The organism is Pseudomonas sp. NPDC087639 (genome assembly GCF_044743385.1).
Classification (GTDB): Bacteria; Pseudomonadota; Gammaproteobacteria; order Pseudomonadales; family Pseudomonadaceae; genus Aquipseudomonas.
The window spans coordinates 1-46285 of the sequence record NZ_JBIUWI010000047.1; the positions used below are offsets into that span (position 1 = coordinate 1).

Annotated in this window: 40 protein-coding genes and 1 pseudogene; 22 read left to right on the forward strand and 19 right to left on the reverse strand. The window is 61.0% G+C overall.

Annotated features, from left to right (window positions below):
- The 6 genes from ACIOVB_RS19000 to ACIOVB_RS19025 all read left to right on the forward strand — a co-directional run.
- The coding region (locus ACIOVB_RS19000; protein WP_401270296.1) for a M16 family metallopeptidase at positions 1-1036 on the forward strand (1036 nt) is incomplete at its 5' end.
- Positions 1029-2516, forward strand: a complete 1488-nt coding sequence (locus tag ACIOVB_RS19005) for a M16 family metallopeptidase (protein ID WP_401270299.1) — start codon at positions 1029-1031, stop codon at positions 2514-2516. The genes ACIOVB_RS19000 and ACIOVB_RS19005, both read left to right, overlap by 8 nt.
- Positions 2516-3118: a 16S rRNA (guanine(966)-N(2))-methyltransferase RsmD gene (gene rsmD, locus ACIOVB_RS19010; protein WP_401270302.1), complete on the forward strand. Its 603-nt coding sequence runs from the start codon at positions 2516-2518 to the stop codon at positions 3116-3118. The genes ACIOVB_RS19005 and rsmD overlap by 1 nt, the downstream gene beginning before the upstream one ends.
- Before the next feature lie 116 nt (positions 3119-3234).
- Entirely contained in the window at positions 3235-4578 is a 1344-nt protein-coding gene (locus ACIOVB_RS19015) for a M16 family metallopeptidase (RefSeq protein ID WP_401270305.1), read from the forward strand.
- The gene (locus ACIOVB_RS19020) at positions 4571-6076 is read left to right on the forward strand and encodes a M16 family metallopeptidase (RefSeq protein WP_401270307.1); all 1506 of its coding nucleotides are present in this window, start codon (positions 4571-4573) and stop codon (positions 6074-6076) included. Before ACIOVB_RS19015 ends, ACIOVB_RS19020 begins: the two co-directional genes overlap by 8 nt.
- 79 nt (positions 6077-6155) lie before the next feature.
- Entirely contained in the window at positions 6156-7154 is a 999-nt protein-coding gene (locus ACIOVB_RS19025; RefSeq protein ID WP_401270361.1) for a hydrolase, read from the forward strand.
- 33 nt (positions 7155-7187) lie between these two features.
- Here the strand turns inward: ACIOVB_RS19025 and ACIOVB_RS19030 are convergent, their stop codons facing one another.
- Positions 7188-8042 carry a sulfurtransferase gene (locus tag ACIOVB_RS19030; protein ID WP_187679052.1) on the reverse strand — a complete coding sequence of 285 codons (855 nt, stop codon included), beginning with the start codon at positions 8040-8042 and terminating at the stop codon, positions 7188-7190.
- 32 nt (positions 8043-8074) lie between these two features.
- Positions 8075-8746 (reverse strand): TetR/AcrR family transcriptional regulator, encoded by a 672-nt coding sequence (locus tag ACIOVB_RS19035; protein WP_187679053.1) that lies wholly within the window; start codon positions 8744-8746, stop codon positions 8075-8077.
- Between the two features lie 146 nt (positions 8747-8892).
- Here ACIOVB_RS19035 and ACIOVB_RS19040 point away from each other — a divergent pair, with 146 nt between their 5' ends.
- The 5 genes from ACIOVB_RS19040 to ACIOVB_RS19060 all read left to right on the forward strand — a co-directional run bounded on the left by ACIOVB_RS19040 (position 8893) and on the right by ACIOVB_RS19060 (position 13563).
- Entirely contained in the window at positions 8893-10323 is a 1431-nt protein-coding gene (locus tag ACIOVB_RS19040) for a coniferyl aldehyde dehydrogenase (protein ID WP_401270309.1), read from the forward strand.
- 32 nt (positions 10324-10355) lie between these two features.
- Positions 10356-10901: a twin-arginine translocation pathway signal protein gene (locus ACIOVB_RS19045; protein WP_401270311.1), complete on the forward strand. Its 546-nt coding sequence runs from the start codon at positions 10356-10358 to the stop codon at positions 10899-10901.
- 117 nt (positions 10902-11018) lie between these two features.
- A complete protein-coding gene (locus tag ACIOVB_RS19050; RefSeq protein ID WP_401270314.1) occupies positions 11019-12614 on the forward strand; it encodes a GMC family oxidoreductase N-terminal domain-containing protein in 1596 nt (531 codons plus the stop codon).
- A 115-nt stretch (positions 12615-12729) separates the two neighbouring features.
- Entirely contained in the window at positions 12730-13209 is a 480-nt protein-coding gene (gene coaD / locus ACIOVB_RS19055; protein WP_003229157.1) for a pantetheine-phosphate adenylyltransferase, read from the forward strand.
- Between the two features lie 102 nt (positions 13210-13311).
- Positions 13312-13563, forward strand: a complete 252-nt coding sequence (locus ACIOVB_RS19060; protein WP_003195146.1) for a YfhL family 4Fe-4S dicluster ferredoxin — start codon at positions 13312-13314, stop codon at positions 13561-13563.
- 135 nt (positions 13564-13698) lie between these two features.
- Here ACIOVB_RS19060 and ACIOVB_RS19065 read toward each other — a convergent pair whose 3' ends face one another.
- The 3 genes from ACIOVB_RS19065 to ACIOVB_RS19075 form a co-directional block, all read right to left on the reverse strand.
- A complete protein-coding gene (locus ACIOVB_RS19065) occupies positions 13699-14022 on the reverse strand; it encodes a multidrug transporter (protein WP_187679057.1) in 324 nt (107 codons plus the stop codon).
- 69 nt (positions 14023-14091) lie between these two features.
- Positions 14092-14904: a bifunctional DNA-formamidopyrimidine glycosylase/DNA-(apurinic or apyrimidinic site) lyase gene (mutM, locus tag ACIOVB_RS19070; RefSeq protein WP_250605794.1), complete on the reverse strand. Its 813-nt coding sequence runs from the start codon at positions 14902-14904 to the stop codon at positions 14092-14094.
- A gap of 12 nt (positions 14905-14916) precedes the next feature.
- Positions 14917-15729 (reverse strand): HDOD domain-containing protein, encoded by an 813-nt coding sequence (locus ACIOVB_RS19075; RefSeq protein WP_187679091.1) that lies wholly within the window; start codon positions 15727-15729, stop codon positions 14917-14919.
- A 228-nt stretch (positions 15730-15957) separates the two neighbouring features.
- On the opposite strand from ACIOVB_RS19075, the gene ACIOVB_RS19080 reads away from it, so the two are divergent.
- The 6 genes from ACIOVB_RS19080 to ilvD all read left to right on the forward strand — a co-directional run bounded on the left by ACIOVB_RS19080 (position 15958) and on the right by ilvD (position 23734).
- Positions 15958-16497 carry a type 1 glutamine amidotransferase domain-containing protein gene (locus ACIOVB_RS19080; RefSeq protein ID WP_401270317.1) on the forward strand — a complete coding sequence of 180 codons (540 nt, stop codon included), beginning with the start codon at positions 15958-15960 and terminating at the stop codon, positions 16495-16497.
- Between the two features lie 242 nt (positions 16498-16739).
- Positions 16740-17936 carry a class I SAM-dependent rRNA methyltransferase gene (locus ACIOVB_RS19085; RefSeq protein ID WP_007913577.1) on the forward strand — a complete coding sequence of 399 codons (1197 nt, stop codon included), beginning with the start codon at positions 16740-16742 and terminating at the stop codon, positions 17934-17936.
- 451 nt (positions 17937-18387) lie between these two features.
- Complete coding sequence (locus tag ACIOVB_RS19090; protein WP_401270320.1) at positions 18388-19461, forward strand: SagB family peptide dehydrogenase; 1074 nt, start codon at positions 18388-18390, stop codon at positions 19459-19461.
- The gene (locus ACIOVB_RS19095; protein ID WP_401270323.1) at positions 19458-20435 is read left to right on the forward strand and encodes a diiron oxygenase; all 978 of its coding nucleotides are present in this window, start codon (positions 19458-19460) and stop codon (positions 20433-20435) included. The genes ACIOVB_RS19090 and ACIOVB_RS19095 overlap by 4 nt, the downstream gene beginning before the upstream one ends.
- Positions 20428-21660 (forward strand): MFS transporter, encoded by a 1233-nt coding sequence (locus ACIOVB_RS19100; protein WP_401270326.1) that lies wholly within the window; start codon positions 20428-20430, stop codon positions 21658-21660. The genes ACIOVB_RS19095 and ACIOVB_RS19100 overlap by 8 nt, the downstream gene beginning before the upstream one ends.
- 256 nt (positions 21661-21916) lie before the next feature.
- Positions 21917-23734 carry a dihydroxy-acid dehydratase gene (ilvD, locus tag ACIOVB_RS19105; RefSeq protein WP_401270329.1) on the forward strand — a complete coding sequence of 606 codons (1818 nt, stop codon included), beginning with the start codon at positions 21917-21919 and terminating at the stop codon, positions 23732-23734.
- Positions 23735-23922: 188 nt separating this feature from the next.
- Here the strand turns inward: ilvD and ACIOVB_RS19110 are convergent, their stop codons facing one another.
- Positions 23923-24984 (reverse strand): haloacid dehalogenase-like hydrolase, encoded by a 1062-nt coding sequence (locus tag ACIOVB_RS19110; RefSeq protein WP_401270332.1) that lies wholly within the window; start codon positions 24982-24984, stop codon positions 23923-23925.
- A 241-nt stretch (positions 24985-25225) separates the two neighbouring features.
- Here ACIOVB_RS19110 and ACIOVB_RS19115 point away from each other — a divergent pair, with 241 nt between their 5' ends.
- Entirely contained in the window at positions 25226-26617 is a 1392-nt protein-coding gene (locus tag ACIOVB_RS19115) for an L-cystine transporter (RefSeq protein ID WP_401270335.1), read from the forward strand.
- 113 nt (positions 26618-26730) lie between these two features.
- Here ACIOVB_RS19115 and ACIOVB_RS19120 read toward each other — a convergent pair whose 3' ends face one another.
- Entirely contained in the window at positions 26731-27243 is a 513-nt protein-coding gene (locus ACIOVB_RS19120) for a dihydrofolate reductase (protein WP_401270337.1), read from the reverse strand.
- Positions 27244-27328: 85 nt separating this feature from the next.
- Between ACIOVB_RS19120 and ACIOVB_RS19125 the strand changes: the two genes are divergently transcribed.
- Positions 27329-28702: a DUF2868 domain-containing protein gene (locus tag ACIOVB_RS19125; RefSeq protein ID WP_401270339.1), complete on the forward strand. Its 1374-nt coding sequence runs from the start codon at positions 27329-27331 to the stop codon at positions 28700-28702.
- A complete protein-coding gene (locus ACIOVB_RS19130) occupies positions 28695-30071 on the forward strand; it encodes a GTPase/DUF3482 domain-containing protein (RefSeq protein WP_187679069.1) in 1377 nt (458 codons plus the stop codon). The genes ACIOVB_RS19125 and ACIOVB_RS19130 overlap by 8 nt, the downstream gene beginning before the upstream one ends.
- Positions 30072-30174: 103 nt before the next feature.
- Here ACIOVB_RS19130 and ACIOVB_RS19135 read toward each other — a convergent pair whose 3' ends face one another.
- The 8 genes from ACIOVB_RS19135 to ACIOVB_RS19170 form a co-directional block, all read right to left on the reverse strand.
- Complete coding sequence (locus ACIOVB_RS19135) at positions 30175-30732, reverse strand: phosphonate degradation HD-domain oxygenase (protein WP_401270342.1); 558 nt, start codon at positions 30730-30732, stop codon at positions 30175-30177.
- The gene (locus tag ACIOVB_RS19140) at positions 30732-31865 is read right to left on the reverse strand and encodes a TIGR03364 family FAD-dependent oxidoreductase (protein WP_401270343.1); all 1134 of its coding nucleotides are present in this window, start codon (positions 31863-31865) and stop codon (positions 30732-30734) included. Before ACIOVB_RS19140 ends, ACIOVB_RS19135 begins: the two co-directional genes overlap by 1 nt.
- 146 nt (positions 31866-32011) lie before the next feature.
- Positions 32012-33037, reverse strand: coding sequence for a putative 2-aminoethylphosphonate ABC transporter substrate-binding protein (locus ACIOVB_RS19145; RefSeq protein ID WP_093429804.1), 1026 nt, complete (start codon positions 33035-33037; stop codon positions 32012-32014).
- Between the two features lie 46 nt (positions 33038-33083).
- Complete coding sequence (locus tag ACIOVB_RS19150) at positions 33084-34808, reverse strand: putative 2-aminoethylphosphonate ABC transporter permease subunit (protein ID WP_401270345.1); 1725 nt, start codon at positions 34806-34808, stop codon at positions 33084-33086.
- Positions 34808-35884: a putative 2-aminoethylphosphonate ABC transporter ATP-binding protein gene (locus tag ACIOVB_RS19155; RefSeq protein ID WP_401270348.1), complete on the reverse strand. Its 1077-nt coding sequence runs from the start codon at positions 35882-35884 to the stop codon at positions 34808-34810. The genes ACIOVB_RS19150 and ACIOVB_RS19155 overlap by 1 nt, the downstream gene beginning before the upstream one ends.
- A 194-nt stretch (positions 35885-36078) precedes the next feature.
- Positions 36079-36444 (reverse strand): DUF6124 family protein, encoded by a 366-nt coding sequence (locus ACIOVB_RS19160; protein ID WP_401270351.1) that lies wholly within the window; start codon positions 36442-36444, stop codon positions 36079-36081.
- 535 nt (positions 36445-36979) lie between these two features.
- Positions 36980-37843 carry a LysR family transcriptional regulator gene (locus ACIOVB_RS19165; protein WP_401270353.1) on the reverse strand — a complete coding sequence of 288 codons (864 nt, stop codon included), beginning with the start codon at positions 37841-37843 and terminating at the stop codon, positions 36980-36982.
- A gap of 15 nt (positions 37844-37858) precedes the next feature.
- Positions 37859-40174 carry a heavy metal translocating P-type ATPase gene (locus tag ACIOVB_RS19170; RefSeq protein ID WP_401270355.1) on the reverse strand — a complete coding sequence of 772 codons (2316 nt, stop codon included), beginning with the start codon at positions 40172-40174 and terminating at the stop codon, positions 37859-37861.
- Positions 40175-40258: 84 nt separating this feature from the next.
- On the opposite strand from ACIOVB_RS19170, the gene cadR reads away from it, so the two are divergent.
- Positions 40259-40708 (forward strand): Cd(II)/Pb(II)-responsive transcriptional regulator, encoded by a 450-nt coding sequence (gene cadR / locus ACIOVB_RS19175; RefSeq protein WP_008088440.1) that lies wholly within the window; start codon positions 40259-40261, stop codon positions 40706-40708.
- 199 nt (positions 40709-40907) lie between these two features.
- On the opposite strand, the pseudogene ACIOVB_RS19180 reads toward cadR, so the two are convergent.
- From ACIOVB_RS19180 to ACIOVB_RS19190, 3 genes and pseudogenes are all read right to left on the reverse strand, one after another.
- A pseudogene (locus ACIOVB_RS19180) lies at positions 40908-41447 on the reverse strand (thymidylate synthase); the annotation flags it as partial.
- Between the two features lie 50 nt (positions 41448-41497).
- On the reverse strand, positions 41498-42313 hold the full coding sequence (gene lgt / locus ACIOVB_RS19185; RefSeq protein ID WP_103304351.1) for a prolipoprotein diacylglyceryl transferase: 816 nt from the start codon (positions 42311-42313) through the stop codon (positions 41498-41500).
- A gap of 79 nt (positions 42314-42392) precedes the next feature.
- A complete protein-coding gene (locus tag ACIOVB_RS19190) occupies positions 42393-43175 on the reverse strand; it encodes a sulfite exporter TauE/SafE family protein (protein ID WP_187679079.1) in 783 nt (260 codons plus the stop codon).
- A 130-nt stretch (positions 43176-43305) separates the two neighbouring features.
- Between ACIOVB_RS19190 and ACIOVB_RS19195 the strand changes: the two genes are divergently transcribed.
- The gene (locus ACIOVB_RS19195; RefSeq protein WP_401270358.1) at positions 43306-44052 is read left to right on the forward strand and encodes an NRDE family protein; all 747 of its coding nucleotides are present in this window, start codon (positions 43306-43308) and stop codon (positions 44050-44052) included.
- Between the two features lie 109 nt (positions 44053-44161).
- Here the strand turns inward: ACIOVB_RS19195 and ptsP are convergent.
- A partial coding sequence (gene ptsP, locus ACIOVB_RS19200; RefSeq protein ID WP_401270360.1) for a phosphoenolpyruvate--protein phosphotransferase occupies positions 44162-46285 on the reverse strand: 2124 nt, incomplete at its 5' end.

Sequence of the window (46285 nt, forward strand, 5' to 3'; positions counted from 1 at the left end):
CAGCCACGACTTCACCGCTTATTACCAGGTACTGGCCCGCGACCGTCTGGGTGTGGCCTTCGAACTGGAAGCCGACCGCATGGCCAATCTGCGCCTGCCGGCCGACGAGTTCGCCAAGGAAATCGAAGTCATCAAGGAGGAGCGCCGCCTGCGCACCGATGACAAACCGATGTCCAAGGCCTACGAGCGCTACAAGGCAATGGCCTACCCGGCCAGCGGCTACCACACGCCGACCATCGGCTGGATGGCTGACCTGGACCGGATGAAGGTCGAAGAGCTACGCCACTGGTATCAATCCTGGTATGTGCCGAACAACGCCACGCTGGTGGTGGTTGGCGACGTCACGCCGGATGAAGTTAAAACCCTTGCCCAGCGTTACTTCGGACCGATCGCCAAACGCGACGTGCCACCGGCAAAACAACCGCTGGAACTGGCCGAACCCGGCGAACGGCAGATCACCCTGCATGTGCAGACGCAACTGCCTAGCCTGATGCTCGGCTTCAACGTGCCAAGCATCGCCACTGCTGAAGATAAACGTTCGGTCAACGCCCTGCGCCTGATTTCGGCGCTGCTCGACGGCGGTTACAGCGGTCGCATCCCGACCCAACTGGAGCGCGGCGAAGAGCTGGTGTCCGGCGGTTCGTCGAGCTACGACGCCTACACCCGTGGCGACAGTCTGTTTACCCTGTCGGCGACGCCGAACACCCAGAAGAAAAAGACCATGGCGCAAGCCGAGGCCGGTCTCTGGAAGCTGCTGGAACAACTGAAAACCACCGCACCGTCCGCCGAAGAGCTGGAACGCGTGCGGGCTCAAGTGATTGCCGGCCTGGTCTACGAGCGTGACTCGATCACCAGCCAGGCCACTGCCATCGGCCAATTGGAGACGGTCGGTCTGTCATGGAAACTGATGGACACCGAGCTCGCCGATCTGGAAAGCGTAACCCCGCAAGACATCCAGAACGCCGCCAAGCTGTATTTCACCCGCGAACGTCTCAGCGTCGCCCACGTCCTGCCACTGGAGACGACTCATGAGTAAGCGCAAGACCCCACGCCTGTTGCTCGGCCTGATCGCCGTAGCGGTCATCGGTTCCGCCGCATTTTATCTGGCTCCCGGCGCGAAAACCGACGCCAGCGAAGCGCTGGACAGCGCCAAGTCCAGCCAGAAACTGCAATCGCTGGCCGAACTCGACGGCAAGGCTCCGGCCAGCCGCAAGCTTGACGTGCAGACCTGGAACACCGCCGAAGGCGCCAAGGTGCTGTTCGTCGAGGCCCACGAGTTGCCAATGTTCGACATGCGCCTGATTTTCGCTGCCGGCAGCAGTCAGGACGGCAATGCGCCGGGTCTGGCAGTACTGACCAACGCGATGCTCAACGAAGGCGTTGCGGGCAAGGACGTCGGCGCCATCGCGCAGGGTTTCGAAGGTCTTGGTGCAGATTTCGGCAACGGTGCCTTCAAGGACATGGCGCTGGCTTCGCTGCGCAGCCTGAGTGCCACCGAACAACGTGAACCCGCGCTGAAACTGTTCTCGGAAGTGATCGGCAAACCGACCTTCCCGACCGACTCATTCGCACGCATCAAGAATCAGATGCTCGCCGGTTTCGAATACCAGAAACAGAACCCCGGCAAACTCGCCAGTCTGGAACTGATGAAGCGCTTGTACGGCGATCACCCCTACGCGCACTCGAGTGATGGCAGTGCGCAAAGTGTGCCGAAAATCACCGTGGCACAGCTGCGCGAGTTCCACGCCAAGGCCTACGCGGCGGGCAATGTAGTGATCGCGCTGGTGGGTGACTTGTCCCGCGCCGATGCCGAGTCGATTGCCAATCAGGTGTCCGCCGCCCTGCCGAAGGGTCCGGCGCTGGCGAAGATCGCTCAGCCGCAAGAGCCGAAAGCCAGCGTTGGCCACATCGAGTTTCCGTCCAAGCAAACCAACCTGATGCTCGCGCAACTGGGCATCGATCGCGACGACCCGGATTACGCTGCACTGTCGATGGGCAACCAGATCCTCGGCGGCGGCGGTTTCGGTACGCGCCTGATGAGCGAAGTGCGCGAGAAGCGTGGCCTGGCCTACGGCGTGTACTCCGGCTTCAGCCCGATGCAGGCCCGTGGCCCGTTCATGATCAACCTGCAAACCCGCGCGGAAATGAGCGAGGGCACCCTGAAACTGGTGCAGGACGTTCTCGCCGATTACCTGAAAACCGGCCCGACCCAGAAAGAACTCGACGACGCCAAACGCGAACTGGCCGGCAGCTTCCCGCTGTCCACCGCGAGCAACGCCGACATCGTCGGCCAACTCGGCGCCATGGGCTTCTACAATCTGCCGCTGAGTTATCTGGATGACTTCATGCGTGAGTCCCAGAGCCTGACCGTGGAACAAGTCCGCGACGCGCTGAACAAACACTTGAGCACGGACAAAATGGTCATCGTCACCGCTGGCCCGACCGTGCCGCAAAAGCCGTTACCGGCCCCATCTGATAAACCTGCCGAGCAACCGCTCGGGGTTCCGGAGCATTAATGGCTACTCGAGCACCGAAAAAACCTGCGCAAAACGTGCATAACGGCGTGAATCAGTTACGCATCATTGGTGGCGAATGGCGCAGCCGCAAGCTGAGCTTCCCCGACGCCCCGGGCCTGCGCCCGACGCCGGATCGCGTGCGTGAAACCCTGTTCAACTGGCTCGCACCCTACGTGGCCGGCGCCAAGGTCCTTGACCCGTTCGCCGGCAGCGGCGCGCTGTTTCTCGAGGCTTTGTCCCGTGGCGCGGCCATGGGGCAGGCGCTGGACGCCAGCAATATCGCGGTTTCCAGCCTTAAAGAGCACCTCGGCACGCTGCGCTGCACCAACGGTCAGGTGCAGACTGCCGACGCCCTGCGCTACCTGGAAACCCAGACCGCTACGCCGTTCGACCTGGTATTCCTCGACCCGCCGTTCAACCAGAACCTGCTGCCAGCCGTGTGCACGTTGCTCGAAGAGCGTCAGTGGCTGGCCGACGACGCCTGGGTGTATACCGAAAGCGAAACGGCACCATCGACCCTCGGCTTCCCGGCCAACTGGCGCTTGCACCGCGAACAGAAATCCGGGCGCGTGTATTACGCGTTGTGGCAACGCAGCGCCTGATCCCGGGTTTGATGTGCGCTCAATGCATCAGCAATAAATAGATACCGCACATCGCTCCTCGCATCTCGCCAAAGTGGTTACCGCAATCTGCGTTAACCACTTCGGACGATTCATGTATGGATACGTTATGCAGCAGGATGCTGCTCATTCTTTGCCTGGCGCCACTGATGTCCCTGGCCGCCGCACCCCCACCGACTCATCAATTCACCCTGGACAATGGTCTGAACGTGCTTGTGCGCGAAGACCATCGTGCACCGCTGGTGACCTCACAACTCTGGTTCAAGGTTGGCTCTGCCGACGAGGCGCCCGGCCAGAGCGGAATCTCCCACGCACTCGAACACATGCTCTACAAAGGCAGCAGCAAAACCTGCGCCGGCGAGGCCTCGGCCATTTTGCAAACACTCGGTGCCCGGGAAAACGCCTTCACCAGCAAAGATGCCACCGCCTATTACCAAACCCTGGCACCCAGGTATCTGGGCGTGGCATTCGAGTTGATGGCCGATCTGATGTCGACCGCCCACTTGCGCACCTCGGACTTGACCCCGGAAATGGCGGTGATACGCGAAGAACGGCGCTTGCGCACCGACGATGACCCCCATGATCTGGCACTGGAGCGTCTGACCGGTGTGGCGCATTTGGCCAATAGCTATCGCACACCGATTCTTGGCTGGATGCATGACCTGCACCGTTTGAATGCCGACGATCTGCGCCACTGGTATGCGCTCCGCTACTCACCTGGCAACGCCACGCTAGTGGTTGTCGGTGATGTGACGCTCGATCAGGTCAAACGGTTGGCGCAGCGCCACTTTGGCCCCTTGCCAGCGCACCCTGCTCCTCGCCTGCTACGGCCCACTGAGCTGGCACAGGCAGGTGAGCGCAAACTGACGCTGTCTCTGGCCGTCCCGACCCCCCAACTGATCATGGCCTTTAACGTGCCGGGGCTTGCCACCGCCGAAAATCGGCGATCTGTACACGCCCTGCGCCTGATCGACGCATTACTGGGAGGGACACAAAGTGCACGCCTGAAAAAACGCCTGGAATTCACCGAACAGTTGTTCAGCGACGTCAGTACTTCTTATGACGCGCTCACACGCGGCGACAGTCTTCTATTCATGACGGCCGAACTCGCCAGCGCCCACGCTGACGATCTGGACGCGGCCGAGGCACGGGTCTGGCAACTGATTGAAGAACTGCATGCCCACCCGCCGACAGCCGAAGAATTGGAGCGCGCACGCACTCAATTGATTGCCCGACAGATCTATACACAAGACTCCATCGTCGAGCAGGCCCACGAGCTGGCCACATTGGCGAGTATCGACCTGCCCTGGCAGTTGATGGATAAGGACTCAGACGAGCTAGCACAGGTGACACCGGCTGACATCCAGCAGGCGGCGTCAACGTTTTTGACCCGCGAACGCCTGACGGTTGCGCATGTATTGGCGGAGGCGGCTCATGAATAATGGCCTTCGGAAGGCCAGGGGCGTTTTGCTCGGGCTGGGAATCGTAGCAGGCCTGACGGGCTTTCAAACGCTGGCAGATACCGTGACGGTCGCGCCGGCAAATTACCCCGCGCCACGTCTGCAATCGCTACTGGGGCCGGTTCCTGTCGCCGGCACTGCGCGAGCACTGTCGATCAAAGGCTGGAAAACCCTGACCGGCACCAAAGTGTTGTTCATCCGCACCACAGAGCTGCCGATGTTCGATCTGCATGTCAGCTTCGCCGCAGGCAGCGCGCGAGATGGCAACACGCCGGGCCTCGCCGCCGCCACGTTCAGCATGCTCAATGAAGGTATACCGGGCAAAGACCTGTCCGCCATCGTTGAAGTCTTTGACGGTCTGGGCGCGCAACTCGACATGAACATCGATCATGACCGCGCCACATTGGCTTTGCGCAGCTTGAGCGATGAACAGAAACGTGCTCCGGCGTTGCAGCTGTTTTCGCAGATTCTCGGCGCGCCGACACTGACCGACGATGCGCTGAAGAGGGTGAAAATCGAGCTGCGCGACAGCCTCACTTCCGCCGCGCAGGATGCAGGAAATTCGCCAGAGCATCTAGTCAAGACACTGCTCGCGCCGTACGGCCCCTACTCGCTGCCGTTCTATGGCACGGTTCAAGGGTTGCAGGCGCTGACCGGGACGGAGGTAAAAGATTTCCACCAGCGTTTCTACAGCGCCAGTCAGGCGCAAATCACCCTGGTCGGTGACCTGACGCTGGCGCAGGCAAAGGCGATCAGTCTGCAAATCAGCAACGCCTTACCGGTCATGCCTGCAGGCACCGCGGTCATGCCAATGCCCGGGCACAAACCCGTTGGCACCGAACGAACCCTGCACGAGGAACAGCCACTGACCCAGATCAACCTGATACTCGCCCAGCCCAGCGTGTCGCGAAGCCATGCGGACTATGCCGCGCTGTACACCGCCAACCTGATTTTTGGCGGCACGACTAACAGCCGACTGATGAGCGAACTACGGGAAAAGCGCGGGCTGGTGTACGACGTCTATTCAGAAAACGCCCCTTGGGCCACGGCGGGTTTGCTGACCATTTCCCTGCAGGTCAATCCAGCATTCAGCCAGGCTACGCTGGCGTTGACCCGGTCGCTGTTCAGTGACTACCTGCGCGACGGGCCGACACAACAGGAGCTCGATCAGGTCAAGCTTCAAGTCGCCAACAGGAGTGCACTGAACAGCTCCAGCAACAGGCAGATTCTCAAGCAACTGGTGACAATCAATCGCCATGATCTGCCACTCGACCTCGACTTCACCGTGCAACAGGTGCAACGCCTGACACTCAAACAAATCCATGAGGCGCTGAATCGGCATTTGGCCGCCGACCGCTGGCGCGTGGTGACAGTCGGGGCCACCGTCGAGCAGCAGGCGCTACCCGCCCCCGCGCCGACACCGCCCGGCACGTCATCCCAGAGCATGTGTCGCGCCGAAGCAGGCTTTGTGGCAAGTTAGGTTCTTTCACACAAAAGCGGCAGATGCCTGAAGCACCTGCCGCTTTGCGCAAGACCTGTCGAGATTTGCCGTGCAGTCACTGAACCCTGTTCCCAGCCCCCGCTTTGCACCGGCCTTCGGCCTGGGTAACCCACACCTGCAAACCTTGTGGGGGCCGCTGTGGCGCAAAACCGTTCACCTTGATCGTCAGCGCGAACGTCTGTGGCTTGATGATGGCGATTTCCTCGACCTCGACTGGCATGGCCCGCACAGCGCCGAGACTCCGCTGGTGTTGGTGCTGCATGGACTGACCGGTTCTTCTAACTCACCTTACGTTGCCGGCATCCAATCCGCGCTCGCCGCGCAAGACTGGGCCAGTGTTGCATTGAACTGGCGCGGCTGCTCGGGCGAACCGAACCTGCTGCCGCGCAGTTATCACTCCGGCGCCAGCGAAGACCTCGCCGAAGCCATCCGCCACCTGCGTGCGAAGCGTCCGTTGGCACCGCTGTATGCCGTCGGATATTCCCTTGGCGGCAATGTGTTGCTCAAGCATCTGGGCGAGACCGGGAGTGCCAGCGGCGTGCGCGGTGCGGTGGCAGTGTCGGTGCCGTTTCGCCTCGACCAGTGCGCGGATCGGATTGGTCAGGGATTTTCCAGGGTCTATCAAGCGCATTTCATGCGCGAGATGGTCGCTTACATCAAGAACAAGCAACGCCAGTTCCAGCACGACGGCCGCGATGATGGTGTAGCCGCACTGGCAGCGCTCGGCTCATTGGAGAACATGCGTACGTTCTGGGATTTCGATGGCCGGGTCACCGCGCCACTGCACGGCTTTACCGATGCCGAGGATTACTATCGTCGCGCCTCGAGCCGGTATTTTCTCGGTGAGATCCGCACGCCGACCCTGATCATTCAAGCGGCGGACGATCCTTTCGTGTTTCCGCACAGCCTGCCCCAGGCCAGCGAGCTGTCAGACCTCACCGAATTCGAACTGCAGGCTCGCGGCGGCCACGTCGGCTTCGTCGATGGCTCGTTGCGCCAGCCGGGTTATTACCTGGAACGGCGCATCCCGCAGTGGCTGGCAGGCCTGACGTCATGATTGATCAGGCTCGCTCCCACAAGGGTGTGGTGATTACTCGCCGGTAGCGACTCCGCGCGACGGCTCGTTGATCCACTCACTCCACGACCCCGCATACAGCGAACCCAACGGATACCCCGCCAGGCATAGTGCAAACAGGTTGTGGCACGCCGTCACGCCCGAGCCGCAATACGCGACCAGTTCTGACGGCGAGCGCTCGCCCAGCTTCGCGGCAAAGCGCTGTTTGAGCTGATCGGCCGGCAAGAATCGCCCGTCACTGCCAAGGTTGTCGGTAAACGCCGCACATTGCGCGCCGGGAATGTGCCCGGCAATCGGGTCGATCGGCTCCACTTCACCTTTGAATCGCGGCAAGGCCCGGGCGTCGATCAGGGTCAGTTCGGGTTGGCCGAGACGTTGCTGCAATTGTTCGGCGCTGAGCAACAGGCTCATGTCTGACTGGCCGCTGAAATGGCCACGGGTGACGGTCGGCGCATCCAGGCTCAGCGGCAGGCCAGCTGCATGCCACGCCTTGAGTCCGCCGTCGAGAATGAACACACCGTCGCGCTTGCCCAGCCACGCCAGCAGCCACCATGCTCGGGCCGCATAGGCTCCCGGGCCGTCGTCGTACAAAACCACGTCGCTGTCGGCATTGATGCCCCAGGCTTGCAGACGCTCGATCAGCTCTGCCGGCTCAGGCAACGGATGACGCCCGGTCACGCCCTTGACCACTTTGCCACTGAGGTCACGCTCAAGATCGGCAAAACTCGCCCCGGCAATGTGCCCTTCGGCATAGCTGCGCTGACCGTAGTCCGGGTCTTCGAGGGCAAAACGACAATCCAGAATCACCAGCCCGGGCTGCTCCTTGCGGGCATCCAGTGCGTTGGGGCTGATCAGTTGCGCAATCGGCATAACGGGCTCCTGTGGGATTTCAACGGAACGGTTTACTTCACATCTTCGAGGGCCTGGGCCAGTGGCACGTAGAACTCCTCGAACAGCGCATTGACCTGCTCGCGCGCCTGCTCGGTGACAAATCCGGCTTCCAGCACCAGCACCTGATACACGCCACGTTTAATGGCTTGCTCGCTGAGGTGGTTGGAGTTTTCCCGGGTGGTGCACAGAAAGCGCACCCAGGAGGTCAGGATGATCCAGGCATTGAGGGTCAGCGATTCGATCTGCACGCGATCCATGTCGAGGATCCCGGCCGCCACGAAACCTTCGTAGATCGCCGCGCCCTGGATCACACAACGCTGGGAAAAGCGCCGATAACGCGCGGCCAGTTCCGGATCGCTGTCGAGCAAGTGCTCGAGGTCGCGGTGCAGGAAGCGGTAACGCCACATCGCCGAGAGCAGTTCCTTGAGGTAGAAGCGCTTGTCTTCAACGGTCGCGGCGCGCCCCTGCGGCGGGCGCAGGAAACTGTCGACAAGGCTTTCGTACTCACTGAACAACACGGCGATGATCGCCTGCTTGTTGGGGAAGTGGTAGTACAGGTTGCCCGGAGAAATCTCCATGTGGGCAGCAATGTGATTGGTGCTGATGCTGCGCTCGCCCTGCTGATTGAACAGCTCGAGGCTGTTCAGCACGATACGCTCGCTGGTTTTTATTCGTGGGGCCATGGCTTGGGCTTTAATTCAGAGTGCGTTGACGGGCATCTTACGACCTAACCGGAAATGGATAAAACACTGCTGTGCATGGATGTTGATTGACTTTCTAGAGCATAGACTCTAAAAAGTTCCTCACTACAATAAATACGGAGCCGACCATGACTGCCGACATTGCCTACCTGCAGACGCTGCAATTGCCCCTGGAAGCGCTTGATCGGCAGTTCGCGGCGCAACGGGCTGCGTATGCCGCCAACCCGATGCCACCCGCCGCCCAGCGCCAGCAATGGCTCAAGGCACTGCGCGACTTGCTGAGCAACGAGCGTCAGGCTTTGATCGAGGCGATCAGCGCCGACTTCAGCCATCGCAGCGCCGACGAAACCCTGCTCGCCGAACTGATGCCAAGCCTGCACGGCATTCACTACGCCAGCCGTCATCTCAAGGGCTGGATGAAAGCTTCGCGGCGCAAGGTCGGCATGGCATTCCAGCCGGCTTCAGCGAAAGTGGTTTATCAGCCATTGGGTGTGGTCGGCGTCATCGTGCCGTGGAATTACCCGCTTTATCTGGCCATCGGCCCGCTGGTCGGCGCCTTGGCGGCGGGCAATCGGGTGATGCTCAAACTCAGCGAATCGACCCCGGCCACCGGCCTGTTGCTCAAGGAGTTGCTGGCGCGAATCTTCCCCGAAGATCTGGTTTGCGTGGTGCTCGGCGAAGCCGATATCGGAGTCGCGTTTTCCCGTTTGCGCTTCGATCATCTGTTGTTCACCGGCGCCACCAGCATCGGCAAACACGTAATGCGCGCAGCGGCGGAGAACCTGACCCCGGTCACTCTTGAGCTGGGCGGCAAGTCCCCGGCCATCGTCTCCCGCGACGTGCCATTGAAGGATGCCGCCGAACGCATCGCCTTCGGCAAAACCCTCAATGCCGGGCAGACCTGCGTCGCCCCCGATTACGTGTTGGTCCCGGAAGACCGCATCGGTGGCTTCGTCGAAGCCTATCGCCAGGCCGTGCAGGGCTTCTATCCGACCCTCACCGACAACCCCGACTACACCGCAATCATCAACGAACGCCAGTTGGCGCGGCTCAACGGCTACGTCAGCGATGCCACCAGCAAAGGCGCGCTGCTGATTCCGCTGTTCGATCAGGGTCAGGGCCGACGCATGCCGCACAGCGTGCTGCTGAATGTCAGCGACGACATGACCGTCATGCAGGACGAAATCTTCGGCCCGCTGCTGCCGATCGTGCCGTATCGGGATCTGGAGCAAGCATTTGCTTACATCAATCAGCGGCCACGTCCTCTGGCTCTTTACTACTTTGGCTACGACAAACGCGAACAGAACCGCGTGCTGCACGAAACCCATTCCGGCGGCGTGTGCCTGAACGACACGCTGCTGCATGTGGCGCAAGACGACATGCCCTTCGGCGGCATCGGCGCTTCGGGCATGGGTCATTACCACGGTCACGAAGGCTTTCTGACGTTCAGCAAAGCCAAAGGCGTGCTGGTTAAACAGCGCTTCAACGCGGCCAGATTGATTTACCCGCCGTACGGAAAATCGATTCAGAAACTGATCCAGAAGCTGTTCATCCGCTAAATATTCGTCATCGCCGCCGGGTAATAAAAACAATGCACCCAAGCCTGACCGATACACCTGCACTGTCACGTCGTGGCCTGCTGAAATTCAGCCTCGGCGCCACGGCTTTCCTCGCCACCGCCGGTCTCGGCGCCAGCCTCAGCGGCTGTTCGTCGAGCGTCGCGGCCAATGGTTTCGTGACTTTGCGCGACGGCGATTTGCTGTTTCTGCGCGCGCTGATTCCGGTGATGCTTGATGGCGCCGTGGTCGCCGAGAAGATGCCGGACGCGGTGGGTGGCACCCTCAAGTCGCTGGACTACAGCCTCGATCACCTGTCGCCGGAAATGCTCAAACTCACCCGACAACTGTTCGACGTGCTGGGCATGGCCGTGACCCGTGGCCCGCTCACCGGGATCTGGGGCAGTTGGGAAAACGCCAGTCCCGAAGCGATGCGTCACTTCCTAGACCGTTGGCAAAACAGTTCGTTGAACCTGCTGCGCATGGGCCATAGCTCCTTGCAGCAAATGGTGATGATGGCCTGGTACACCCGCGCCGAGTCCTGGGCGCACTGCGGCTATCCCGGCCCGCCTGCGGTCTGAGACCGAGTCGCGCCTATCGCGAGCAGGCTCACTCCTACAGGGATTGCATTTCAAATGTGGGAGCGAGCCTGCTCGCGAAGAGGCCCGCAAGAACAACAAAAACAAGAGAGCCTGAACATGCCCGTACCCGACCCGTTCCGCGAAGGCCTCGCCCGAGGCTGGAAAACCTACAACGGCGCCCAGCTGACCGACGACCTGACCCTCGAAGCCGACGTCGCCATCATCGGCAGCGGCGCCGGCGGCGGCACTACGGCAGAAATCCTCAGCGCCGCCGGCTATAAAGTGCTGCTGGTCGAAGAAGGCCCGCTGAAAACCAGCTCCGACTTCAAAATGCTCGAAGACCAGGCCTACAGCAGCCTCTATCAGGAAGGCATCGGCCGCATGAGCAAGGATGGCGCGATCACCATCCTGCAGGGCCGCGCCGTCGGCGGCACGACGCTGATCAACTGGACCTCGAGCTTCCGCACGCCGCAACCGACCCTGGAACATTGGGCCAAAGAGCACAACGTGAAAGGCCACAGCGCCGAAGATATGGCCCCGTGGTTCGAAAAGATGGAGCAGAGCCTCGGCGTCGCGCCGTGGATGGTTCCGCCCAACGCCAACAACGACGTGATCCGCAAAGGCTGCGAGCAACTCGGTTATAGCTGGCACGTGATCCCCCGCAACGTGCGCGGTTGCTGGAACCTCGGCTACTGCGGCATGGGCTGCCCGACCAACGCCAAGCAATCGATGCTGGTCACGACCATTCCGGCGACGCTGGAAAAGGGTGGCGAGTTGCTCTATCTGGCCCGAGCGGAAAAGCTGCTGATCAGCGGCGATAGAATCACCGGCCTGCAATGCGTGGCCATGGACGAGCGCTGCGTCGAACCGACCGGCCGCAAAATCACCGTCAAGGCGCGGCATTACGTGCTGGCCGGCGGCGGCATCAACAGCCCGGCATTATTGCTGCGTTCGGATGCGCCGGATCCGCATAAAACCCTCGGCAAACGCACGTTTCTGCATCTGGTGAACATGTCCGCCGGACGCTTCGACGAGGTGATCAACCCGTTCTACGGCGCGCCACAGTCGATCTACTCGGACTATTTCCAGTGGAAAGACGGGGCGACCGGGCCGATGGGCTACAAGCTCGAAGTGCCACCGCTGCACCCGGCGCTGGCGGCGACTTTACTCGGTGGTTTTGGCCAGCAGAACGCCGAGCACATGGCCGATCTGCCGCACACCCACGCGATGCTGGCGTTGTTGCGCGACGGCTTTCACCCCGACAGCCAGGGCGGCAGCGTCGAATTGCGCGGCGACGGCTCGCCGGTGCTCGATTACCAGGTTTCGCCTTACGCTTGGGAAGGCCTGCGCCGCGCCTTCCACAGCATGGCCGAGATCCAGTTCGCCGGCGGCGCCAAAGCGGTGATGCCAATGCATGCCGACGCCCGCTACGTGAAAACCCTGGCCGAGGCGCGCACGCTGATCGATGGCTTGAGCCTGGAGCTGTATCGCACACGGCTGGGCAGCGCCCACGTCATGGGCGGCTGTGCGATGGGTGAAGAACCGAAAACCGCCGTCACCGACAGCCTCGGCCGCCATCATCAACTGAGCAATCTGTCGATTCACGATGGCTCGCTGTTCCCCACCAGCATCGGCGCCAACCCGCAGTTGTCGGTGTATGGTCTCACCGCACAATTGGCGACGTCCCTCGCCGATCGGCTGAAAAACCCATGAAAAAGCGGATTATTCCTATCGTCTATAGTGCTTTCTTACCCAAAAGGCGACTTGGCCGACCGGGACGGCTGCGATACCATCCGACTCCCCAACGGACTCCCGCCAGGACGACGCGATGAACCGAGTGTTGTACCCAGGTACCTTCGACCCTATTACCAAGGGCCATGGCGATCTGGTCGAACGCGCCTCGCGCCTGTTCGATCACGTGATCATTGCGGTCGCCGCCAGCCCGAAGAAAAATCCGCTGTTCCCGCTGGAACAACGGGTTGAACTGGCTCGCGAGGTCACCAAACACCTGCCGAACGTGGAAGTGGTCGGCTTCTCGACGCTGCTGGCGCATTTCGCCAAAGAGCAGAACGCCAATGTGTTCCTGCGTGGTTTGCGTGCGGTGTCGGACTTCGAATACGAATTCCAGTTGGCCAACATGAACCGCCAGTTGGCCCCGGATGTGGAGAGTCTGTTTCTCACCCCTTCGGAGCGTTATTCGTTCATTTCGTCGACGTTGGTCCGCGAAATCGCCGCACTGGGCGGCGATATCAGCAAGTTCGTCCACCCGGCCGTGGCCGATGCGTTGACCTTGCGCTTCAAGAAGTAACGACCGTTCAAACGGCGCCCGCGTGCACTGCGGGCGCCAATGCGGCACAATTGCGCGCATTGATTTATAGCGCCCGGGCCTGCCGCCCCGGCTGGAGTTAGCATGTCCCTGATCATCACCGACGATTGCATCAACTGCGACGTCTGCGAACCCGAGTGCCCGAACGCCGCCATCTCCCAGGGCGAAGAGATCTATGTGATCGACCCGAACCTGTGCACCCAATGCGTTGGCCACTACGACGAACCGCAGTGCCAGCAGGTTTGCCCGGTGGATTGCATCCCGCTGGACGAAGCCCATCCGGAAACTGAAGAACAGTTGATGGAGAAGTACCGCAAGATCACCGGCAAGGCCTGAGTCCTTCAGCGCCTGTTCGGGCCCTATCGCCAGCAGGCTGGCTCCTGCATTGGATCTGTGCCAATCACAAATCCCCTGTGGGAGCCAGCCTGCTGGCGATAAGGCCATCAGCAATACTGCAATATCCGGATCAGCTCACTCCCGCTGCTCAAACCCTTCCCCGATACATCCCAGACACCGCACAAACGCCGCTTTCGCCGGATCGACCACCAACGCCTGCCCCGCATCACCAATCCCGCCACCTAGCGCGGTAAACGGCAGCGACACCACAAACGCCCCTGCACCGATCACTGTCGCCACAACCAGCAAAGGTCGGGCAATCAGCAAGTCGCCTATCATCGCGTAGGCCGGTGGGTTCTGGATGGTGTAGCGCGGATCACCGCTGCCGCTTTCCGTGGCTTGAACAGCCAGGCTGGAACACAGCAGCAGGGTGAAGAAGAGGATTTGCAAGGATTTCATGGCACGATCCTTCGGGCTGAACAGTGAGACAACTCACTATAGACCGTAGGACTTTTTCGGCGCTTTGCCTCAGGTCTGACAGCGCGGGCAGAACACACTCGCACGCTGGCCGAGCTTCACTTCGCGCAGACCGGTGCCGCAGACCTTGCAGTGTTCACCGCCTCGGCCATAAACAAACAGTTCCTGCTGGAAATACCCCGGCTGCCCGTCGCCGCCAATGAAATCACGCAACGTAGTGCCGCCACGCTCGATGGCAGCGGCGAGGATGCGTTTGATCTCGATCGCCAGTTTCAGATAACGCCCACGGGAAATGCCCCCGGCCTCACGACGCGGATCGATGCCGGCAGCGAACAGCGCCTCGGTCGCATAGATATTGCCGACCCCGACCACCACCGCGTTGTCCATGATGAACGGCTTGACCGCCATCGAACGCCCGCGCGACAGCTGAAACAAGCGCTCGCCGTCGAACAGATCGGTCAACGGTTCCGGCCCGAGACGAATCAGCAATTCGTGATTGAGCGGATCGGTGCTCCACAACATCGCGCCGAACCGCCGTGGATCGGTGTAACGCAGGGCCAGGCCCGATTCCAGTTCGATATCGACATGCTCATGCTTGAGCGCCGGCAGACCGGCCTCAACCAGACGCAGATTGCCCGACATACCCAAATGGCTGATCAACGTACCGACCTCGGCGTTGATCAACAGGTATTTGGCCCGTCGCTCGACCAACACGATGCGCTGCCCGGACAGGCGCACATCAAGGTCTTCGGGGATCGGCCAGCGCAAACGGCGGTCACGCACGATCACCCGGCTGACACGCTGGCCTTCCAGGTGCGGGGCGATGCCCCGGCGAGTGGTTTCGACTTCCGGCAGTTCAGGCATGGCGTCCTCGAATCAATGCGCGCCGAGGTCGCGGATCGTTTGTTTGAGGGTTTCGAAGTCGTAGTCCGACAACCCCACGTAATCGAGAATCAACGGGCCGATGCTGCTCCATTCGTAGTCTTCGGTCTGATTGCCCAGCACGCGATACGAGGCGCAAATGTGCTCGGCCATCTTGAGGATCGCCAACAGGTTTTTCATTTGACTGTTGCGCGACGACTCGTCGCTGAAAATCGCCAGGGCATTGTGGTGATTGGCAATGGCCGTGCTGACATGCTCCGGCAGACGCCAGGACTTGGCGGTGTAATAACCGACCACCGCGTGGTTGGTGTTGAACTCGGCGTTTTCGGTGTCGACCACTCGACATTCAGCGCTGGCATTGGCGTAGGCCGTTTCCAGCACCGACATGTAATTGGGGAAACGCTGCAACATCAACGGCACGCCGCAATCGTGAAACAGCCCCAACGCATAGGCTTCATCGCCTGCCTGAGTGCCGATGCGTTTGGCCAGGGTCAGGCAAGTCATCGCCACGTCCTGGGCGGTGTCCCAGAAACGATTGAGGGTGACGATGGTGTCGTCGTTCATCTCACCCTTGATCGACTGCGCGTTGATCAGGTTGATGATCGAACGGCTGCCCAGCAGATTCACCGCACGCTGGATCGAAGTGATCTTGTTGCTCAAGCCGTAATACGGCGAGTTGACGATTTTCAGCAGCGCGCCGGAAAGGCCGGGATCCTGAGCGATCAGCTTGGCGATCACCTCCAGGTCCGGGTCGGGCATGTACTGCTCCATTTGCAGATCCACCATGATCTGCGGCTGCGCGGGCACGCTGATGCCTTGCAGGGATTGTTGAATCTGTTCGGTGGTCAGCTCTTGGGACATAAGTACACACTCTGGGACAGGCGGCGATTCTAACCCCTAAAAACCGCAGGACGACACACCAGTGGGCAATTGTCAGGAACTTTCATTCAAGCCAAGGCTTCGGACTCTGTAATACCCGACGGATGATTTCGGTCCCACGGGGCAGCAAATTCCCACAGACTCAGGAGCTTATTGATGGCCACTTCCCTCAACGGCAAGCGCGTCGCTTTTTTGGTAACCGATGGTTTCGAACAGGTTGAATTGACCGGCCCCAAACAGGCCCTGGAAGAGGCCGGTGCCCAGGTCGATATCCTTTCGGCGGAGGCAGGCAAGGTCAAAGGCTGGAACCACGACAAACCGGCGGACGACTTCACGGTCGACCAGACTTTCCAGGCTGCCAGCAGCGAGCAATACGACGCGATCGTCCTGCCCGGCGGCGTGCAGAATTCCGACACCATCCGCATCGATCAGGACGCCCAGCACCTGGTCAAGACCGGCACCTCCGCCGGCAAGCCGATTGCGGTGATCTGCCATGGCAGTTGGCTGCTGATTTCGGCGGGGCTGGTCAATGGCAAGACCATGACCAGTTACAAGACGCTTAAGGATGATCTGGTCAATGCCGGTGCCAACTGGGTCGATCAGGAAGTGGTCAAGGACGGTCACTTGATCAGTAGCCGTCAGCCGGATGATATTCCGGCGTTCAGTCGTGAATTGATCGACGCCTTGTCGGCCTGATCCAAATCCACCATGAACCATTGTGGCGAGGGGATTCATCCCCGTTCGGCTGCGCAGCAGTCGCAAACCAGACAGCACGGTCTCCCTGAACACCCCTGCTGACTGATTTGGGACGGCTACGCCGTCCAACGGGGATAAATCCCCTCGCCACAGGACTTCTCTCCTTCAGCCATATGTCCATTCGCGGGCCAATCACCGGGCCCAACACGCTATACTCCCGCTCTTTTTCCCGGAGCGACGTCATGTCCCTGCCTAGCTTGCGCCTCAAAGCCAACGCCGACCGTCGCCTGCGCGCCGGTCACCTGTGGGTCTACAGCAACGAAATCGACGTGGCCGCCACGCCACTGCACGGCTTTAATGCTGGCGATCAGGCGATCCTCGAAGCTGCCGGCGGCAAACCGCTGGGCATCGTGGCCATGAGCCCGAACAATCTGATCTGCGCCCGCCTGCTGTCGCGCGACACTAAAGTTGCGCTGGACAAATCGCTGCTGGTGCATCGCCTGAACGTCGCCCTGTCGCTGCGCGAGCGTCTGTTCGACAAGCCTTTCTATCGCCTGGTCTACGGCGATTCCGATCTGCTGCCAGGTCTGGTGGTCGACCGTTTCGGCGACATCCTCGTGGTGCAGATTGCCTCGGCAACCATGGAAGCGCACAAAGACGACGTGATCGCCGCGCTGACCCAAGTGCTCAAGCCAAGCGGCATTCTGTTCAAGAACGACTCCGCTGCGCGTGACGCCGAAGGCCTCAACCGCTACGTCGAAACCGTGTTCGGTCTGGTGCCGGAGTGGGTCGCACTGGAAGAGAACGGCGTGAAATTCGAAGCCCCGGTCATTCAGGGTCAGAAAACCGGCTGGTTCTACGATCACCGCATGAACCGCGCGCGCCTGGCCCCTTACGCCAAGGGCAAACGCGTACTCGACCTCTATAGCTACATCGGTGGTTGGGGCGTACAGGCGGCCGCGTTCGGCGCCAGCGAAGTGTTCTGCGTCGATGCCTCGGCCTTCGCCCTTGACGGTGTCGAGCGCAACGCCGCGCTGAACGGTTTTGCCGACAAGATGACCTGCATCGAAGGCGACGTCTTTGAAGCCTTGAAAGAGCTGAAAGCCAGCGAAGAGCGCTTCGACGTGATCGTGGCCGACCCGCCAGCGTTCATCAAACGCAAGAAAGACATGAAAAACGGTGAAGGCGCCTACCGTCGTCTGAACGAGCAAGCCATGCGCCTGCTCAACAAGGACGGCATCCTGGTCAGCGCTTCGTGCTCGATGCACCTGCCGGAAGACGATCTGCAGAACATCCTGCTGACCAGTGCCCGTCACCTGGATCGCAACATCCAGTTGCTGGAGCGCGGCGGTCAGGGCCCGGATCACCCTGTCCACCCGGCCATTGCCGAAACTCGCTACATCAAGAGCATCACCTGCCGCCTGCTGCCTAACAGCTGATCAATGCGGATAACGGGGAGCCTGCAGGCTCCCCGTTTGCGCCTGGCCCTGGCATTCATTCGGCGCCTTTTACTCCTTCCGACGCTTACGACTTCCTACACTTGCCTTCCTATGGGCGTGCAGGATATTTCCTTACGTCTTTTAATTATTGAAACTTGCCCTACAAAGTCCATCTCCAGCTAAAGATTATTCCGACAAAATTACTGGAGCATTCCTACTTAATATCCACTTGCCAATAATCCATTACAAACTATTATGAAGTTGTCGCCACGAGGCGACTTAAACTTTCAACGAACAAGGAGTTCACATCATGAAAAAGATTTCTCTGGAAACCAACAAAATCGCAAACCTGGCTTTTCTGGTTGCTGCTAAAACCCGTTAAGTAAGTCAGGACGCTGGGGAGTGCCGGCAACTCAGCGTCCTTCCGACTTCAGCCAGAGTGAATAACCCCATGCACATCAATCCTTACCTGTTTATATTGCCGCGCTCGCCAAATCAAATAGTATGGAATTACAAAGAACATACTCAATATGAACTGGATATTAACTATTCATCGCGCCTCGCCCAACTAATAAACGATCCAGACTTGTTCGACACACACAACATAATAGACACACAATTACTCAGCGCGGGCATTCTAACCATTTCAAAAATCGACACCCCGCAATGGGGCTGGGATGAATTATCAAAGATCTATCATATCGGCACCCAAAACATTCCCTGCGAACACGCCCCTCAAAATATTCATGAGTGGTCCAGACAATATCTGGCGCACTGCAACGAAGTATTGGCTAGCCCGGCTCCCGCGACAGAACGCCCGCAGCATGAATCTGCACCGCGCATCGCCCTGCCCGTCCCCTGCGCATTGAGCAACGATAGCCTGAATAACGCGCTGCTCCAGCGAAAGACCTGTCGTTCCTTTACCGATGCAGCAATCACGCTCAGCGACGTCGGCACCCTGCTTTATCTTTCACTCGGTTATCTCCTCGAGCGCGACATTGATCGCGACGACACCATCGCCCAAGACCTCGGCGCACGTCGCAGCAGTCCCTCCGGTGGCGGTCTGAACGCATGCGAAGGCTTTCTGCTGGTGCAGAATGTCGAGGATCTGGAGCCCGGCATCTACGCCTATCACCCGGCGGAACACACCCTGAGCCGGGTTAATCCATTGCCACAAGCGGCACCGGGCGATTTGCTCGGCGGCCAGCATTTCATCAACAACCTGCCGCTGGGGTTGTTCATCACGGCCCGATTTGACCGGCTCTGGTGGAAGTACGAGCACTCACGGGCCTACCGCATGGCATTCGTCGAGGCCGGCCATCTGTCACAAACCTTTCAACTGGTTGCTACGGCGCTTGGCTTCAATACCTGGTTGACCGGCGCGTTTGCCGACAGGCAGGTCGAAACACTGCTCAAACTTGAGGAGAGCGCGGAACAGCCACTGTTCTTTGTCGGCTGCGGGAAAAGCGATGGACAGGCAATGTGCCAGGAAATGCGCGATCTGTTGCGTGAGGTCCAGACATGACCCTGCTGATCCCGGATCCGCACGAAGTACCGGTGTCATGGGCGCTCAAGTTCACCCTGGGGGACTGGGACAGTCGAGCCTCGGTACGCAGCAGCACCCACGACTATCAATTGCCGGACGATGTGCAGCAACAACTGCAAAGCCGCTACTGGTTCCCACCCGCCTTCCTGCCATATCTGGCTCACCCAGCGATTCAGGCCGCGGGGCGCGAGGTATTGCATCGGCTGACGGCCAATCACCTGGTGAATTTTCTCGACTACACCACGCTGCTCGAACACCGCATCGTCAATCGTGCGGTTGAAGTCATCGCGCATCGGGAGCTGCCCATTTACGTGCCGCTACCAATGAAACACGCGGCGCTGCAGCTCTACACCGACGAGGGTTACCACGCGCTGTTCTCCAATCGTCTCGCGGAGCAGATCGCCGGGCTTTACGGAATCACCGGACGGCCGACGATCCCCAAGCGCATCACCCGCATGAACGCACTGATCGCCCGTACCCCGGAGAAGAACCGTGCACTGGCATGGTTTCTGCTCGGCTTCGTCTCGGAGACCATCATTGCCCGAGAGCTGCTGGACATCTGCCGCGACACTCTGGTGTCCAGCGTGAACGACATGCTGCGCGACCATCTGGCCGACGAAGCCCGCCACAGTCGCTACTTTGCCGAAGTGTTCCACTACTGCTGGCTGTCCATGAACAGCCGCCAGCGCACGTTCGTGAGCAGAACACTGCTGGAGATCATCGGGATTTTCTTCGAGGTCGACGAACGCTGGCTGCAACAGAGCCTGCGTGGCGCGGGCATCGCGGACAGTGACGTGATGGAGATTGTCGGCAGCATGGCGACGGTGCAAGCCAACCGCGCGCGTGCACGATCAGGTTGCGTCGCTACGCTGGATGCATTGCGCAAGGCGGGATTTTTCGCCACGCCCCATAACCAGACACTTTTTGCCAAGGCAGGACTGATCGATGGATAAAGGAAAATCCGTGGCAACCGCCCGTCAACGTCGCGGGGCTGTCAGCCTGTTGCTCGCAATGGTGCTGCTCGGCGTGTTTCCACTGGATGTCCTGCTGCCTTCGTTTCCGGCACTGGCGGCGCACTTTCGCAGCACACCGGCGGACATCGCGCTGTCGATCAGTCTGTTCGCCGTAGGTATCGCGTTTGCCCAGGTGTTGATCGGCCCGCTGTCCGACGTGATCGGGCGCAAGGGCTTGTTGCTCGCCGGCATGAGCGTATCGATGCTCGGTGCCTTCGGTTGCGTGATAACCAGTGATTACACGCTGTTCCTGATGTTCCGGGTGGTACAGGCCGTGGGGTGCGGCTGCTTCGTGCTGTCCCAGGCACTGGTGCAGGATCTGTTCGAAGGTGAGGAGCGTGATCGACTGCGTATCCTGATGGTCACGGCTACCGGGATTTTCATCTCGGTATCACCGCTCGCCGGCACTTTTCTGCAAGCCACCCTCGGCTGGCGCGGCAGCTTCTGGGTGTTCACTGCGCTGGCTGCCGCGGTGTTGCTCAAGGCCTGGGTTTTCCTGGAGAACACCCGCCCCGCGGCCAGTGGCCCTCCCCTGAGTTTCCTCAGGGCCTATCGACGGGTGTTGGGAGATTTCGACTTCGTCGGCTACTGGCTGATTTCAGCCTTTGCGTTCGCCTGCCATTTCTCGTTTATCGTCATTTCACCGCTGATATTCATGGACCAGCTGCAATTGTCGGCCTATGACTTTTCGCTGATCCTGCTGGCGTATGGCGCCGCGTATGTCGTGGGGGGCATCATCGCCACCTTACTGAATCGACGTATCACGCCGGGCCGACAAATCATCACCGGGCTAAGCCTGATCCTGCTGTCGGGACTGGCGATGCTGTATCTGGCGGCCAACCATGTACTGGCCCCCGCGACGGTGCTGATTCCGATGCTGATCTGCACCGCCGGCACCACCATTGCGCGCCCGGCGGCCACCTCACGGGCCATGGGCCTGTTTCCCGAAAATGCCGGCACTTCAGCCTCGGCCGGCAGCACGATCATCTTCATCTGCGGCGGACTGATCAGTGCGTTGATCAGCCTCAGCCCGACCAATCTGCAATCGACGCTGGGCTACAGCTTCGTGCTGCTCAGCGGCATCGCGCTGATGCTCAGCAGCCGGATCAGCCAGCGCGCCAGGAACCTGCAGGCCATTGCGATCGCGCAGGCCGGTAGCGATTAAACCTGCCGGTCGTCATGCCACACGCACCGTCGGCACTGGAACAACGCTTTGCGCCATTCCCTCCAGACGCCAGCGGTGTAGAATCGCCTGATTCATCGCCATTCATCCCCCGGCGGGTTTATGAGCTCAGGCTGAGGCAAGCGGCGATCCCGCAAAGTCATCGGCAACTTCAGGACACACGGCCATTTCTGAGTGTTCCAGACGTCAATAGAAGCTCACTCCCCTTTGATACCTGATTAGCCGCCCGGAGTGCTCCATGCCAGATTACCGCAACATGGCCGGCGCCCGCGCACTGTGGCGTGCCACCGGGATGAAAGATGACGACTTCAAAAAGCCGATCATCGCCATTGCCAACTCCTTCACCCAGTTCGTGCCGGGCCACGTCCACCTGAAAGACCTGGGCCAGCTGGTTGCTCGCGAAATCGAGCGCGCCGGTGGCGTTGCAAAAGAATTCAACACCATCGCCGTGGATGACGGCATCGCCATGGGTCACGACGGCATGCTTTATTCGCTGCCGAGCCGCGAGATCATTGCCGACTCCGTCGAATACATGGTCAACGCCCACTGCGCCGACGCCATCGTCTGCATCTCCAACTGCGACAAGATCACCCCCGGTATGTTGATGGCTGCCTTGCGCCTGAACATTCCGGTGATCTTCGTTTCCGGCGGTCCGATGGAAGCCGGCAAGACCAAACTCGCTTCTCACGGCCTCGACCTCGTCGACGCCATGGTGATCGCCGCCGACTCCAGCGCTTCTGACGAGAAAGTCGCTGAATACGAGCGTAGCGCCTGCCCGACCTGCGGTTCGTGCTCCGGCATGTTCACCGCCAACTCGATGAACTGCCTGACCGAAGCCCTGGGCCTCGCACTGCCGGGCAACGGTTCGACCCTCGCCACCCACAGCGACCGCGAACAACTGTTCCTGCAGGCCGGCCGCACCATCGTCGAGCTGTGCAAGCGTTACTACGGCGAGAACGATGAATCGGTTCTGCCGCGCAACATCGCCAACTTCAAGGCGTTCGAGAACGCAATGATGCTCGACATCGCCATGGGCGGCTCGACCAACACCATCCTGCACTTGCTGGCGGCTGCCCAGGAAGCCGAGATCGATTTCGACCTGCGCGATATCGACCGTCTCTCGCGCAGCGTTCCACAGCTGTGCAAGGTTGCGCCGAACATCCAGAAGTACCACATGGAAGACGTGCACCGCGCTGGGGGTATCTTCAGCATCCTCGGTTCGCTGGCCCGTGGCGGCTTGCTGCACACCGACCTGCCGACCGTGCACAGCCGCAGCATGGAAGAAGCCATCGCCAAGTGGGACATCACCCAGACCACCGATGAAGCGGTGCATCACTTCTTCAAGGCAGGTCCTGGCGGCATCCCGACCCAGACCGCGTTCAGCCAGTCGACTCGCTGGGAAACTCTGGACGATGACCGTGAAAACGGCTGCATCCGCAGTTTTGAACACGCTTACTCGCAAGAAGGTGGCTTGGCCGTGCTGTACGGCAACATCGCCCTGGACGGCTGCGTGGTGAAAACCGCCGGTGTCGACGAGTCGATCCACGTCTTCGAAGGCAACGCGAAGATCTTCGAGAGCCAGGACAGCGCCGTACGCGGCATCCTCGCCGACGAAGTGAAGGCGGGTGACATCGTCATCATTCGCTACGAAGGCCCGAAAGGCGGCCCGGGCATGCAGGAAATGCTTTACCCGACCTCGTACCTGAAATCCAAAGGCCTGGGCAAAGATTGCGCCCTGCTCACCGATGGTCGCTTCTCCGGCGGCACCTCGGGTCTGTCCATCGGCCACGCCTCGCCAGAGGCTGCGGCCGGCGGCGCGATCGGTCTGGTGCAGGACGGCGACAAAGTGCTGATCGACATTCCGAACCGCTCGATCAACCTGTTGGTCAGCGACGAAGAACTGGCTGCACGCCGCGCCGAACAGGACAAGAAGGGCTGGAAACCTGTTGAAGTGCGTCCACGTAAAGTGACCACCGCGCTGAAGGCATACGCCCTGCTGGCGACCAGTGCCGACAAGGGTGCTGTGCGTAATAAAGCGATGCTCGACGGGCTGTAAGTCTTAGCTGCCGAAAAAAAAATGCCCCGCCAAGTGCGGGGCATTTTTTTGTCTGACACGAGCTACTGAACACTGTAAATCCCCTGTGGGAGCGAGCCTGCTCGCGAATGCGGTATGTCAGAAACGAAGATGGTGACTGACACAACGCATTCGCGAGCAGGCTCGCTCCCACATTCGATCTGTGTGGGTTACTGGATTTCTTCAGGCTTGACGATCACCCAGTTCTTGTCCGCCGTCACCGGCAAACCTTCCTTGGCCTGCGCTGCCGCGTGCTTGGCCATCATGCCGTTTAGCTGGGTCATGTATTTGTCCTTGCGGTTGATCCACAAGTGAATACCGCCCTTGGCCACATCGACATCGTGGAACAGCATGTAGCCGTCACTGGTTGGCGTATCGCCGCCTACCAGAACCGGTTTTTTCCACTCATCGATGTAGGTCAGAATCGCCGCGTGCTTGCCGGCCATCCAGGTCGCCGGGGTCCACAGGTACGGGGTCAATTCGAGGCCGAGGTTGGCCTTCTCGTCATACTTGCCGGCGGTGATCTGCTTGCGCGCGGTGGTCAGTTCGCCAGTCTTCGGATCCTTGAGCAGCAGCGACACACCGATGACGTTCTGCGGTTTGACGTTATAGCCGTACTTCGGATCGGCCGCGACCATGCGCACCAGTTCTTCGGAGGCGGCGGTCATCACGTAGACCTCGATGCCGTTCTCCATCAACTTGTTGTAGAGCTCTTGCTGACCGGTGAAGATCTTCGGCGGATTGACGTCGAGCTTCTTGACCACATCGCCTTCGTAATACGTCGCCGGCACCGGCTTGCCCGAGGCCATCAGCTCATCGACATAGCCTTTGAGTTCCTTGAGGGTGAAGCCGGAGAACACCTGCGCCACCCACGGGTAGCAGACCATATCGTCGATTTCGCACAGACGATAGTAGTAACTGAACAGGCTTTCCTTGTGGTCGGCGGTGTCCTTGAACGGCATCAGTTTCAGGGAAGGATCGAGTTTTTCGCGGGTGATCAGGCCCTTGTTTTCCATGAACGGCAGCAAGGATTCTTCAAGGTCGTAGCGGTAACTGGTGTTGTCCATGTCGAACACCGCGTAGTTACCCTTGTTGGCGTTGGCGGCGATCATCGCATCCAGTGCCTTGGCCTGATCGGCCGGCCAGTGTTTGAGGTCAGTGGCGAAAGCCTGACCGGCCAGGCCCAAACCTACCGTCAGTGCGACAGCCAGAAATTTCGGTGCGAATTTCATCGATGCTTTCTCCCTGAGCTAAAGACATCGACGCTAACAAATAAGTGTGACAGCCCTCGTCTGTCAGCGACTGTCCACGTCCCCATCGCGCCAGATGCATTGCCGAGAGCGACATCCGCTTATTCCAAAAGCGACTATCACCATACGTTTTTGGTATTAATTCATTGGAAATCAAACTGTTAGGCTTGCCGGTTCGCAGCAGCCCCGGAAGGCTGCTGGCAAAGTCTTTCCTGGAGATCTCATGAATCTACCGCTGATTCTCAACCTGCTGGTGTTCCTCGCCCTGCTCTTCGGTCTGGCGCAAACCCGCCACACTTCTTGGAGCCTGGCGAAAAAAGTCCTGCTCGCGCTGGTGTTGGGCGTAGCGTTTGGCGTGGCCCTGCACAGCGTTTACGGTGCCGGCAACCCGGTGCTGAAAGCCTCGATCGGCTGGTTCGATCTGGTCGGCAACGGTTACGTGCAGTTGCTGCAAATGATCGTCATCCCGTTGGTGTTCGCCTCGATCCTCAGCGCCGTGGCGCGTCTGCACAACGCTTCGTCGCTGGGCAAGATCAGCTTCCTGACCATCGGCACGCTGCTGTTCACCACAGCGATTGCGGCGCTGATAGGCATCGGCCTGACCAACCTGTTCGGCCTCACCGCCGAAGGTCTGGTCGCCGGCACGCAGGAAATGGCCCGTCTGCAAACCATTCAGAACGACTACGCCGGCAAGGTCGCCGACTTGAATGTGCCGCAACTGCTGCTGTCGTTCATCCCGCAAAACCCGTTCGCCGATCTGGCGCGGGCCAAGCCGACCTCAATCATCAGCGTGGTGATCTTCGCCGCGTTCCTGGGGGTTGCCGCGCTGCAACTGCTCAAGGATGACGTCGAGAAAGGTCAGAAAGTGATCAACGCCATCGATACCCTGCAAGCCTGGGTGATGCGCCTGGTGCGCCTGGTGATGAAGCTGACCCCGTATGGCGTGCTGGCGCTGATGACCAAAGTGGTCGCCGGATCCAACCTGCAAGACATCATCAAGCTCGGCAGTTTCGTGGTGGTCTCGTACCTCGGTCTGGGCCTGATGTTTGTTGTACACGGCTTGCTGGTGTCGGCGGCCGGGATCAACCCGCTGCGTTTCTTCCGCAAGATCTGGCCGGTGCTGACATTTGCGTTCACCAGCCGATCCAGCGCCGCAAGCATTCCGCTGAGCATTGAAGCGCAGACCCGTCGTCTGGGCATTCCGCAATCGGTGGCCAGTTTCGCGGCTTCGTTCGGTGCGACCATCGGCCAGAACGGTTGCGCGGGTCTGTACCCGGCGATGTTGGCGGTGATGGTGGCGCCGACCGTGGGCATCAACCCGCTGGATCCGCTGTGGATCGCGACGCTGGTGGCGATTGTCACGCTGAGTTCGGCCGGTGTGGCCGGCGTGGGTGGCGGTGCGACGTTTGCCGCGCTGATCGTGCTGCCGGCGATGGGCTTGCCGGTTTCACTGGTGGCGTTGCTGATTTCGGTCGAGCCGCTGATCGACATGGGTCGCACGGCGTTGAACGTGAGTGGTTCGATTACTGCCGGTGCGATTACCAGCCAGGTGATGCAGCAGACCGATAAAGAACTGCTGGATGCTGATGAGCATGCGGAGTTGGCGCAGGCTTAAGTAGCGCCTGAAAGACCGCTTTCGCGAGCGGGCTCGCTCCCACATTGGATCTGTGATCGACACAAATCCCCTGCGGGAGCGAGCCTGCTCCGGGCGGCGTTCCGACGAAGCTCTTAAGCTTTTTCCCAGACTTCGAAGTTGTACGCCGGTTTGTCGCCTTCAGCCGGATTCGGCACATTCGACACCAGTGTCCACTGGTTCAAATCAAACTCCGGAAACCACGCATCGCCTTCCGGGCTCAACGCTACACGGGTCAGATACAGACGATCCGCCTGCGCCAGCCCCTGCGCATATAACTGCGCGCCGCCAATCAGCATCAACTCATTGACGCCCTGCTCCTTCGCCCACTCTTCGGCGCGAACCACGGCAGCCTCCAGCGACGGATAAACCTCCGCACCTTCCAGTACCAGGTCTTGCTGACGGCTGACCACGATGTTCAACCGGCCCGGCAGCGGCCGACCGAGGGAATCCCAGGTCTTGCGACCCATGATGATCGGCTTGCCCAAGGTCGTGGCCTTGAAGTATTTGAAGTCCCCCGGCAGGTGCCAGGGCATGCTGTTGTCGACGCCGATCACGCGGTTTTCACCGAGGGCTGCAATCAGGCTGAGGGGGAGTGATTTAGTCATGCCGGCGAGGATACCAGAGCCTCGCTTGACCCGATAAGCGCCACAGCGGTTATGCTCACGGTTCAATTGAGCGACGGGATGCCGCGTGACACAACTGACTCCACTGCAAAACCTCTGGTTAACCGAAACCGTGCGCCTGCGCGAAGAACACGCAGGCCCCCTGGAAGATCTGGAAGCCAATCGTCTGGCCCGCGCGGCCGGCGGTGATCTGCCGAGCCGTATTCAGCGCCGTGCGCTGTGGCTGGCCGAGCGTGACGGATTGACCAACGCTCTCAAACACTGGCTGCAAGGCGCGCGTCTGGCGCTGGTGCTGCTGATGGTTTTCGCCGTGTTGAGCGGCGCCGGACTGGCCTTCGCCGCGCTCGGGCAAACCCCGGTCAATGTGTTCTGGGCCTTGGGCAGCCTGCTCGGGCTGAATCTGATTCTGCTGCTGAGTTGGGCGCTAGGGCTGATCTTTGCCGGCGAACACGGCGCCACCCTCGGGCGCCTGTGGTTATGGCTCAGCGAAAAACTTGCCCGCGATGCCAAAGCCGCGCAACTGGCGCCGGCCCTGCTGCTGATGCTGCAACGCAAGAAACTCAATCGCTGGGCCCTCGGCGCAATGGTCAACGGCCTGTGGCTGCTGGCGATGCTCAGCGCGTTATTGTTGCTGCTGACCCTGATGGCGACCCGGCGCTACGGCTTCGTCTGGGAAACCACCATTCTCAGCGCCGACACGTTCATCAACATGACCCAGGCCCTCGGCTCGCTGCCGGCGCTGCTCGGTTTCAATGTGCCGACGGTGGAAATGATCCGCGCCAGCGGTGACGGTGCGCTCGATATCGAAAGCGCGCGTCAGGCCTGGGCGACGTGGCTGGTGGGCGTGCTGGTGGTTTACGGCGTGCTGCCGCGCCTGCTGCTGGCGCTGTTGTGCTTCTGGCGCTGGAGCAGTGGCAAATCGGCGCTGCGCCTTGACCTGAACCTGCCCGGCTACGCCCAACTGCGCGAACGCCTGATGCCGACCAGCGAGCGCCTCGGTGTCACCGACGCGGCGCCCGAGCACCTGCACCGCGTCGAAAGCAGCGTCAGCGAACACGCCAGCGACGGCGCATTGCTGGTGGCGATCGAACTCGACGAGCAACGCCCATGGCCGCCCGCGTTGCCAAAGAACGTCAGCAATGCCGGCGTCCTCGACAGCCGCGAATCGCGTAACAAACTGCTCGAACAACTCAGCCGCTTCCCCCCGGCACGGTTGGCGATTGCCTGCGACCCACGGCGTTCCCCGGATCGCGGCAGCCTTGCGCTGATCGCCGAACTCGCACGCAACGCCAGCGCCACCCGCGTCTGGCTGCTACAGGCGCCACCTGGCGAAGCGCTGGACGCTGAACGCCTCGGTGACTGGCACATCGCGCTGCAACAGTTGGAGCTGCCATTTGCCGATAGCGCGCCGTTGAACTGGCTGGAGAACGGTCATGACTGATGCCTTCAAAGCACCGCTGAAACTCGCGGTGGTCGGCCACACCAACGTCGGCAAGACCTCGCTGCTGCGCACGCTGACTCGCGACGTTGGCTTCGGCGAAGTCTCACATCGGCCGAGCACCACCCGACATGTCGAGGGCGCGCGGTTGTCGGTGGATGGCGAGCCGTTGCTCGACCTCTACGACACGCCGGGGCTGGAAGACGCCATCGCCCTGCTGGATTTTCTCGAACGCCTGGAGCGTCCCGGCGAACGCCTCGATGGCCCGGCGCGATTGGCGCGGTTTCTCGACGGCAGCGAGGCGCGTCAGCGTTTCGAGCAGGAGGCCAAAGTGCTGCGGCAACTGCTCGCTTCCGACGCCGGGTTGTATGTGATCGACGCCCGCGAGCCGGTGCTGGCGAAATATCGTGATGAACTGGAAGTGCTGGCCAGTTGCGGCAAACCGCTGCTGCCGGTGCTGAACTTCGTCAGCAGCGCCAACCACCGTGAGCCGGACTGGCGCGAGGCGTTGGCGAGATTGGGCCTGCATGCGCTGGTGCGTTTCGACAGCATCGCACCGCCGGAGGATGGCGAGCGGCGACTGTATGAAAGCCTCGCGCTGCTGCTGGAAAATGCCCGGCCGCAACTGGAGCGGTTGATTGCTGATCAGCAGGCTCAGCGCCTCGCCCGTCAGCAAAGTGCAGCACGGTTGATCGCCGAACTGCTGATCGACTGCGCCGCGTGCCGACGCAGTGTGGTCAGCGAGGCCGAGCAGGAACAGCAAGCCATCAGCGAATTGCGCAAGGCTGTGCGTCAGCGTGAGCAGAAGTGCGTCGAGGCGTTGCTCAAGCTCTATGCGTTCCGCCCGCAGGATGCAGCGGCCAGTGATTTGCCGTTGCTGGATGGGCGTTGGGGCGATGACTTGTTTAACCCGGAAACCTTGAAGCAACTCGGTGTGCGGGTGGGCGGCGGGATCGCTGCCGGGGCTGCTGCCGGGGCGGGCGTCGATTTGCTGGTGGGCGGAATCACCCTCGGTGCTGCCGCGTTGGCGGGTGCGATTGCCGGTGGCGCGCTGCAAACCGCACGCAGTTATGGCAGCCGCTTGCTGGGCAAGATCAAGGGGCAGCGGGAATTGACGGTGGACGATGGGGTGTTGCGGCTGTTGGCGTTGCGGCAGCGGCAGTTGCTGTTGGCGCTCGATCAGCGCGGGCATGCGGCGATGGATGCGGTTCAGGTGGCGACACCGCAGGACAAGACCTGGCGTGAGGGCAAGTTGCCTGAAGCGTTGAGCAAGGCGCGGGCACATCCGCAGTGGTCGTCGCTGAATCCGCACGCGAAGTTGAATCAGGCTGAGCGGCAGGAGCAGATTGAGTCTTTGGCCAAGGATTTGTAGCGGCTGATCTGGCGCTATCGCGAGCAGGCTCACTCCTACAGTGGATCGCGCTCACCTTGTAGGAGTGAGCCTGCTCGCGATAGCCGCACCTCGGTCCAAAGACTCAAGCAGCAAGAAGTCGCACCGCTTTCTCCTTCAATACCCCAAGATCAATCACCGGCACCGCCGTCTCCTTCGCCAACTCATCCCACTGGCGCATCCGCAGACTGACGGCACACAAGGGATCACGCTCGAAAGCATCCGCCTCAGCCTCCGTCATCACCCCGCCCTGATAGTCCAACGTCCTGCGACTCGCCTCACTCAACCGCTCGAAATACCCCGGCTCACGCAAGGTCAGATAGCGCTTGGCCTGCACGTGATACTCCACCAACCGCGCCATCCGCTCGCCGAATCCCGCCTCACGCAAATACTCCGCGCCAAGCCGTTCATGGCTGACCACACCATAGCCGCCCATGTTCTCCGCGCCCTGGGCACACAAATGGCCGATGTCGTGGAAGAACGCCGCCAGCACCACTTCATCATCAAACCCTTCAGCCATCGCCAACTGCGCAGCCTGAGACATGTGCTCGATCTGCGACACCGGCTCGCCGATGTAATCGCTGCTGCCAAAGCGTTCATACAGGGCAAACACCCGATCAACGACCTGCGCGTGCCCCGCCATCACATTTCCTCCAGCAACTGCGCCACATTGCGCTCGGCCATCGCCGGGCCGACGCTCATGCCGACACCAGTGTGCATCAGCGCCACACTGAGCCCCGGTGCCGGGCGCAAGAATGAAAACGGCCCCGGCCCCCGGGAACCATAGACACCCTGCCAACGCTCGACCACTTGCACCTTGCAGCCCAGCGTCTGCTCGGCCAGTTCAATCATCCAGTCATCCACTCGCTCGGCGTTGAACGGTGACGGATCGCTGCCGTAGTGATGTGAATCACCAATGATCAATTCGCCGTACGGGGTCGGGCTGATCAGCAAATGAATGCCGTTTTCATGCAGGTGCGGTTGTTCACGCAGGATCTGCGCCTGCACTGCCGCCGCCTCTGGCAAATCGGCGAAGGCGCCGTAATGCACGCAACTCAGGCCGGTAAGCAAGGCGTGTTGCAAATTCAGTTCGACTTGCGGTTTGGCCCGGAGCATTTGCAGGCGGCAGATTTGTGGGTCGAGTGCGGCAATCGGCTCGGCCAGCAGGGTCTGATAATCGTGGCCGGAGCAGACGATGATTTGCTCGGCGGTGAAGATCCCGGCCGTGCTGTGCAGGCGCCCCGGTTCGACATCGCGCACCAGCGTGGAGAAGTGAAACTCGACGCCGAGGTCGCGGCGCAGGTAATCGATCAGCGCCGGAATCGCTTCACGCGAGTACAACTGTTGATCATCCATGCCGTGGAGTGCGGCGCGGTGATGGCTGAACTGGCCGTGGTACAGATCGCGCAATGCGGCGCCGCGCAGCAAGTCCACGTTGTAACCGTGTTCCACGGCGCGGCCGGCGCAGAAGGCCTCAAGCAAGTGCTCTTCGGCTTCGGTTCGGGCGAACAGGTACGAGCCGTTGCGCTTGATTTTCAGGCCGGCGAGTTGCGCCCAGTCGCCCCATATCTCGCGGCTGGCCTTGGCCAGTTCGAGCATCGGGCCGGGTGGCTGGCCAGTGACCAGTGCCTGACCGAAGTTGCGCACCGAAGCGCCGAGGGGCGTGGCGGTACGTTCGAAAACCGTAACCTTCAGGCCGCGCTTGGCGGCGGCGTAGGCGTGGGAGAGGCCGAGAATGCCGGCGCCGATGATGAGCAGGTCTTGGTGTTGTGTCATTTAGAGGTGCTCTGAATGAGAGACCGCTTTCGCGAGCAGGCTCGCTCCCACAGGGGATTTTTGGTGCCCACGGACTTTGTGTTCACTGAAGATCCAATGTGGGAGCGAGCCTGCTCGCGAAGGGGCCCTGTCAGTCAATAAAGATCTTACTTGGCCACGACTTTCTCGGACTTGCCGTCATAGCGCTTGCGCCACTCGGTGAGGATCTCGTCGCGGTTCTTCGAGGCCCAGGCAAAGTCGTTCTTGATCAAACGCTGCTCATAATCCGCCGGCAATTCAGTCTGCGGTTTGGCGATGCCTGGTTGGGCGAGAACGGCGAAGTTCTCTTTGTACAGATCCATCGCTTCGGCGCTGGCGGAGAAGTCGGCGAGTTTCTTCGCGGCTTCTTCATGCGGCGTGCCTTTGATCACGGCGGTCGCTTCGATCTCCCAGCCCAGGCCTTCCTTCGGCAGGATGATGTCCAGAGGCGCACCTTGACGCTTCAGCTGTACCGCCGGGTATTCAAAGGAAATGCCGATCGGGAACTCCCCCGCCGCCGCCAGTTTGCAAGGCTTGGAACCGGAGTGAACGTATTGGCCGATGTTCTGGTGCAGGCCGTCCATGTAAGCCCAACCCTGCTTTTCGCCGAAGGTTTGCAACCAGGCGCTGACGTCGAGGAAACCGGTGCCGGAGGACGCCGGGTTCGGCATGACGATCTTGCCTTTGTACTCAGGCTTGGTCAGATCCTGCCAGCTCACCGGTTTGCTCAGACCCTGCTTCTCGGCCTCGACGGTGTTGAAGCAAATGGTTGCGGCCCACACATCCATACCGACCCAGGCTGGCGGGTTGGCGGCGTCGCGGTAGTTCGCGCCGATCTTGCCCAGGTCCTTCGGCGCGTAGCTTTGCAGCATGCCTTGCTGATCGAGGATCGCCAGGCTGGAAGCGGCCAGGCCCCACACGGCGTCAGCTTGCGGGCGGGCCTTTTCGGCCAGCAGTTTGGCGGTGATGATCCCGGTGGAATCGCGCACCCACTTGATCTCGACGTCCGGGTTGGCCTTTTCGAAGGCTTCTTTGTAGGACTTGAGTTGTTCGGCTTCGAGGGCGGTGTACACCGTCAACTCGGTTTTTGCCGCAAAGGCATTCAGGCTGAAAGTAGCGAGCACAGCAGCGGCCAGGGCCATAGGCTTGAACATGATCGTTTTCCTGTCTTTTGAGTTGAAGGGCAGTTGAAGGTGCAAATCAGTGACCGGGCGCGGTTTGCCGCCAGGCCTGGGAACGGCGCAGCAAGCCGCGCGAAGCCCACGCCAGCAGCAAGGACACGCCCGCCGAGGTGAACAGAATCAGGGTCGACATCGCCGCCGCGCCGCCGACGTTGCCGGCGTCATCCATGTTCAGCACCGCCACCGCCGCGAGGATGGTGTCGGGGCTGTAGAGGAAGATCGCCGCCGACACGGTGGTCATCGCCGAGACGAACAGGTAGCGCACGATGTCGAGCAGCGCCGGCAGGCAGATCGGCACGGTCACGCGCAGGTAATGCCGGTACAGCGGCGCCTTGAGCGACAGCGCGGCGGCTTCGAACTCGGCGTCGAGCTGACGCAGCGCGGTGGTCGCGGTCATTTGTGCGGTGGTCAAATAATGCGCAATGGTGCAGACGATCAGCAGCGTCATCGTCCCGTACAGCACGTGCAGCGGGTTGCCGGTCAGGTTGAAAAAGAAGACATAACCCAGACCGAGCACCAGCCCCGGCACCGCCATCGGCACAAAACTGAGCATGCGCAGGGCCAGGTTGAGGCCACGTTGGGTGCGGGTCTTTTCCATCAGATACGCGCCAGTGAAGATCAGCACACTGCCGATCAGCGCCGTGCCCAGCGCCATCTTCAAACTGTTGCTGTAGGCCAACCATCCACCGCCGGCGGTTTCGTTGAACTGGTAGTGGTTAAGCGACAGCGACAGGTTGTACGGCCAGAACTTCACCAGCGACGAAAACACCGCCATGCCGAACACCAACAGCAACGCCGCGCAGATCAGCAGGACGATCACCAGATAACAGCCATCGCGCAGTTTCGACGGCGCCGGTTTGAACACCTGAGCGCGGCCACTCATGGAATCGCCGTGACGTCGGCGCAACCAGGCATCGACGCCGAAGCTGAACAGCGCTGGCACCAACAGCACCATGCCGATCAACGCGCCGCGACCGAATTGCTGCTGGCCGACCACGGCTTTGTAGGCTTCCAGCGCCAGCACCTGATAGTCGCCACCGACCACCACCGGCACGCCGAAATCGGTGATGGTCAGGGTGAACACCAAACAGAACGCGGCGAACACAGCCTGCCGGGTTGCCGGCCAAGTGATGCTGCGAAACGCCTTGGCCGGGCTGGCGCCCATGCTCGACGCCGCATCGAACAGCCGCGCATCGGCCAGCGACAGCGCCGAGAGCAAAATCATCAGCGCATGGGGAAAGGTGTAAATCACCTCACCCAGCACAATCCCCCAGAAGCCGTAGATGTTGTCCGAGAGCAACCCGCGCAACATGCCCTGATTGCCGAACAGATAAACCAACGCAATCCCCGGCAGCATCGATGGCGCCATCAGCGGCAGCAGGGAAATCCCGCGCCAGATGCCCTTGGCCGGAATCAACGTGCGTTGCAGGGCGTAGGCAAACAGATAGGCCAGCGGTACGACGATGGCCGCAACGCTGAGGGAAACTTTCAGGCTGTTGCCGAGCAGCCAGTGGAAATTCTCGCTGGTCACCAGCTCCTTCGCCGCGACCCAGCCACCGCCCTGCCCCGCTTCGCTGCTGAAGCCACGCCAGAAGATCGCCAGCAACGGCAACAGCACCGCAACGCCGAGCAACACCAGCAGCAAGAGTTTGCCGCCGACCACAAAAATCCGGTCGCCGACTTCGGCACGGGAAGTCTGCCGCACCTGCTTGTGCGGTAGCGGCAGCGCGAGGTTGCTGTTCATCAGGCAAACACCTGCAGGCTGCGCGGCGGCAACGCGACCATGATCTGCTGGGCGCCGAGGCGCGGCATGGCTTCTGGCGCCAGTTCGGCGAGTAGCGCGTGGCCCGGCAGTTGATCGAGTTCGAAGCTCATACGGCAGCGATTGCCGAGGAAGGTGATCTCGCGCACCTTGGCCGGGAACAGGTTTTCCTCATGCACCAGCGGATTGACGCTGATCGCTTCCGGGCGGCAGAACAGTCGACCCGAGGCGCCGCTGACGCTGCCATCAGCCAGACGCACATCCATCCCGCCAACCCGGGCGTGGCTGTCGCTGCTGCGCTGGAATGGCAGCCAGTTGCCCTGACCGACAAACTCCGCCACAAACGGCGTGGCCGGGCGGTTGTAGATTTCCTGCGGGGTGGCGTACTGCTCGACGCGGCCGTTGTTCATCACGGCGATGCGGTCGGCCATCAGCATGGCTTCGTCCTGATTGTGCGTGACCATCAGGGTGGTGATGCCGAGGTTACGTTGCAGTTGACGCAGTTCGGTACACAGATGCTCGCGCACCCGGGCGTCGAGGGCCGACATCGGTTCATCGAGCAACAACAGCGACGGTGCCGGCGCCAAGGCACGGGCCAGTGCAACCCGTTGCTGTTGGCCGCCAGACAACTGGCCCGGGTACTTTTTCTCACTGCCGGTGAGGCCGACCAGCTCAAGCATCTCACCCACCCGGCGGCGCACTTCATCGCGACCGCTGCCGGCGAGGCCGTAGGCAATGTTCGCTTCGACGGTCAGATTGGGGAACAGCGCGTAGGACTGGAACAGAATCCCGTAGTCCCGGGCTTGCGGGGCGAGGTGCGAGACGTCGCGGGCGCCGAGGTACAACTCGCCGCTGTCCTGTTTTTCCAGCCCGGCGATGCAGCGCAGCAGCGTGGTTTTACCGCAACCCGAGGGGCCGAGCAGACAGACCAGCTCACCGGCCGCGACGTCGAGGGAGACGTTATCCAGCGCAGTGAACGCGCCAAAGCGCTTCTGCACGCCGCGCACTTTCATCGGCGCACCGGGGTTGGTCAGGGCAGTTGCGATTGCAGGATTCATGGGACAGACCTCATCAAGCAGATGAGGCCAATCCTAGAGTTGTAATGCGTCCGTCATGTGGCAGTGAGGCAAAAACGGCTGATAGTGGTATTCGGGGATTTGGGTTCACCCCCGATCATATGAAAACCCCAGACCGGGTAAGCCCGGCCAACCGCACTCAGCGGCACCTGCACAGGCGCCGCTGAGTGCGTTGATCACTCCGTCGGCACTAACTTATCCAACACCCGATTGACCGCCAGCTCTGCCAGCATCACCACTTGGGCGATGCCTTGCAGGGTTTTGCGGTGCGTGCCTTCAACCATTGCCACATGGTTGTGCAGCAACACGATGGCCGAGCCGAGGGTTTCACTGGCGTCCGCGATCAGGGATTCGGTGTCAGCCTCGGGGTGCGCCATGTACAGCGTGTTGGGTTTGTAAGGTGCGGCCATGATGGCTGCAGTTGGCGGGCCGAGATAGTGGTCGAGGGCGCGCTCGGCGGCTTCGTGGAATTTCTTTGAATCGGGCGATTCGTAGGGGGAGCCCGGGTCGGTGACCGGCGGGTTTGGCGTTGGTTTGAACATTGAGTCTTGCTCCAGAAGAGCCGCAGCCATCTCGCTACTAAACGAAAGGGGTGGCAGCTGTGCGCAAGTTAGTAGACCGGCAGAAGACTCAAGATCCGGCGCACCCGAAGATGCCATGCGCACAGCCACCATCAAATGCAAGCGAACGCCCGACTGGATGATACTTGTGCAACCGTAAGTCTACTGAACCGGGCTACTAAACCCGATCACTGGGAATCAGTGATGCGAACCAAGTTACGCAGCCCGCCCAAGGCGCACAAGCCGGCGGATTCTGGTGCATGCGTAGGCAGCGGCGCAAGGATTTGTAGGCTGTCGGGCGTAACACCGAGTGTCTTTAAACACCTGTGCTGGAAAGGGTTTATTGCACGACAGGGATTGTGGATTTGCCTGTCGGAGTTTGCTGCGGCGACTGACGCCTTCGCGAGCAGGCTCGCTCCCACAGGGGATTTTGGGTGTTTACAAATTATGTGTTCACCACAGACCCTAGGTGGGAGCGAGCCTGCTCGCGAAGAGGCACGGCCATTCACCGCAGCATTCAGGCCGGAGACATCTCCTGCGCCAACCCCAAAAACGCTGCCGGCAACCGCGCACTCTTGCGCTCCTTGAGGCAATACAGATACTCAGGAATCTGCGGTGCATTCTCGATGGTCAGCACGCGTAACTGCGGATCATGCGGCACTTCCTGGCGGGCAATGATGCTGATGCCGATGTTGCGCAGCACCGCCTCACGAATCGACTCGCGGCTGCCGATCTCCAGCAACGGGCCGAAACTCACGCCCGCGCCAGCCAGTAGCTCTTCGGTCAACCGCCGCGTGGTCGAACCGGTTTCGCGCATCAGCAAGGTATGCCCGGCCAGTGCGTTCAACGTCACATGCTCATGCGCCGCCAACGGATGATTGCGATGCACTGCCAGCACCAGCGGATCGGTGCCGAGCACCCGGCGAATCAGCCGCGCGTCATCGAGCAACTGCGATGACGCGGCGACGTCCACCCGGTAATCCTCAAGCGCTTCCAGCACCTGCTGCGAGTTGCCGATTTCCACCGACACTTCCACTTGCGGCAGGCGTTCGCGAAAGGTCTTCACCAGATCAAGGATGTAATACGGCGCGGTGGCGGCGATGCGCAGCGTCCCTTGCACCTGGCCGCTGTTGCGCAGGAAGAACTCGATATCGGCCTCCTGCTGCAACAGCGCCTTGACCATCGGCAGCAACCGCGCGCCTTCGTCGCTGACGCTGAGGCGGCGACCGCCCCGGTAGAACAGCTCTACCGAATACTGGCTTTCCAGATTGCGGATCTGCGTGGTCACGGTCGGTTGGCTGAGGCCGAGTTTCTTCGCCGCCAGGGTGATGCTGCCCAAGCGGGCCACCATGTAAAACGCCTTCAGCTCGGCACTCAGCACAACCGTCCCTCTCGTTTATTTGCGCAGCAGGCGCAAACCGTTAAACACCACCAACAGGCTCACGCCCATGTCGGCAAACACCGCCATCCACATGGTGGCGAGTCCGGCGAAGGTTACTCCAAGGAAGATCGCTTTGATCACCAGTGCCAACGCGATGTTTTGTTTCAGGATGCTCGCGGTATCGCGCGACAGGCTGATGAATGCCGGGATCTTGCGCAGATCATCGTCCATCAGGGCGACATCAGCGGTTTCAATCGCAGTATCGGTACCGGCGGCGGCCATGGCAAAACCGATCTCGGCGCGGGCCAGCGCCGGGGCGTCGTTGATGCCGTCGCCGACCATGCCGATGCGATGACCTTTACCGTAAAGCTCTTCAATGGCTTGCAGCTTGTCGGTCGGCAGCAAGTCACCCTTGGCTTGGTCGATGCCGACCTGCGCGGCAATCGCCTGCGCGGTGTGGACGTTGTCACCGGTCAGCATCAGGGTTTTCACGCCCAGTGCATGCAACTGACGGATCGCCTCGCGGCTGGTCTCCTTAACGGTGTCGGCCACAGCAAACAACGCCAGCGGGCCGGACTTGTCGAGCAGCAACACCACGGACTTGCCCTGTTTCTCCAGCGCAAAGAGCTTTTCTTCCAGTGCCGGCGAGCACAGGCCCAGCTCTTCAACCAGGCGATGGTTGCCCAAGTGATAGGTCTGGCCGTTGATATCACCCTTCACGCCACGCCCGGCCAGCGCTGCGAAGTTATCCACAATCAGCGCGGCGAAGTTTTTATCCACAGCATTCTTAGCGATGGCCAGCGAGACCGGGTGGTCGGAGCGACCGGCCAGTGCGGCAGCAATTGCCGGGGCCGTGGCGTCGGCGGTCGGGTCGAGGGACAGGTAGTCCGTCTGCACCGGTTTGCCGTGGGTGATCGTCCCGGTTTTATCCAGCGCCAGATAGTCGAGCTTGAAACCGCCCTCCAGGTACACGCCGCCCTTGACCAGAATGCCTTTGCGCGCCGCCGCCGCGAGGCCGCTGACGATGGTCACCGGAGTGGAAATCACCAAGGCACATGGGCACGCGACCACCAGCAACACCAGCGCGCGGTAGATCCAGTCGAACCACACGGCGCCCATAAACAGCGGCGGAATGATCGCCACGGCCAGGGCCAACACGAACACTACTGGGGTGTAGATGGTCGAGAATTGATCGACGAAGCGCTGGGTCGGTGCGCGGGCGCCTTGTGCCTGTTCGACGGCGTGGATGATCCGCGCCAGGGTCGAGTTGTTCGCCGCCGCGGTGACCGCGTATTCCAGCGAACCGGCCTGGTTGATGGTGCCGGCGAAGACTTTGTCGCCCACGGCTTTCTCAACCGGCAGGCTTTCACCGGTGATCGGCGCTTGGTCGATGGTCGAGTTGCCGCTGACGACTTCGCCGTCCAGTGCAATGCGCTCGCCGGGTTTCACCCGCACGCGGGCACCGAGTTCGACGACTTTCACGTCCTGTTCGAGCCAAGTGCCGTCGGCCTGCTGGACGGTGGCCTGTTCCGGGGTCATCTGCATCAACCCGCTGATGGCGTTGCGGGCTCGGTCCAGCGAGCGCGCCTCGATCAACTCGGCCACGGTGAACAGGAACATCACCATCGCGGCTTCCGGCCACTGGCCGATGAGGATGGCACCGGTCACCGCGATGCTCATCAGCGCATTGATGTTGAGGTTGAGGTTCTTGAGGGCGATCCAGCCCTTTTTGTAGGTGGTCAAGCCGCCACTGAGGATCGACACCAGCGCAATGATCGCCACCACCCAGGTCGGCGCGGCGTTGGTGAAGTGGATGACTTCCGCCACCAGAGCACCGACGCCGGACAACGCCAGCGGCCACCAGTGTTTTTTCACTGGCGCGGGGGCCGGAGCTTCGACGCCAGCCTCCAACGGCTCGGCGTGCATGCCGAGGGATTTGATCGCCTCGGTGATCGGCTCGGTGCCCGCCAGCGTGTGGGTCACGCCGAGTACGCGGTTGATCAGGTTGAACTCCAGTTGCTCAACGCCCGCCAGTTTGCCGAGTTTGTTCTGGATCAGCGTCTGCTCGGTCGGGCAGTCCATCGCCTCGATGCGGAAACTGCTCAGCCGGGCGTCCGCGCTTTTCGCCTCGCTCAGTTGCACCAGCGCAGGCGCGGTCGCTTTCGTCGAGCAGCATGAATCTGCGCTCGTTTGAACTGGCGCAGGCGCAGCGGCTTTCGACCCGCAGCAGGAATCGCCGCCATGGTCGTGCTTATGCACAGGCTGCAATTTTGGGCTGTGGTTATGATCGTGCCCGTCGCCGGGCTTGTGGGTGTGCTGGGAATCGCTCATTGGTCGCGTCCATGAAGGTGCCTGTTGCCAAGTAAAGACCCTGTAGCCACTATAGGGTCAAGCACCCTTTTGGAGATTGTCGTCATGAAGATCGGAGAACTGGCCAAACTGACCGATTGCGCCGTGGAAACCATCCGCTACTACGAGCGCGAAAACCTGCTGCCGGAACCGGCCCGCAGCGACGGCAACTACCGCGTCTACACCCAGGCCCACGCCGAACGCCTGACCTTCATCCGCAACTGCCGCACCCTCGACATGACCCTCGAAGAAATCCGCAGCCTGCTGGCCATGCGTGACAGCCCGCAGGATCAATGTGAAAGCGTGAACACGCTGATCGACGAGCACATCCAGCATGTGAAGGCGCGGATTGATGGGTTGTTGGCGTTACAGACACAGTTGCTCGACCTGCGCCAACGCTGTGGCGAAGGGCCGGGGGCCGATCAATGCGGGATTTTGCAGCGGCTGGAAGTGAGTGGCGGGGTGGTGGCGACGGAGGTTGAGCATTCCCATGTGGGCCGTAGTCACGGCCACTGAGCCTTACACAAAACCAAATGTGGGAGCGAGCCTGCTCGCGAAAGCGGTGTATCAGTCGACATCTTTATGACTGACACGCCCTCTTCGCGAGCAGGCTCGCTCCCACAGGGGTTTTGTATTGTGCCTCAGACCGCCATCGGCGCGGTCATTGGCGCGTGGTGCTCGTAGCCTTCCAGCGAAAAGTCGCTCGGCTCGACCAGTTCCAGCCGTGGAACAGAATGCGGCGGCTGCCCGGGTCGTTGATGATCGTGTCGACGCACTGGCGAACCTGATCGATGGCTTTGTAAAGCACCACGTAGGCCTGACCGTCTTCTTCGCCTTGAGCGATCTGCTTGTAACCGTTGCTCAACGTTTGTTCGATGGCCGCTGTGTTGCTCAGCGGGATCTGCTTGTACGCCGGCCATTTGCGCCATTGCACGCCGTAGATTTCGCCGAGATCGTCGTCGCCCTGACGGAACGGGTTGGCCAGCCACTGGGCGTTTTCGTTGGCGTTCTGGTCCCAGACCTTGCAGCCCAGCTCACGGAATTCAGCGGCGTTGTTCACGCCACGCAGAAAGCCGCACATCTCGCCGATGGCCGATTTGAAGGCCATCTTGCGGGTGGTGATCGCCGGGAAACCTTCCTGCAGATCGAAACGCAGCATCGCCCCCGGAAAACTGATGGTGTTGATGCCGGTGCGGTTGGCCTGTTTGGTGCCGTTCTGGATGACGTGCGAGACCAGTTCGAGATATTGCTTCATGAGTTACCTGTGTCCTTTGAGCCCCGGCGTCGCGCGCCGGGGTTCGTAGTTTAAGCCGTCGGAGCGAGCGGTGCCGCCGGCGCGCGACGATAGGCCAGCCAGATCAGGAACAGCCCGCCGATGATCATCGGCACGCACAGCACCTGGCCCATGGTCAGCCAGTTCCAGGCCAGATAGCCCAGTTGCGCGTCCGGGACGCGGACGAACTCGACGATGAAACGGAAGATGCCGTAGAACAGCGCGAACATGCCGGAAACCGCCATGGTCGGGCGCGGTTTGCGCGAGAAGATCCACAGGATCAGGAACAGCGCCACGCCTTCGAGCGCGAACTGATACAGCTGCGACGGGTGACGCGGCAGTTGCGCGGGGTCGCTGAACGGCGGGAAGACCATGGCCCACGGCACGTCAGTCGCCTTGCCCCACAATTCGGCGTTGATGAAGTTACCGATACGTCCGGCGCCCAGACCGATCGGCACCATCGGCGCGACGAAGTCCATCAGCTGGAAGAACGACTTGCCATTGCGCTTGCCGAACCACAAGGCCGCCAGCATCACACCGATGAAGCCGCCGTGGAACGACATGCCGCCCTTCCACACTTCGAAAATCAGCGTCGGGTTGGCCAGGTAAGCGCTCAGGTCGTAGAACAGCACATAGCCCAGACGTCCGCCGACAATCACGCCCATCGACAGCCAGAAGATCAGATCGGAGAGCTTCTCCTTGGACCAGGTCGGGTCGAAGCGGTTGAGCCGGCGCGACGCCAGCAGCCACGCACCGCCGATGCCGATCAGGTACATCAGGCCGTACCAGTGGATTTTCAGCGGACCGATGGCCAGGGCCACCGGGTCGATCTGCGGGTAAGGCAGCATTGCGACTCCTCGTTAGAGTTGAAAGCAGAATTCCCGGGCGACGCTGCCACCTCAGGATTAAGTCAGGATTGCGACGCGATCAAAGCAAAAAGCTTAAACCCACGGTGAACAGCAAAGCGGCGAACAGTCTTTTCAGCAAGCGCGGCGACAATTTGTGCGCCAATCGCGCGCCGATACGGGCGAATACCATGCTGGTCAGAGCGATGCCCAACAGCGCCGGCAAATAGACAAAACCGAGACTATGGGCCGGCAGCAACGGATCATGCCACCCCAGAATCATGAAACTTAATGCACTGGCCAAGGCGATCGGCAAACCGCAGGCCGAAGATGTCGCCACGGCCTGCTGCATCGGCACGCTGCGCCAGGTCAGGAACGGCACGGTCAGCGAGCCGCCGCCAATGCCGAAAATCGCCGACGCCCAGCCAATCACACTGCCGGCCACGGTCAGACCGAGTTTGCCCGGCACGGTTCGGCTGGCCTTGGGTTTGACGTCCAGCGCCAACTGCACGGCGATCACCAGGGCGAACACACCGATGATTTTTTGCAGGTTGGGCCCGGAAATCGCTTCGGCCGTCAGCGCACCAAAACCGGCGCCGAGCAAAATGCCCACGGTCATCCACATGAAGATCGGCCAGCGCACCGCGCCGCGACGATGGTGCTCACGCACCGCGTTGACCGAGGTGAAGATGATCGTCGCCAGCGACGTGCCCACCGCCAGGTGGGTGAGAATCGACTGGTCAAAGCCCTGCAAGGTAAAACTGAACACCAGCACCGGGACAATGATGATCCCGCCACCGACCCCGAACAGCCCGGCCAGCACGCCCGCACAGGCGCCCAGCGCCAGATAGAGCAGAAATTCCATGACCGTCTCCCAGACGCATCCCCAAAACCGGAGCGGCATGGTAACGGATGCATGGCCTCCTGCTCCACTTGCGATGGATGCACGGACGCCGGATGCGTAGAGTGGGCAAAAAACACACAAGGACCACCTTATGTGCCTGATTGTTTTTGCCTGGCGCCCGGGCCATGCCCAGCCGCTGATCGTCGCGGCCAACCGTGACGAGTTCTACGCCCGGCCGAGCCTGCCGCTGGCGCAATGGCCGGAAGCGCCGCAGGTGCATGCCGGGCGTGATCTTGAGGCCGGTGGGACCTGGCTGGGGATTGGCGCCAATGGGCGTTTTGCCGCACTGACCAATATTCGTGATCCGCATCAGCCGCCGGCGCGCAAATCGCGGGGTGAGTTGGCGGCGCGGTTTCTCACCGGTGATCTGTCGATTGATGATTATTTGATCGATGTGGTCGGTCGCTCGCCGGAATACGCCGGGTTCAATCTGCTGCTCGGCAACAGCCATGAGCTGTGGCATTTCAATGCGCGGATGTCGGAGCCGGTGATGCTCGCGTCGGGTGTCTACGGGTTATCCAATGCCGGGCTGGATACGCCGTGGCCGAAGTTGCTCAAGGCCAAGGCCGCGTTGAGCGCAGTGCTTGAAGATCCGCAGCCTGAACGCTTGATGGGATTGTTGAGCGATGCGCAGACGGCGCCATTCAACGAGTTGCCAGATACCGGCGTGGGGCTGGCAACTGAATCATTGCTGTCGAGTGTGTTTATTGCCAGCCAGAGTTACGGGACGCGGGCGAGTACGGCGTTGATTGTGCAGGCGGATGGGACGCGGCGGATGGTGGAGCGCAGTTTTGGGCCGTATGGCGGGCATTTGGGGGAAGTGGAGATCATCATTTAGTGGTGCTCGAACTTACGCCTTCGCGAGCAGGCTCGCTCCCACACTGGATCTGTGATCGACACAAATCCCCTGTGGGAGCGAGCCTGCTCGCGAAGGGGCCCTAAGGGTGTTAGAGGGCTTTGTTGACCGCCGGCGGATTGATCTTCGACAACCCAAGGTTCTTCAGCGCCAATTGCAGCGAGCTGTGGATAACTTGCGGGTTATCGATGGTCATCAACTCCGCCAGCAATTCCTTGGCCTTGCTCAGGTTCACCTGGCGCAGCATCCACTTCACCTTCGGCAGGTTGGTGGCGTTCATCGACAGGCTGTCGAAGCCCATCGCCATCAACAGCACTGCCGCCGCCGGATCACCGGCCATCTCGCCGCAGATGCTCACGGGTTTGCCTTCGGCATGGGCGTCGCGCACCACGTTCTGCAAGGCTTGCAGCACGGCCGGGTGCAGGTAGTCGTAGAGGTCGGCCACCCGCGGGTTGTTGCGGTCAACCGCCAGCAAGTATTGAGTCAGGTCGTTGGAGCCGACCGACAGGAAGTCCACCTGCCGCGCCAGTTCCTTGGTTTGATACACCGCTGCCGGAATCTCGATCATCACGCCGATTGGTGGCATCGGCACGTCGGTGCCTTCGTCGCGCACTTCGCCCCAGGCCCGGTGGATCAGGTGCAGGGCTTCTTCGAGTTCGTGGGTGCCGGAGATCATCGGCAGCAGAATCCGCAGGTTGTTCAAGCCTTCGCTGGCCTTGAGCATCGCGCGGGTCTGCACCAGGAAGATTTCCGGGTGATCGAGGGTGACGCGAATGCCGCGCCAGCCGAGGAACGGGTTGTCTTCCTTGATCGGGAAGTACGACAGCGACTTGTCACCGCCGATGTCGAGGCTGCGCATGGTCACCGGTTGCGGATGGAACGCGGCGAGCTGTTCGCGGTAGATCGCCAGTTGTTCCTTCTCGCTCGGGAAGCGCTGGTTGATCATGAACGGCACTTCGGTGCGGTACAGACCGACGCCTTCGGCGCCGCGCTTCTGCGCCCGCGCCACGTCCGCCAGCAGGCCGGTGTTGACCCACAACGGCATGCGGTGGCCATCGAGGGTCACGCACGGCAGGTCGCGCAGGGTGTCGAGCCCCAGCGCCAGTTGTTTCTCTTCTTCCACCACCTCGGAGAACTGCTTGCGCAGCACGTCGCTGGGGTTGGTGTAGACCTCGCCGCGCGTGCCATCGACGATCATCTCGATGCCGTCGACCTTGGCGTACGGCAGGTCAACCAGACCCATCACCGTCGGAATGCCCATGGCCCGGGCCAGAATCGCGACGTGGGAGTTACCCGAGCCGAGTACCGACACCAGACCGACCAGCGTGCCCTCCGGCACCTCGCCGAGCATCGCCGGCGTCAGCTCTTCGCTGACCAGAATGGTTTTTTCCGGGTAGACCAGATTCTGCTGACGCTCTTCCTGCAAGTAGGCGAGCAGGCGGCGGCCGAGGTCTTTGACGTCCGACGCGCGCTCACGCAGGTAGGCGTCGTCCATCAGTTCGAAACGGTTGACGTGCTCGGTGACCACTTGGCGCAGTGCGCCCTGAGCCCATTGGCCGGTCTTGATCACGGTGGTGATTTCGCTGCCCAGCGAGGCATCGTCGAGCATCATCAGGTAGACGTCGAACAGCGCGCGCTCTTCCGGGCGCAGCTGGGTTGCCAGTTTGGCGGACAACGCGCGCATGTCGGCGCGCACGCCTTCGATGGCGGTCTTGAACAGCCCCAGCTCAGCATCGATGTCGGTGATGGTCTTGTCCGGTACCACGTCCAGATCGGCTGGCGGCAGCATGACCACTGCGGTACCCACTGCCGCGCCTGGCGAACCCGGTACGCCGACGAATTTGGCTTCCTGGATGCCTTTGCCCTGACGGCCCAGGCCACGGATCGAACCGGTGGCCTCGGCGTGGGCGATAACGCCGGCGAGCTGCGCGCTCATGGTCACGAGGAAGGCTTCTTCACCTTCATCGAACTGGCGGCGTTCTTTTTGCTGGATGACCAACACGCCGACAACGCGGCGGTGGTGAATGATCGGTGCACCGAGGAACGAGGCGTAGCGCTCCTCGCCCGTCTCGGCGAAGTAGCGATAGCGCGGGTGATCCGCGGCGTTTTCAAGGTTCAGGGGTTCTTCACGCGTGCCGACCAGACCGACCAGACCTTCGTTGGGTGCCATGCTGACCTTGCCGATCGAGCGCTTGTTCAAGCCCTCGGTGGCCAT

Bases quoted from the DNA above. Each gene is read 5' to 3' on its own strand.
- ACIOVB_RS19135 (WP_401270342.1), bottom strand. From the start codon at position 30,732: ATGGCGGGGCACGCGCAGGTCGTTGATCGGGTGTTTGCCCTGTATGAA.
- ACIOVB_RS19095 (WP_401270323.1), top strand. From the start codon at position 19,458: ATGACCCTGCTGATCCCGGATCCGCACGAAGTACCGGTGTCATGGGCG.
- ACIOVB_RS19035 (WP_187679053.1), bottom strand. From the start codon at position 8,746: ATGGCCCCACGAATAAAAACCAGCGAGCGTATCGTGCTGAACAGCCTC.
- ACIOVB_RS19045 (WP_401270311.1), top strand. From the start codon at position 10,356: ATGCACCCAAGCCTGACCGATACACCTGCACTGTCACGTCGTGGCCTG.
- ACIOVB_RS19080 (WP_401270317.1), top strand. From the start codon at position 15,958: ATGGCCACTTCCCTCAACGGCAAGCGCGTCGCTTTTTTGGTAACCGAT.
- lgt (WP_103304351.1), bottom strand. From the start codon at position 42,313: ATGCTGCCTTACCCGCAGATCGACCCGGTGGCCCTGGCCATCGGTCCG.
- ACIOVB_RS19130 (WP_187679069.1), top strand. From the start codon at position 28,695: ATGACTGATGCCTTCAAAGCACCGCTGAAACTCGCGGTGGTCGGCCAC.
- rsmD (WP_401270302.1), top strand. From the start codon at position 2,516: ATGGCTACTCGAGCACCGAAAAAACCTGCGCAAAACGTGCATAACGGC.
- ACIOVB_RS19020 (WP_401270307.1), top strand. From the start codon at position 4,571: ATGAATAATGGCCTTCGGAAGGCCAGGGGCGTTTTGCTCGGGCTGGGA.
- ACIOVB_RS19190 (WP_187679079.1), bottom strand. From the start codon at position 43,175: ATGGAATTTCTGCTCTATCTGGCGCTGGGCGCCTGTGCGGGCGTGCTG.
- ACIOVB_RS19170 (WP_401270355.1), bottom strand. From the start codon at position 40,174: ATGAGCGATTCCCAGCACACCCACAAGCCCGGCGACGGGCACGATCAT.
- ACIOVB_RS19015 (WP_401270305.1), top strand. From the start codon at position 3,235: ATGGATACGTTATGCAGCAGGATGCTGCTCATTCTTTGCCTGGCGCCA.
- mutM (WP_250605794.1), bottom strand. From the start codon at position 14,904: ATGCCTGAACTGCCGGAAGTCGAAACCACTCGCCGGGGCATCGCCCCG.
- ACIOVB_RS19005 (WP_401270299.1), top strand. From the start codon at position 1,029: ATGAGTAAGCGCAAGACCCCACGCCTGTTGCTCGGCCTGATCGCCGTA.
- ACIOVB_RS19120 (WP_401270337.1), bottom strand. From the start codon at position 27,243: ATGACTAAATCACTCCCCCTCAGCCTGATTGCAGCCCTCGGTGAAAAC.
- ACIOVB_RS19195 (WP_401270358.1), top strand. From the start codon at position 43,306: ATGTGCCTGATTGTTTTTGCCTGGCGCCCGGGCCATGCCCAGCCGCTG.
- ACIOVB_RS19160 (WP_401270351.1), bottom strand. From the start codon at position 36,444: ATGTTCAAACCAACGCCAAACCCGCCGGTCACCGACCCGGGCTCCCCC.
- ACIOVB_RS19100 (WP_401270326.1), top strand. From the start codon at position 20,428: ATGGATAAAGGAAAATCCGTGGCAACCGCCCGTCAACGTCGCGGGGCT.
- ACIOVB_RS19090 (WP_401270320.1), top strand. From the start codon at position 18,388: ATGCACATCAATCCTTACCTGTTTATATTGCCGCGCTCGCCAAATCAA.
- cadR (WP_008088440.1), top strand. From the start codon at position 40,259: ATGAAGATCGGAGAACTGGCCAAACTGACCGATTGCGCCGTGGAAACC.
- ACIOVB_RS19065 (WP_187679057.1), bottom strand. From the start codon at position 14,022: ATGAAATCCTTGCAAATCCTCTTCTTCACCCTGCTGCTGTGTTCCAGC.
- ilvD (WP_401270329.1), top strand. From the start codon at position 21,917: ATGCCAGATTACCGCAACATGGCCGGCGCCCGCGCACTGTGGCGTGCC.
- ACIOVB_RS19145 (WP_093429804.1), bottom strand. From the start codon at position 33,037: ATGTTCAAGCCTATGGCCCTGGCCGCTGCTGTGCTCGCTACTTTCAGC.
- ACIOVB_RS19040 (WP_401270309.1), top strand. From the start codon at position 8,893: ATGACTGCCGACATTGCCTACCTGCAGACGCTGCAATTGCCCCTGGAA.
- ACIOVB_RS19155 (WP_401270348.1), bottom strand. From the start codon at position 35,884: ATGAATCCTGCAATCGCAACTGCCCTGACCAACCCCGGTGCGCCGATG.
- ACIOVB_RS19085 (WP_007913577.1), top strand. From the start codon at position 16,740: ATGTCCCTGCCTAGCTTGCGCCTCAAAGCCAACGCCGACCGTCGCCTG.
- ACIOVB_RS19030 (WP_187679052.1), bottom strand. From the start codon at position 8,042: ATGCCGATTGCGCAACTGATCAGCCCCAACGCACTGGATGCCCGCAAG.
- ACIOVB_RS19115 (WP_401270335.1), top strand. From the start codon at position 25,226: ATGAATCTACCGCTGATTCTCAACCTGCTGGTGTTCCTCGCCCTGCTC.
- coaD (WP_003229157.1), top strand. From the start codon at position 12,730: ATGAACCGAGTGTTGTACCCAGGTACCTTCGACCCTATTACCAAGGGC.
- ACIOVB_RS19140 (WP_401270343.1), bottom strand. From the start codon at position 31,865: ATGACACAACACCAAGACCTGCTCATCATCGGCGCCGGCATTCTCGGC.
- ACIOVB_RS19110 (WP_401270332.1), bottom strand. From the start codon at position 24,984: ATGAAATTCGCACCGAAATTTCTGGCTGTCGCACTGACGGTAGGTTTG.
- ACIOVB_RS19060 (WP_003195146.1), top strand. From the start codon at position 13,312: ATGTCCCTGATCATCACCGACGATTGCATCAACTGCGACGTCTGCGAA.
- ACIOVB_RS19150 (WP_401270345.1), bottom strand. From the start codon at position 34,808: ATGAACAGCAACCTCGCGCTGCCGCTACCGCACAAGCAGGTGCGGCAG.
- ACIOVB_RS19050 (WP_401270314.1), top strand. From the start codon at position 11,019: ATGCCCGTACCCGACCCGTTCCGCGAAGGCCTCGCCCGAGGCTGGAAA.